General features: G+C 63.1%; 54 protein-coding genes (1 of these 54 running past the window's edge). 30 read left to right on the forward strand and 24 right to left on the reverse strand.

Annotated elements, in window-relative coordinates; translation table 11 throughout:
• Positions 1–43 precede the first annotated feature (43 nt).
• The 10 genes from coxB to RYZ20_RS12600 all read left to right on the forward strand — a co-directional run bounded on the left by coxB (position 44) and on the right by RYZ20_RS12600 (position 8,851).
• On the forward strand, positions 44–886 hold the full coding sequence (coxB, locus tag RYZ20_RS12555) for a cytochrome c oxidase subunit II (protein ID WP_317674003.1): 843 nt from the start codon (positions 44–46) through the stop codon (positions 884–886).
• A gap of 23 nt (positions 887–909) precedes the next feature.
• Entirely contained in the window at positions 910–1,842 is a 933-nt protein-coding gene (cyoE, locus tag RYZ20_RS12560) for a heme o synthase (RefSeq protein WP_317674005.1), read from the forward strand.
• A gap of 1 nt (position 1,843) precedes the next feature.
• The gene (locus tag RYZ20_RS12565; RefSeq protein WP_317674007.1) at positions 1,844–2,038 is read left to right on the forward strand and encodes a hypothetical protein; all 195 of its coding nucleotides are present in this window, start codon (positions 1,844–1,846) and stop codon (positions 2,036–2,038) included.
• A gap of 5 nt (positions 2,039–2,043) precedes the next feature.
• Positions 2,044–2,613: a cytochrome c oxidase assembly protein gene (locus RYZ20_RS12570; protein WP_317674150.1), complete on the forward strand. Its 570-nt coding sequence runs from the start codon at positions 2,044–2,046 to the stop codon at positions 2,611–2,613.
• Between the two features lie 19 nt (positions 2,614–2,632).
• A complete protein-coding gene (locus tag RYZ20_RS12575) occupies positions 2,633–3,433 on the forward strand; it encodes a cytochrome c oxidase subunit 3 (RefSeq protein ID WP_317674009.1) in 801 nt (266 codons plus the stop codon).
• A gap of 72 nt (positions 3,434–3,505) precedes the next feature.
• On the forward strand, positions 3,506–4,183 hold the full coding sequence (locus RYZ20_RS12580; RefSeq protein WP_317674011.1) for an SURF1 family protein: 678 nt from the start codon (positions 3,506–3,508) through the stop codon (positions 4,181–4,183).
• A gap of 8 nt (positions 4,184–4,191) precedes the next feature.
• Positions 4,192–5,589: a threonine synthase gene (gene thrC / locus RYZ20_RS12585; RefSeq protein ID WP_317674013.1), complete on the forward strand. Its 1,398-nt coding sequence runs from the start codon at positions 4,192–4,194 to the stop codon at positions 5,587–5,589.
• Positions 5,586–6,845, forward strand: a complete 1,260-nt coding sequence (locus tag RYZ20_RS12590; protein ID WP_317674015.1) for a M16 family metallopeptidase — start codon at positions 5,586–5,588, stop codon at positions 6,843–6,845. Before thrC ends, RYZ20_RS12590 begins: the two co-directional genes overlap by 4 nt.
• Positions 6,845–7,429: a GNAT family N-acetyltransferase gene (locus RYZ20_RS12595; protein ID WP_317674017.1), complete on the forward strand. Its 585-nt coding sequence runs from the start codon at positions 6,845–6,847 to the stop codon at positions 7,427–7,429. Before RYZ20_RS12590 ends, RYZ20_RS12595 begins: the two co-directional genes overlap by 1 nt.
• A gap of 24 nt (positions 7,430–7,453) precedes the next feature.
• A complete protein-coding gene (locus RYZ20_RS12600) occupies positions 7,454–8,851 on the forward strand; it encodes an FAD-binding oxidoreductase (RefSeq protein WP_317674019.1) in 1,398 nt (465 codons plus the stop codon).
• Positions 8,852–8,974: 123 nt separating this feature from the next.
• Here RYZ20_RS12600 and RYZ20_RS12605 read toward each other — a convergent pair whose 3' ends face one another.
• Both RYZ20_RS12605 and RYZ20_RS12610 read right to left on the reverse strand, forming a co-directional pair.
• Entirely contained in the window at positions 8,975–9,505 is a 531-nt protein-coding gene (locus RYZ20_RS12605; protein WP_317674021.1) for an adenine phosphoribosyltransferase, read from the reverse strand.
• A 76-nt stretch (positions 9,506–9,581) separates the two neighbouring features.
• On the reverse strand, positions 9,582–10,448 hold the full coding sequence (locus RYZ20_RS12610) for an S-methyl-5'-thioadenosine phosphorylase (RefSeq protein WP_317674023.1): 867 nt from the start codon (positions 10,446–10,448) through the stop codon (positions 9,582–9,584).
• Between the two features lie 129 nt (positions 10,449–10,577).
• On the opposite strand from RYZ20_RS12610, the gene RYZ20_RS12615 reads away from it, so the two are divergent.
• Positions 10,578–11,480 (forward strand): DMT family transporter, encoded by a 903-nt coding sequence (locus tag RYZ20_RS12615; protein ID WP_317674024.1) that lies wholly within the window; start codon positions 10,578–10,580, stop codon positions 11,478–11,480.
• Here RYZ20_RS12615 and RYZ20_RS12620 read toward each other — a convergent pair.
• The gene (locus tag RYZ20_RS12620; RefSeq protein WP_317674026.1) at positions 11,440–12,039 is read right to left on the reverse strand and encodes a flavin reductase family protein; all 600 of its coding nucleotides are present in this window, start codon (positions 12,037–12,039) and stop codon (positions 11,440–11,442) included. The genes RYZ20_RS12615 and RYZ20_RS12620 overlap by 41 nt on opposite strands.
• Positions 12,040–12,112: 73 nt before the next feature.
• Here RYZ20_RS12620 and RYZ20_RS12625 point away from each other — a divergent pair, with 73 nt between their 5' ends.
• Positions 12,113–12,598: a GNAT family N-acetyltransferase gene (locus tag RYZ20_RS12625; protein WP_317674028.1), complete on the forward strand. Its 486-nt coding sequence runs from the start codon at positions 12,113–12,115 to the stop codon at positions 12,596–12,598.
• Between the two features lie 52 nt (positions 12,599–12,650).
• Complete coding sequence (locus RYZ20_RS12630; protein ID WP_317674030.1) at positions 12,651–13,430, forward strand: EcsC family protein; 780 nt, start codon at positions 12,651–12,653, stop codon at positions 13,428–13,430.
• On the opposite strand, the gene ptsP is transcribed toward RYZ20_RS12630, so the two are convergent.
• Positions 13,412–15,652: a phosphoenolpyruvate--protein phosphotransferase gene (gene ptsP, locus RYZ20_RS12635; protein ID WP_317674032.1), complete on the reverse strand. Its 2,241-nt coding sequence runs from the start codon at positions 15,650–15,652 to the stop codon at positions 13,412–13,414. The genes RYZ20_RS12630 and ptsP overlap by 19 nt on opposite strands.
• Positions 15,653–15,691: 39 nt before the next feature.
• Positions 15,692–16,954 (reverse strand): aspartate kinase, encoded by a 1,263-nt coding sequence (locus RYZ20_RS12640; protein ID WP_317674034.1) that lies wholly within the window; start codon positions 16,952–16,954, stop codon positions 15,692–15,694.
• Positions 16,955–17,148: 194 nt separating this feature from the next.
• On the opposite strand from RYZ20_RS12640, the gene RYZ20_RS12645 reads away from it, so the two are divergent.
• The 5 genes from RYZ20_RS12645 to RYZ20_RS12665 all read left to right on the forward strand — a co-directional run bounded on the left by RYZ20_RS12645 (position 17,149) and on the right by RYZ20_RS12665 (position 20,212).
• Entirely contained in the window at positions 17,149–17,685 is a 537-nt protein-coding gene (locus RYZ20_RS12645) for a PhnA domain-containing protein (protein WP_317674036.1), read from the forward strand.
• Positions 17,686–17,767: 82 nt separating this feature from the next.
• A complete protein-coding gene (locus tag RYZ20_RS12650) occupies positions 17,768–18,703 on the forward strand; it encodes a class I SAM-dependent DNA methyltransferase (RefSeq protein WP_317674038.1) in 936 nt (311 codons plus the stop codon).
• Between the two features lie 89 nt (positions 18,704–18,792).
• Positions 18,793–19,545 carry a bestrophin-like domain gene (locus tag RYZ20_RS12655; RefSeq protein ID WP_317674040.1) on the forward strand — a complete coding sequence of 251 codons (753 nt, stop codon included), beginning with the start codon at positions 18,793–18,795 and terminating at the stop codon, positions 19,543–19,545.
• 69 nt (positions 19,546–19,614) lie between these two features.
• On the forward strand, positions 19,615–19,911 hold the full coding sequence (locus RYZ20_RS12660) for a hypothetical protein (protein WP_317674042.1): 297 nt from the start codon (positions 19,615–19,617) through the stop codon (positions 19,909–19,911).
• A 115-nt stretch (positions 19,912–20,026) separates the two neighbouring features.
• On the forward strand, positions 20,027–20,212 hold the full coding sequence (locus RYZ20_RS12665; RefSeq protein ID WP_317674044.1) for a CTP synthetase: 186 nt from the start codon (positions 20,027–20,029) through the stop codon (positions 20,210–20,212).
• 54 nt (positions 20,213–20,266) lie between these two features.
• Here RYZ20_RS12665 and RYZ20_RS12670 read toward each other — a convergent pair whose 3' ends face one another.
• Both RYZ20_RS12670 and glyA read right to left on the reverse strand, forming a co-directional pair.
• On the reverse strand, positions 20,267–21,106 hold the full coding sequence (locus RYZ20_RS12670) for an alpha/beta fold hydrolase (protein ID WP_317674046.1): 840 nt from the start codon (positions 21,104–21,106) through the stop codon (positions 20,267–20,269).
• Positions 21,107–21,156: 50 nt separating this feature from the next.
• Positions 21,157–22,449: a serine hydroxymethyltransferase gene (gene glyA / locus RYZ20_RS12675; protein ID WP_317674048.1), complete on the reverse strand. Its 1,293-nt coding sequence runs from the start codon at positions 22,447–22,449 to the stop codon at positions 21,157–21,159.
• 176 nt (positions 22,450–22,625) lie between these two features.
• Here glyA and RYZ20_RS12680 point away from each other — a divergent pair, with 176 nt between their 5' ends.
• A complete protein-coding gene (locus tag RYZ20_RS12680; protein ID WP_317674050.1) occupies positions 22,626–23,387 on the forward strand; it encodes an NAD kinase in 762 nt (253 codons plus the stop codon).
• On the opposite strand, the gene RYZ20_RS12685 is transcribed toward RYZ20_RS12680, so the two are convergent.
• From RYZ20_RS12685 to RYZ20_RS12695, 3 genes are all read right to left on the reverse strand, one after another.
• A complete protein-coding gene (locus RYZ20_RS12685; RefSeq protein ID WP_317674052.1) occupies positions 23,388–24,725 on the reverse strand; it encodes a sigma-54-dependent transcriptional regulator in 1,338 nt (445 codons plus the stop codon).
• A 133-nt stretch (positions 24,726–24,858) separates the two neighbouring features.
• On the reverse strand, positions 24,859–26,751 hold the full coding sequence (gene prpE / locus RYZ20_RS12690; protein WP_317674054.1) for a propionate-CoA ligase PrpE: 1,893 nt from the start codon (positions 26,749–26,751) through the stop codon (positions 24,859–24,861).
• Between the two features lie 223 nt (positions 26,752–26,974).
• Complete coding sequence (locus tag RYZ20_RS12695) at positions 26,975–29,251, reverse strand: NADP-dependent malic enzyme (protein ID WP_317674056.1); 2,277 nt, start codon at positions 29,249–29,251, stop codon at positions 26,975–26,977.
• 185 nt (positions 29,252–29,436) lie between these two features.
• Between RYZ20_RS12695 and RYZ20_RS12700 the strand changes: the two genes are divergently transcribed.
• From RYZ20_RS12700 to RYZ20_RS12720, 5 genes are all read left to right on the forward strand, one after another.
• Positions 29,437–29,829, forward strand: coding sequence for a cytidine deaminase (locus tag RYZ20_RS12700; protein WP_317674058.1), 393 nt, complete (start codon positions 29,437–29,439; stop codon positions 29,827–29,829).
• On the forward strand, positions 29,829–31,163 hold the full coding sequence (locus RYZ20_RS12705; RefSeq protein ID WP_317674060.1) for a thymidine phosphorylase: 1,335 nt from the start codon (positions 29,829–29,831) through the stop codon (positions 31,161–31,163). Before RYZ20_RS12700 ends, RYZ20_RS12705 begins: the two co-directional genes overlap by 1 nt.
• Entirely contained in the window at positions 31,160–32,392 is a 1,233-nt protein-coding gene (locus RYZ20_RS12710) for a phosphopentomutase (RefSeq protein WP_317674062.1), read from the forward strand. Before RYZ20_RS12705 ends, RYZ20_RS12710 begins: the two co-directional genes overlap by 4 nt.
• Positions 32,393–32,405: 13 nt before the next feature.
• Positions 32,406–33,038 (forward strand): uracil phosphoribosyltransferase, encoded by a 633-nt coding sequence (gene upp / locus RYZ20_RS12715; RefSeq protein ID WP_317674064.1) that lies wholly within the window; start codon positions 32,406–32,408, stop codon positions 33,036–33,038.
• Positions 33,039–33,105: 67 nt separating this feature from the next.
• Entirely contained in the window at positions 33,106–34,386 is a 1,281-nt protein-coding gene (locus tag RYZ20_RS12720; RefSeq protein ID WP_317674066.1) for an SPOR domain-containing protein, read from the forward strand.
• A 3-nt stretch (positions 34,387–34,389) separates the two neighbouring features.
• Here the strand turns inward: RYZ20_RS12720 and RYZ20_RS12725 are convergent, their stop codons facing one another.
• On the reverse strand, positions 34,390–35,406 hold the full coding sequence (locus RYZ20_RS12725) for a hypothetical protein (protein WP_317674068.1): 1,017 nt from the start codon (positions 35,404–35,406) through the stop codon (positions 34,390–34,392).
• 116 nt (positions 35,407–35,522) lie between these two features.
• A complete protein-coding gene (locus RYZ20_RS12730; protein ID WP_317674070.1) occupies positions 35,523–37,148 on the reverse strand; it encodes an AMP-binding protein in 1,626 nt (541 codons plus the stop codon).
• Between the two features lie 156 nt (positions 37,149–37,304).
• On the opposite strand from RYZ20_RS12730, the gene RYZ20_RS12735 reads away from it, so the two are divergent.
• On the forward strand, positions 37,305–37,952 hold the full coding sequence (locus tag RYZ20_RS12735; protein WP_317674072.1) for a sulfotransferase family 2 domain-containing protein: 648 nt from the start codon (positions 37,305–37,307) through the stop codon (positions 37,950–37,952).
• Positions 37,953–38,155: 203 nt separating this feature from the next.
• On the forward strand, positions 38,156–38,806 hold the full coding sequence (locus RYZ20_RS12740; RefSeq protein ID WP_317674074.1) for a Hint domain-containing protein: 651 nt from the start codon (positions 38,156–38,158) through the stop codon (positions 38,804–38,806).
• A 64-nt stretch (positions 38,807–38,870) separates the two neighbouring features.
• On the opposite strand, the gene RYZ20_RS12745 is transcribed toward RYZ20_RS12740, so the two are convergent.
• From RYZ20_RS12745 to RYZ20_RS12780, 8 genes are all read right to left on the reverse strand, one after another.
• Positions 38,871–41,072 (reverse strand): 3-hydroxyacyl-CoA dehydrogenase NAD-binding domain-containing protein, encoded by a 2,202-nt coding sequence (locus RYZ20_RS12745; RefSeq protein WP_317674076.1) that lies wholly within the window; start codon positions 41,070–41,072, stop codon positions 38,871–38,873.
• A complete protein-coding gene (locus RYZ20_RS12750) occupies positions 41,069–41,566 on the reverse strand; it encodes a cupin domain-containing protein (protein WP_317674078.1) in 498 nt (165 codons plus the stop codon). The genes RYZ20_RS12745 and RYZ20_RS12750 overlap by 4 nt, the downstream gene beginning before the upstream one ends.
• The gene (locus RYZ20_RS12755; protein WP_317674080.1) at positions 41,566–42,777 is read right to left on the reverse strand and encodes an acetyl-CoA C-acetyltransferase; all 1,212 of its coding nucleotides are present in this window, start codon (positions 42,775–42,777) and stop codon (positions 41,566–41,568) included. Before RYZ20_RS12755 ends, RYZ20_RS12750 begins: the two co-directional genes overlap by 1 nt.
• A gap of 9 nt (positions 42,778–42,786) precedes the next feature.
• On the reverse strand, positions 42,787–43,419 hold the full coding sequence (locus RYZ20_RS12760) for a glutathione S-transferase family protein (protein WP_317674082.1): 633 nt from the start codon (positions 43,417–43,419) through the stop codon (positions 42,787–42,789).
• Between the two features lie 101 nt (positions 43,420–43,520).
• Positions 43,521–43,733 carry a hypothetical protein gene (locus RYZ20_RS12765; RefSeq protein ID WP_317674084.1) on the reverse strand — a complete coding sequence of 71 codons (213 nt, stop codon included), beginning with the start codon at positions 43,731–43,733 and terminating at the stop codon, positions 43,521–43,523.
• A gap of 66 nt (positions 43,734–43,799) precedes the next feature.
• On the reverse strand, positions 43,800–45,572 hold the full coding sequence (locus RYZ20_RS12770; RefSeq protein ID WP_317674086.1) for an acyl-CoA dehydrogenase C-terminal domain-containing protein: 1,773 nt from the start codon (positions 45,570–45,572) through the stop codon (positions 43,800–43,802).
• Positions 45,573–45,607: 35 nt separating this feature from the next.
• Positions 45,608–45,988 carry a MerR family transcriptional regulator gene (locus RYZ20_RS12775; protein ID WP_317674088.1) on the reverse strand — a complete coding sequence of 127 codons (381 nt, stop codon included), beginning with the start codon at positions 45,986–45,988 and terminating at the stop codon, positions 45,608–45,610.
• A gap of 237 nt (positions 45,989–46,225) precedes the next feature.
• Complete coding sequence (locus tag RYZ20_RS12780) at positions 46,226–46,594, reverse strand: MerR family transcriptional regulator (RefSeq protein ID WP_317674090.1); 369 nt, start codon at positions 46,592–46,594, stop codon at positions 46,226–46,228.
• Positions 46,595–46,756: 162 nt separating this feature from the next.
• On the opposite strand from RYZ20_RS12780, the gene RYZ20_RS12785 reads away from it, so the two are divergent.
• Genes RYZ20_RS12785 through RYZ20_RS12795 form a run of 3 tightly spaced genes read left to right on the forward strand, consistent with a single transcriptional unit; the run spans position 46,757 to position 49,024 of the window.
• Positions 46,757–47,215, forward strand: coding sequence for a PaaI family thioesterase (locus tag RYZ20_RS12785; protein ID WP_317674092.1), 459 nt, complete (start codon positions 46,757–46,759; stop codon positions 47,213–47,215).
• Positions 47,212–47,727, forward strand: coding sequence for a PaaI family thioesterase (locus tag RYZ20_RS12790; protein WP_317674094.1), 516 nt, complete (start codon positions 47,212–47,214; stop codon positions 47,725–47,727). Before RYZ20_RS12785 ends, RYZ20_RS12790 begins: the two co-directional genes overlap by 4 nt.
• Entirely contained in the window at positions 47,720–49,024 is a 1,305-nt protein-coding gene (locus RYZ20_RS12795) for an MATE family efflux transporter (protein ID WP_317674096.1), read from the forward strand. Before RYZ20_RS12790 ends, RYZ20_RS12795 begins: the two co-directional genes overlap by 8 nt.
• An 87-nt stretch (positions 49,025–49,111) precedes the next feature.
• Here RYZ20_RS12795 and trpS read toward each other — a convergent pair whose 3' ends face one another.
• On the reverse strand, positions 49,112–50,152 hold the full coding sequence (trpS, locus tag RYZ20_RS12800) for a tryptophan--tRNA ligase (RefSeq protein WP_317674098.1): 1,041 nt from the start codon (positions 50,150–50,152) through the stop codon (positions 49,112–49,114).
• Between the two features lie 104 nt (positions 50,153–50,256).
• Here trpS and RYZ20_RS12805 point away from each other — a divergent pair, with 104 nt between their 5' ends.
• A complete protein-coding gene (locus tag RYZ20_RS12805) occupies positions 50,257–50,937 on the forward strand; it encodes a rhomboid family intramembrane serine protease (protein ID WP_317674100.1) in 681 nt (226 codons plus the stop codon).
• Here RYZ20_RS12805 and murJ read toward each other — a convergent pair whose 3' ends face one another.
• The 3 genes from murJ to RYZ20_RS12820 all read right to left on the reverse strand — a co-directional run.
• Positions 50,938–52,488, reverse strand: coding sequence for a murein biosynthesis integral membrane protein MurJ (gene murJ, locus RYZ20_RS12810; RefSeq protein WP_317674102.1), 1,551 nt, complete (start codon positions 52,486–52,488; stop codon positions 50,938–50,940).
• Entirely contained in the window at positions 52,488–55,184 is a 2,697-nt protein-coding gene (locus RYZ20_RS12815) for a [protein-PII] uridylyltransferase (RefSeq protein WP_411572353.1), read from the reverse strand. The genes murJ and RYZ20_RS12815 overlap by 1 nt, the downstream gene beginning before the upstream one ends.
• A 114-nt stretch (positions 55,185–55,298) precedes the next feature.
• Positions 55,299–55,703, reverse strand: the final stretch of a protein-coding gene (locus RYZ20_RS12820) for a penicillin-binding protein activator (protein WP_317674104.1). The gene runs 777 nt beyond the window's last position; only the last 405 of its 1,182 coding nucleotides appear in the window; its start codon lies off the right edge, out of view; its stop codon occupies positions 55,299–55,301.

Raw genomic sequence — 55,703 nt, forward strand, 5'->3', positions numbered from 1 at the left:
CTTTGCGACTTTCTGCCGCTCTTTTGCGGTTGCTTCGACGTCCATGCTGATTGCCGGACAGGTTTTTGCTCAGGACATGATCAAAGGGTTGCCGGTGATCGGTAAGCCCATGGCGGGCGGTCTGGGGTTCCAGCCGGCGTCTTCGGAACTGGCGCATGACCAGCAATGGCTGGACGGAATGCTGCTGACGATCATCACGGTGATCACGCTTTTCGTCGTTGCGCTGCTGGTCTATGTGATGCTGCGCTTCAACCAGAAGGCCAATAAGACGCCTGCGCGGTTCACGCATAACCAGCCGCTCGAACTGGCCTGGACGCTGATCCCGATCCTGATCCTTGTGGTTGTCGGCTCGTTCTCGCTGCCGACGCTGCGCAACCAGCAGACCATGCCCAAGGCCGACATCACGCTGAAAGCGACCGGCTATCAGTGGTATTGGGGCTACGAATACCCCGAAGAGGGGATCGCCTTTGACTCGCTGATGCTTGCGAAAGAAGAGCTTGCCGCCAACGGCTATGCTGAGGATGAATATCTGCTCGCCACCGATAACGCGATTGTCCTGCCTGTCGGCAAGACCGTTGTGATCAACGTGACCGGCGCGGATGTGATCCATTCATGGGCGATGCCGGCCTTTGCGGTCAAGCAGGATGCGGTTCCGGGCCGGACCGCGCAGCTTTGGTTCAACACCGAGAAAGAAGGCGTCTACTTCGGACAGTGCTCTGAACTGTGTGGCATCAACCACGCCTATATGCCGATCGTCGTGAAAGTCGTCTCCGAAGACGTCTACGCCAAATGGGTCGAGCGCGCGCAGGCGGGCTTCCCCGAGGGCGAGGAAATCCTCGTGTCCGCTTCGGGCGAGGGTGAGATCGTCAAACTGGCCTCGAACTGATCGGCAAGGCGAGGGCACAGACCATGAGCGACATCGGCTATCTCGATCAGGGCAAGGAAGCGCAGTTCGGCGATTACGTCGCGCTTCTCAAGCCGCGGGTGATGTCGCTTGTGGTGTTCACCGCCTTTGTCGGGCTGGTTGTGGCGCCCGTGCCGGTGCATCCGTTCGTCGGCTTTGTCGCGATCCTGTTCATCGCGCTTGGCGGTGGTGCCTCGGGCGCGCTGAACATGTGGTATGATGCCGACATCGACCGGATCATGCGCCGCACCAAAGGCCGCCCGATTCCGGCGGGTCTTGTGACCGAGGGTGAGGCGCTTGGCTTCGGGCTGGCGCTGGCGGGGATTTCCTGCGTGATGCTGGCGCTGGCCGCCAATATCTTTGCGGGCGCCTTTCTGGCCTTCACGATCTTCTTCTACGCTGTGGTCTATACGATGTGGCTCAAGCGCTCGACGCCGCAGAACATCGTGATCGGTGGCGCGGCGGGGGCTTTCCCGCCGATGATCGGTTGGGCTGTGGCGACGGGGGGCGTGAGCCTTGAATCTGTCGCGATGTTCATGCTGGTCTTCCTTTGGACGCCGCCGCATTTCTGGTCGCTCGCGCTGTTCATGAAGGACGATTATTCGAATGCGGGCGTGCCGATGCTGACGGTGACGCATGGCCGCAAGGCGACGCGCCTGCAAATTCTGGTCTACACGCTGATCCTTGCGCCGGTGGCGATTGGCACAGCGTTCACCTCGATCGGCGGGCCGGTCTATCTGGCGGTGTCGCTGGCGCTGAATGCGCTGTTCCTGAAGGGGGCATGGGGCATTTATCGCCGCGCCGAAGATACCGCGACCGATGACCGATACGCCTATGAAAAGCGCTTCTTCTATTTCTCGCTCCTCTATCTGTTCGGCCACTTCTTGGCCCTGCTGATCGAGAAGGGGCTGACCTATTTCGGACTGGGGGGCTGGTAAGATGGCATTGACCCGTGACACCGACCTTCACCGCCGCCGCCTGTCGCGCAACCTTGGGCTTGGCGTCGTGCTGATCGGCTTTGCCGCGCTTGTCTTCGGTCTGACAATTGCCAAGGTGCAAAGCGGATCCAAGCTGGAAGCCTATGACCACCAGCCGCGCGTGACGCTGCTTCCTGCAACGGGGGCCGGCCAGTGAAAAAGATGGACGCCAATACGCGCATCGTGACCCGCCTGATCGGAGTGATCCTGATCATGGGCGCGGGCGCGTGGGCGGCGGTTCCGTTTTATGACTGGTTCTGCCGGACGACCGGATTCGCGGGCACGACGCAGGTCTCGGAGGCGGGTGCGGACCGTATTCTGGACGAGGAAGTGACGGTCTATTTCGTCGCCAATCTCGCGCGGGATATGCCGTGGCAGTTCAAGCCCGCCCAGACCAAGATGACCATGAAGATCGGCGAGACGGGGCTGGCCTTCTACGAGGCCTACAACCCGACCGACCGCGCGATCGCGGGCACCGCAAGCTACAATGTCGCGCCCGATCTGGCGGGTGGCTTTTTCGACAAGATCGAGTGCTTCTGCTTTACCGAGCAGGTCTTGCAGCCGGGCGAGCGTGTCGAAATGCCGGTCAGCTTCTACGTTGATCCCGATCTGGTCGATGACGCGGATGCCGGGCATATCCGCGAGATAACGCTTTCTTACACTTTCTTCGAAACCGATTTGCCCACGCAGCAGGCGGCGCTGGCCGCGCCCGTGCGGGCCAATGTCAACTGAGGCCAACAGGAACCGAAAAATGGCGCACGCAAAGAACCACGACTACCACATCCTTCCGCCCTCGATCTGGCCGCTGCTTAGCTCGCTCGGCGCCTTCATCATGCTCTTCGGGGCCGTGATGTGGATGAAGGATGTTACGCCCTACATCTTCTTTATCGGCCTGCTGCTGGTGCTTTATTGCATGTTCGGCTGGTGGTCGGATGTTGTCCACGAAGGCGAGGTGGGGGATCACACGCCCGTCGTTCGCATCGGCCTGCGCTACGGGTTCATCCTGTTCATCATGTCCGAGGTGATGTTCTTCTCGGCATGGTTCTGGACCTTCTTCAAGCACGCGATGTATCCGATGGGGCCGCTTAGCCCCGCCGTTGATGGCGTCTGGCCGCCTGCGGGGATCGAGACCTTCGACCCTTGGCACCTGCCGCTGATCAACACGGTGATCCTGCTGCTGTCGGGCGTCACCCTGACCTGGGCGCACCACGCACTAGCGCATGAGAACAACCGCAAAGACGTGAAGAATGGCCTGATCCTGACGGTCATGCTGGGTGCGCTGTTCACCGTTTTCCAAGCCTATGAATACAGCCACGCGCAGTTCGGCCTTGCTGGCAATATCTATGGAGCCAGCTTCTTTATGGCGACGGGCTTCCACGGGATGCATGTGATTATCGGCACGATCTTCCTGCTGGTTTGCCTGATCCGCATTCTCAAGGGCCAGATGACGCCCGAGCGTCATGTCGGCTTCGAGGCCGCTGCATGGTATTGGCACTTCGTCGATGTGGTCTGGCTGTTCCTCTTCGCTTCGATTTATATCTGGGGTCAGTAAGTCACCTCTTCCTTTTCGGGAAACGCGCGCGGCGCGGGGGGCGACCCTCGCGCCGATTATTTTGGGGGGCATATGACCCGATACATCTTTCCGCTGATCCTTGGCCTTGGCGGTATTGCGATTCTGTTGTGGCTGGGCTTTTGGCAGCTTGACCGTCTGGCGTGGAAAGAGGCGATGCTGGCCGAGATCGAGGCGCAGATTTCAGCCGCACCGGAGGGGCTTCCGCCCGAGGGCACCGACACCCGTCCGCTGAAATACCAGCCCGTGCGGCTGGTGGGGGCGACGACGGGGCAGGAAATTCTGGTTCTGTCGGGCAAGAAGGGGATCGGCGCGGGCTATCAGGTGATCTCGGCCTTTGAGACCGGCGAAGGGCGGCGCGTTCTGGTCGATCTGGGCTTCGTGGCCGAGGCGCAAAAGGCCGCCCCGCGCCCCGCGACCGCGATGATCGTCGAGGGCAATCTGCACTGGCCGGAAGAGGCCGACAGCTACACCCCGCCGCCCGATCCGAAAACGGGCATGTGGTTCGCGCGTGACGTTGCGCCGATGGCCGCGTCCCTTGGGACCGAGCCTGTCTTCGTCGTCGCTGCGCGCATTGACGGTGCGGCGTCGGGTATCGAGCCTCGCCCCATCGCGATTACCGGCATTCCGAATGACCACCTCAACTACGCGATTACATGGTTTTCGCTCGCATTTGTCTGGGCGGTAATGACATTGGCCTTGTTGTGGCGTATCAGGCGGCAACAGATCTGAGGAACCCTATGCGTTATATCTCGACCCGGGGGGCGGCCCCCGTCCTGACCTTTGCCGAAGCGATGATGACGGGGCTTGCCCGTGACGGCGGGCTTTATGTCCCAGAGACCGTTCCGCAGTTCACCGCCGAAGAAATCGCGGCGCTTGCGGGCCAGCCCTACGAAGAGGTGGCCTTCCGCGTGATGAAGCCGTTTTGCGGCGACAGCTTTACCGACGCCGAGCTGAAAGGCGCGATCTCGCGCGCCTATGCGGGCTTTGGCCATGCCGCCCGGGCGCCGATGGTGCAACTGGCGCCCAATCACTTCCTGCTGGAGCTGTTCCACGGGCCGACCCTCGCGTTCAAAGACTTCGCAATGCAGGTGATTGGCCAGCTGTTCCAGATCGCGCTCGCGAAAGCGGACAAGCGGATCACCATCGTGGGCGCGACCTCGGGCGATACCGGTTCGGCCGCGATCGAGGCGTTCCGCGGTCTTGAGAATGTCGATGTGTTCATCCTCTTCCCGCATGGCCGCGTGTCCGAAGTGCAGCGCCGCCAGATGACGACGCCCGTCGAGGCCAACGTCCACGCGCTCGCGCTTGAGGGCGATTTCGACGACTGTCAGGGCAAGCTCAAGGATATGTTCAACCACTTCGAGTTCCGCGATGAGGTGGGGCTTGCCGGTGTGAACTCGATCAACTTTGCCCGCGTGCTTGCGCAGATCGTCTATTTCTTCGCCTCGGCTGTGGCACTTGGCGCGCCGCACCGCAAGGTGAGCTTCACCGTGCCGACCGGCAATTTCGGCGATATTTTCGCGGGCTTCCTTGCCAAGGAGATGGGGCTGCCGATCGAGCGCTTGGTGATTGCGACCAACCAGAACGACATTCTGGATCGCTGCATCAAGCAAGGCGCCTATGAAAAGAAAGGCGTCAAACCGTCGATCAGCCCGTCGATGGACATCGAGGTCAGCTCGAACTTTGAGCGCGCGCTGTTCTGGGCCTATGGCAAGGATGGGGCAGCGATTTCGGCGCTGATGACCGAGCTGAATGAAACCGGCCGCTTTACCGTGTCCGACAACGCGATGGGCGCGCTTTTGGCGCAATACGATTCCGGCATGATCGACGAAGAGGGCACGCTGGCCGTGATCTCTCGCACGCTGAAGGACAGCGCGGAACTGCTGTGCCCGCATTCGGCGGTAGGTGTCGGTGTGGCCGAGGCCGCGCTGGCCAAGGCGCCCGAGGTGCCGATGATCACGCTGGCCACCGCGCATCCGGCCAAGTTCCCCGATGCGGTCGAGAAAGCCTCTGGTATCCGCCCGCCCTTGCCGCCGCGCATGGCCGATCTGTTCGAGCGCGACGAGCGTGTGACCCGTGTGCCGAACGACCTTGCCGCGCTTGAGGCGCTGATCCAGGAGCGCCGCCGCAAGTGATCGAAGTTACGGAACTGTCGAACGGCCTGCGCGTCGTGACCGAGCTGATGCCGGGGATCGCCTCGGCAACCGTGGGGATTTGGGTCGAGGCAGGCGGGCGTGACGAGCGGGCCGAGCAGAACGGCATCGCCCATTTCCTTGAGCATATGGCCTTCAAGGGAACCAAAACGCGCAGCGCGCTGCAGATCGCGGAATCGATCGAGGATGTGGGCGGCTATATCAACGCCTATACCTCGCGCGAGGTGACGGCCTATTACGCGCGGGTTCTTGAGGACCATGTGCCGCTGGCGCTGGATGTGATTTCGGATATCGTGCTGAACCCCGTGTTCGACCCGCGCGAGATCGAGGTCGAGCGCCATGTGATCTTGCAAGAAATCGGGCAATCCCTTGATACGCCCGACGATGTGATTTTCGACTGGCTGCAAGAGGCGGCCTATCCCGATCAGGCGATGGGCCGCACCATTCTGGGTCCGGCTGAGCGGGTGTCCTCTTTCACACGCGTTGATCTGTCGGGGTTTGTGGCTGAACATTACGGACCGAACCGGATGATCCTGTCGGCGGCGGGCGCGGTGGATCACGCCGCTATCGTCAAGCAGGCCGAGCAGGTTTTCGGGCATTTGTTGCCCGTGGTCGCGCCCGCACCGCAGCCCTCGATCTGGATGGGCAACGAGCGGCGCGAGGTGAAAACTCTTGAGCAGGCGCATTTCGCGCTTGGCATCGAGGGGCCGAATTACCGCGATGACGATCTGTTCACCGCGCAGGTCTATACCAGCGCGCTTGGCGGTGGCATGTCCTCGCGGCTGTTCCAGAAAATCCGTGAAGAGCGGGGGCTGTGCTACACGATTTTTGCGCAGGCCTCGGCCTATGCGGATACGGGGATGATCACCGTTTACGCGGGCACTTCGGGCGACGAGATCGCCGAGCTGAGCCATCTGACCATCGACGAGCTGAAACGCTCTGCCGATGACATGAGCGAGGCCGAGGTCGAGCGCGCCCGTGTGCAGATGAAGGCCGGTATGCTGATGGGGCTGGAAAGCGCCTCCTCGCGGGCTGAACGCATGGCGCGTAACCTTGCCGTCTGGGGCCGTGTGCCCGGGATCGAGGAAACCGCCGAGAAGATTGATGCGGTGACGCTGGACAAAGTGCGCGATTTCGCGGGCCGTCTGGCGGGGCAGGGGCAATCGGCGCTGGCGCTTTACGGTCCGGTCTCCAAGGCGCCCGATCTGGCGGATCTGCGCCGGAGGCTGGCCGCCTGATGCTGACCCGCCGCCGGAAGCCGAAGATCGAGACAGAGCGTATGACGCTGCGCCTGCCCACGCATTCGGATTACGGCGATTGGGCGCGCTTGCGCGAGGAAAGCCGCGAGTTTCTGATGCCGTGGGAGCCTGCGTGGTCCTCGGATCACCTTGGCCGCAAGGCGTTCACCAACCGCGTCTATTGGGCGTCGCGCGCCGAAGGGGCGGGAACGGCGGTGCCGTTTTTCCTGATCCGGCGGACGGACGCGCACGTTCTGGGGGCGATCACGCTGGATAATATCCGGCGCGGGCCGGCGCAGGCGGGGACGCTTGGCTATTGGGTGGGCCAGCGATACGCGCGGCAGGGCTATATGCGCGAGGCGCTGGATGCGGTTGTGCATTACGCCTTTAAAGTGCTGGATCTAAGCCGCCTTGAGGCCGCCTGCCTGCCGGAAAACGCCGCCTCGCGCGGGGTGCTGGAAAAGGCGGGTTTCAAATACGAGGGCGTCGCGCAAAGCTACCTGCAAATCAACGGGCGTTGGCGCAACCATGTGCTCTACGCCAATCTGCGCTATGATCGGCGTGGCCGGACGGATGTCGGCTAGGGCCAGAACTATTGGGAAATCGCGATGCTGAACGCCGCTGATGTCACCTTTGCCGAAACCCTGACCAATGCGATGCCGGACCTGTCTGTCGGTCCGGCCGAGCCGCGCTACCTGGAGGAGCCGCGCGGGCGCTTTAGGGGGCAGGGTGGTTTGCTGGTGCGCCCCGCCTCGACCGATCAGGTCGCGGGTGTTTTGCGGCTGTGCAATGCGGCCTCGGTCGGCGTGGTTCCTTATGGCGGCGGGACGGGGCTTGTCGGTGGGCAGGTGATCGAGGATGGCCCCGCGCCGGTTATCCTCTCGCTGGAAAAGATGACGGCGGTTCGGTCCATCGACCCGCATGTGATGGTGGTCGAGGCAGGGGCGACCTTGGCCGATGTGCAGGCCGCTGCCGAGGGGGTGGATCGGCTGTTCCCGCTGACCATCGCCAGCCAGGGGAGCGCGCGGATTGGCGGCTGTCTGGCGACCAACGCGGGCGGAGTGAACGTGCTGCGCTATGGCAATGCGCGCGAGCTGTGCCTTGGTGTCGAGGCGGTGCTGGCCGATGGCACAGTGATCTCGGGGCTGAAACGGCTGCGCAAGGATAACACCGGCTATGACATCAAGGATCTGCTGATTGGCGCCGAGGGGACGCTTGGTGTGATTACGGCAGCCAGCCTGCGCCTGTTCCCGCGCCCTGCCGCGATTGGCACGGCGATGATGGTGGTGCCAGACCCGCAAGCGGCGCTTGACCTGCTGGCGTTGGCCGAGGCGCGGATGCCCGGTTGTGTGTCCGCGTTCGAATTGATCGCGCGGCAGGGACTGGCGTTTTTGGAGGCTGTGGGTCCAGCCGTGCAGCAGCCCTTTGCGCCCTTGCCCGCGTGGATGGTGCTGATCGAGATCGGCCTGCCTGTGGGGCTGAACCCCGAGCAATGCCTGACAGATCTGTTCGAGGCGGCAGGCGCGCTGGTGCAGGACGGGGTGATCGCGCAATCGCTGGCACAGCGCGCGCAGATGTGGGCTTTGCGCGAGTCGATCCCCGAGGCGAACAAGCGGATCGGCTCGATTTCCAGCCACGACATTTCGGTGCCGCTGGAGTGCCTGCCCGCCTTTATCGACGAAGGCTACCGTCGCTTGGCCGCGTTGGGCGATATGCGGGTCAACTGCTTTGGCCATGTGGGCGACGGCAACCTGCATTACAACGCCTTCCCCGCTGAGGGGCGCGAGCGGGCCGCCTATGAGCCGATCCGCGAAGAGATCAAGTCAACCATCCACGAGCTGGTGCATGAGATGGGCGGCTCGGTCTCGGCCGAACATGGGGTCGGGCGGCTGAAGGTGGGCGATCTGGAGCGTTTTGGCGATGCAGGCAAGATGGACGCGATGCGCGCGATCAAGGCGGCGCTGGACCCGAAGGGCATCATGAACCCCGGCGCGGTGCTGCGCTAACCCAAAGCGCCCCGCCGGAGACCGGAGGGGCGCTGGATGAGGTTCACGTGTTTGCAAGCAGCCGAACCATCAACGCCACAACCCTAGCGCGATTCGTCTTGCGATTGTCTTAACAGCGGTCCGTCAAAGCCCCTCGAATTCGCACAGAACGCTGACATTCATCCCGAGGCTTTCCAGCAGCTTGCGCCCGCCAAGCTCGGGCAGGTCGACGATGAAGGAACAGCCGACGATTTCGCCGCCCAGTTTCTCGACCAGTTTGATCCCCGCCTCGCAGGTGCCGCCCGTCGCCAGAAGGTCATCCACGATCAGCACCTTCTCGCCCGGTGCGATCGCGTCTTCGTGCATCTCCATCACGGCCTCGCCATACTCCAGCGTATAGGCTTGGCTGATGGTTTGACCCGGCAGTTTGCCCTTCTTGCGGATCGGGACAAAGCCTTTCGAAAGCTGATGCGCAATCGCCCCGCCAAGGATAAAGCCGCGTGCCTCCAGTCCGACGATCTTGTCGATCTGCTGACCGGCCCAAGGGTGTAACATCTGGTCAACCGCCATGCGAAACCCGCGCGGGTCGGCAAAAAGCGTGGTCACATCGCGAAACAGGATGCCCTCGTGCGGGAAGTCGGCGATGGTGCGGATATAGTCTTTGACGGATTTCATCGGTCAGGCTCCGAGGCTGTTAGGGGCGCGTCGCGGCGCGTTATCGGGTAGGGGAGGCGCGCAGGCAAGGGCTTGCTTAAAAGACCCGCCCCATGATCGGCGCGAGTTTCGCCTTCATCGCGGGATCGCGCTTGTCCGGCGCGGTCATGATCGCACTGTCCAGTGCGTTGCCGCAGCCGCAGGGACAGGTCTGCGCGGGGCTATTCAGAAGGGCAGGAAGGGCTGCGATCAGTTCGCGCGCCTTGCCCGCATTGGCGATGGCGACCTGCACGACCTGGGCCACATCAACCGCGTCATGGTCGGGGTGCCAGCAATCGTAATCGGTAATCATCGCGACGCAGGCGTAGCGCAGTTCTGCCTCGCGGGCGAGTTTGGCTTCGGGCATTCCGGTCATGCCGATCACATCCGCGCCCCAGCTTCGATACAGCCGGCTTTCCGCAAGTGTCGAGAATTGCGGCCCCTCCATCGCGATATAGGTGCCGCCGATGTGGGTTTTGACGCCGGTCGCCTGCGCGGCCTTCGCACAGGCATCGGACAGCGCCGCGCAGGTCGGATGCGCGAAGGGCACATGCCCCACAAGCCCCGGCCCGAAAAAGGTTTTCTCGCGGGCAAAGGTCCGGTCGATATACTGATCGACGATCAGGAAATCCCCAGGAGCATAGGCTTCTTTCAGCGATCCGACCGCCGAAACCGCGACCAGATCGGTGACGCCAAGCGCCTTCATCGCGAATATGTTTGCGCGGTAGGGAACGGTCGAGGGCGTGTGCACATGGCCGCGCCCGTGACGCGGCAGGAAGGCCATTTTCACGCCGTTCAGGCTGCCGGTCAGAATCTGGTCCGAGGGCGCGCCGAACGGAGTTTCGACATCGGTCCATTCAGCTCCCTCAAGCCCGTCGATCTGATAGACCCCCGAGCCGCCGATCACGCCGATCATCCGTTCCATTGCACCCTCCGTTATACATCTGTCGGGGCAGAGCCTAGCCCTGTGCTCTCCGAGTGAAAAGGGGGATTGGGTCGGTCGATCCTCTGGGCTATCACTTGGGTCTCTGGCCTTGGGAGGGCGGGCGGCTTCATGGATAAATCGCAAGAAAACCTGCGCGGCTCGGCGCTGATGGTGGCGGCGATGGCGCTGTTCGCGCTGGAGGATATGTTCATCAAACGCGCCGCGCAAACCCTGCCGGTGGGCGAGGTGCTGATACTCTTCGGGCTTGGCGGGATGATCGGGTTTTCCCTTCTTGCAGCGTCGCGCGGGCAGCGGTTGGTGCATCCCGCGATGGTGTCGCGCGCCTTGATTATCAAGGCGCTGATGGAGGTGATCGGGCGGCTTGGTTATACGCTGGGTATCGCGCTGACGCCCCTGAGCAATGCCTCTGCCATCTTGCAGGCGACGCCTTTGGTGGTTGTCGCAGGGGCCGCCGTCATCTTTGGCGAAAAGGTCGGGATGCGGCGTTGGATGGCAATCGGAGTTGGTTTTCTGGGCGTTTTGGTGATCTTGCAGCCGGGCGCCGAGGGGTTTGTGCCGGCGGCCCTTTGGACGGTTCTGGGCATGTTCGGCTTTGCCGGACGCGATCTGGCGACGCGCGCAGCGCCGCGGGTTCTGTCGAATTTCCAGCTTGGTCTGCACGGGTTTACCGCACTGATCCCCACGGGCGCGATTATCCTTGCCAGCACCGGAGGCGCGATTGTGCCACCCCTGCCTGCGCTCGCCTCTGTGGGTGCGGCCACGGTGTTCGGGGTTTGCGCCTATTGGTGGCTGACCTCTGCGATGCGGATGGGCGAGGTCTCGGTCGTGACGCCTTTCCGCTATACGCGGCTGTTGTTTGGCGTGGCGCTAGGGGTGATCGTCTTTGGCGAAGGGCTTGGCCCCGCAACCCTGATGGGGGCCGCGCTGATCCTTGCGTCGGGGCTATATACGCTTGTGCGCGGGCGGCGTGTCAGCCGCCCGGCGGACGGGTCAGCTCGAACGTCTCGGTGATCGTGGCATAGTCGCGATAGCCTAGCCGGGTCAGCCGGTCGGGGGGGCAATAGCGGCCATCCTTCAGGCAATTTTCGCGGATATGAACGCCGACGACCTCTCCGTGCACCAGAAAATTGGCCTCCCCCAGAAGCGGGATGACCTGCACAAGGCGGCATTCCAGCGTTGCAGGTGCCAGCGCCACGCGCGGTGCGTCGATCACCCGACATTCCGCCTTGTCGATGCCTGCATGTGAAAACTCGTCCTCCCCCGCCGCCAGCGGGGCCGATGTCGCATTCATCCGCTCCAGCATCGCGCGTTCGACCATATTGATCGAAAAGACACCGCTTTCGCGGATTTGCGACAGACTGTCCTTGGTGCCTTCGCGGTCAGGCTTGGCCGAGGTCGAGGCAAAAATCACCTGCGGCGGCACATAGGCGACCGCGTTGAAGAACGAATAGGGCGCCAGATTGTCGCCCAAGGTGCCGCGTGTCCCGATCCACGCAATCGGGCGCGGGGCGACAATCGCGTTGAACGGATTATGCGGCAGGCCGTGGCCAAGGGTGGGCTCGTAGAACATGGGATGCTCCATCCGTGTTTGAACCCGAGCCTATCGCGTGCTAGGCGCGTGATGAAGGGGAATCGGGGGCTAGATGTATCAGCTCGAGGAAGAAACAGACGCCGATTGGTGGGAGGTCGAGGCACTCTACGACCTTTGCTTCGCGCCGGGCCGGACGGCCTTGTCGTCCTATCGCCTGCGCGATGGTGTTTCTCCTGTGCGGCCCCTGTGTCTGACGCTGCGCGAAGACGGGATACTGGCGGCGGTGATCCGCTACTGGCCGGTGTTGGTTGGCGGGCAGCGGGTGCTGTTGCTGGGGCCGGTTGCGGTCCACCCGACGCGGCAGGGCGAGGGGCTTGGTGCGCTCCTGATGCACGAAAGCCTTGCCGAGGCACGCCGCCTTGGCTGGGAGCGCGTGCTTTTGGTGGGCGACGAACCCTATTACCGGCGCTTCGGGTTCTCGAAACTTGACGAGGTCGAGATGCCGCCCCCCACCAACCCGGACCGGGTTCTGGGGCTGGAACTTAGCGCGGGTGCATGGGATGGCGTGACCGGCAAGGTTGAAAAAGCGCCCGCCTGATCTGGTGGAACCTGCGCGCCGCCCCCATATCAAAGCGGCAAAGGGGGCGACTATGGCAGAGATACTGGAACCCGTCAGGGATAGGGCGACACTGGCCACGCTGGATGCGCTGGCGCTGCGGCACCGCGCGGCCTCGGGCGTGGGGATGCAGATCCTCGCTTATGTCGGCGGTTCGGCCGAGAGCCTTTTGGGCAAGCTCCCCACCCCTGTTCGTGGCGGGCTGGAAGAAGCAACGGCACGCGCCCTTGAGATGGCTTTCGGAGCGGCAGAACGTTCGCGCGGGGTGGTGGATGACCGCCCCGACTGGATGAACCGCGCGCTGGCCACGGCGATGGGTGCGGCGGGTGGTTTTGGCGGTCTGCCCGGCGCTTTGGCCGAATTGCCGCTGACGGTCACGGTTTTGATGCGCGCGATTCAGGGGATTGCTGCGGAGTATGGCTTTGACCCCGCCTCGGACGAGGCGCGCCTGGAGGTGCTGCGTGTCTTTGCCTCGGCGGGGCCGCTTGAGCAGGACGACGGCACCGATATGGCCTTTATGACGGCGCGCGTGACGATCACGGGGGCCAGCCTGCACGGGCTGATTTCCAAGGTCGCGCCGAAGCTGGCCACTGTGTTGGGGCAGAAGCTGGCAGCGCAGGCTGCGCCCGTTCTGGGGGCGGTTGCGGGGGCGGCGGTAAACTACGCCTTCACCGGCTATTATCAGGAAATCGCGCATGTCCACTTTGGCCTGAAGCGGCTTGTGCAGGACAGTGGCGCGGATGAAGGTCTGCTGCGCGAAGAGCTGCGCGCGCGGATCGAGGCGGTTTCTGGCCGTCAGAGGCCCGCCAAGTAGCGCGTCACGGTTTCGCGCAGATTGGCGATGCCTTTGGCGCGGGCTGCGTCGATCTCGGCGCGCAGGTCCACCAGATTGGCGCGCAAGATCAGGTGCTTGACGGGTCCAATCGAGGCAGGCCGCATCGACAGTTTACGGATGCCGAGGGCTGCGAATGTCAGCGCCTCGATCGGGCGGCCCGCATCCTCGCCGCAGAAACTCAGCGGGGTGTTGCCCGCCTCGCAGCGGCGGATCACATGCTCGAGGAAGGTCAGGAAGGCATCGTCGAGCGTATCATAGCGGCGGCGCACCCGCTCGTTCTCGCGGTCGGCGGCAAAGAAGAACTGCTTGAGGTCATTCCCGCCGATCGAGATGAAATCACACGCCTCGAAGAACCGATCGGGCGCATAGGCGAGCGAGGGGGTCTCGAGCATCGCGCCGACAGACAGGGTTTCGGGCACGGTGCGGCCAAGAGCGGCCTCGCGGTCGCGCTGGCGGAACAGCTCGTCGCGGGCGGCGTAGAACTCGGACTCGGTTGCGACAAAGGGGAACATGACCGACAAGGGGCGCCCGTTTGCCGCGCGCAGCAACGCCTGCAACTGCATCTGCAAGACACCGCGCTTATCAAGGCCCACACGCACCGCGCGCCAGCCCATCGCGGGGTTCGGCTCGTCTTGCGGTTTCATATAGGGCAGCACCTTGTCCGAACCGATGTCGAGCGTGCGGAAATGCAACCGCTTGCCATGGGCCGCATCCATCACACGGGCGTAAATCGCCGCCAGCTCATCGCGGCGCGGCACGCGGGTGCGGGTCAGGAATTGCAGCTCGGTGCGGAACAACCCCACCCCGTCCGCACCCGAACTTTCCAGCGACGGCAGGTCGGCCATCAGCCCCGCATTCATCAACAGGCGGATTTCCTGCCCGCTTTTGTCGATCGCTGGTTTGTCGCGCAGGTCGGCATAGCGTTTTTGCGCCTCGGCCTGCATCGCGATCTTGTCGCGGAAGGCTTTGGCGACGCTCTCCTCGGGGCGCAGGTGCACGACCCCCTGATCGCCATCAACAAGGATCTGGTCGCCGTTCAGCGCCTCGGTCGTTATGCGGCTGGCGTGGATGACCAGCGGGATCGACAGTGCGCGCGCGACAATCGCCGCATGGCTGCCGACCGAGCCTTCCTCAAGCACGACACCCGCCAGCTTGCGCCCGTATTCCAGCAGTTCCGCCGGGCCGATGTTGCGCGCGATTAGCACGGGGTTCGCGGGCAGCTCCGCGCCCGTATCCGAGCCTTGGCCCGTCAGGATACGCAGCAGGCGGTTCGACAGATCGTCCAGATCGTTCAGCCGTTCACGCAGATAGGCGTCGCCCGATTGCTCCAGCCGCGCGCGGGCGGTGGATTGTTCTTTCTCGACCGAGGCCTCGGCGGACAGGCCAAGCCCGATGTCCTCGGACATCCGGCGCATCCAGCCGCGCGAATTGGCGAGCATCCGGTAGGTTTCCAGAACCGAGCGGTGCTCCTTGTCCATCGTCGCGGAATTGGCGAGCATCTCGTCGATCTGGGCACGCAGCGCCTCGATCGCGCGCTCCAGCCGGTGCCGCTCGGTCTCGGGGTCGTCACCAACGGGGTTGGTCACGACGACGCGCGGCTCGTGCAGCCAGACATGGCCCTCGGCGGCGCCTTCCTGCCCCGTCGCGCCCTTGAACATCACGGGGAAACGGTGCGCCGCGCCGATGCCATCATCATTGCCGACAAAGGCGCCCAGTTCCGTCATCTCGGCGATCACCATCGCGACGACTTCAAGGCCGTAAACCTCGTCCTCCGAGAACTCGCGCGCCTCTTTCGACTGCACGACCAGAACGCCCAGCTTTTCGCCAACCCGCTGGATCGGCACGCCAAGGAAGGATGAGTAAATTTCTTCCCCGGTTTCAGGCATATAGCGGAAGCCGGGGGCCGAGGGCGCATCGCCCGTGTTGATGGATTTGCCGGTGCGCGCGACGCGACCGACCAGACCTTCGCCAAGGCGCATACGGGTCTGGTGAACAGATTCGGGCTTTAGCCCCTCGGTCGCGCAAAGTTCCAGCGTCTCGGGGTCGCGGAACAGGTAGATCGAGCACACCTGCGTGCGCATCGAATCCGCGATGAGATGGGTGATATGGTCCAGGCGGTCTTGCGCGCCGCCCGGCGTCGCCAGCGTATCGCGCAGGCGCCGCAGCAGGCTACGACTGTCGCTTTCGCTGCGGTCCATCATCGCGTCGGTTCTGCCCCCGTTTGGGGAGGCCCGAAATCCTCAGGCCTCTTGTTCCAGTTCGAACGCATCATGGAGGGCTTGGACCGCCAGTTCCATATATTTCCGATCAATCAGCACCGAAATTTTGATCTCGGAGGTCGAAATCACCTTGATGTTGATATTTTCGGCGGAAAGCGCATCAAACATCTTGGCGGCAACGCCCGCGTGCGAACGCATGCCGATACCGACGACCGAAACCTTGGCGACATCGGTGTCGATGATCAGCTCATCATAGCGGATCTTGCCGGCGGCCTTGGCCTCTTCCATCGCTTTCTGGGCGCGGGCGACCTGATTGATCGGGCAAGAGAAGGTCATATCGGTCACCGCACCGGAGTGGGCTTCGTCATAGTCCTTTTCCGAGATGTTCTGAACGATCATATCGACGTTCACGCCCGCATCCGAGAGCGGCCCGAAGATCGAGGAAGCAACGCCGGGGCGGTCCTCGATGGTGAAAAGCGTGATCTTGGCTTCATCGCGCGAGTAAGCCACGCCGGAGACGACTTTCGATTCCATGATTTCTTCCTCGCCGCAGACCAAAGTTCCAGAGGTTTCATCGGTGTCCTCGAACGAGGACAGCACCCGCAGGCGCACATTATAACGCATTGCCAGCTCGACCGAACGGGTCTGGAGCACTTTCGCCCCAAGGCTGGCCAGTTCGAGCATTTCCTCGAAGGCGATCTTGTCAAGCTTGCGCGCCTTGCTGGAAAGGCGCGGATCGGTCGTGTAGACGCCGTCCACGTCGGTGTAGATGTCGCACCGCTCGGCGCCAAAGGCGGCGGCAAAGGCAACAGCGGTGGTATCAGAACCGCCGCGACCCAGCGTTGTGATGCGCCCGTCTTCGGCAACACCCTGGAAGCCCGCCACAACGGCGACCTTCATGCCTTCGGCAAATTTCGTGTTCAGGTTCTCGCACGGGATGTCGACAAAGCGCGCGGCCGAGTGCTGCGCGGTCGTCTTGATCGGCACCTGCCAGCCCTGCCAGCTACGCGCCGGCACGCCCATCTCTTGCAAGCGCAGCGCCATCAGGCCAGCGGTCACGTTTTCGCCCGACGAGACGACCGCGTCATATTCGCGGGCATCATACAGCGCCGAGGTGGTTTCGACCCAGCCGACAAGCTCGTTCGTCTTGCCCGACATGGCCGAGACGATCACGATGACATCATAGCCGCGTTCGACCTCGCGTTGGACCTTCTCGGCCGCATTTGCGATGCGGTCGAGGTCGGCAACCGAGGTGCCCCCGAATTTCATGACTAGAAGCGGCATTGGCCCCCCCTGAACTGACCGGGCGTCAAGGCCCGAAGATTGAATCGTGTGCGTGTTATCGTTCGCAGGGGGTTCGCGCAAGGGGAGATGGGGCTTAGCCCGCTGCGCAGGCAAGGGAAAATGCACCCTTGGCGGTTGTCAGGGGCGTGCTCGGGGCGTATGCGATCCTGAACCGATTAAAATGGGAGGCCACGATGGCCCTGATCGACGACCTGATGGCCCGCGCTGGCGGGGTATGTGAATTCTGCGGCTCGAACGACGGGCTTGCGGTGGCCGAGCTTTCGGGAACCGACGAGTCGGTGCTGCTGTGCGAAACCTGCCGTTCGGAGGATGCTCCCGAGGCCCATTGGCGTTGCCTTGAGGGCGCGGCATGGTCGCCCGTGGCTGCCGTGCAGGCATTTGCCTGGCGCAAATTGGGTGAGGTCGAGGCCGACTGGGCCGCCGAAGCGCGCGACGCGATGATGATGGAACCCGAGGCCGAGGCGCTGGCCAAGGCGGGCGCGTCTGCGGGCGGCGATGTGATCCACCGCGATTCCAACGGCGCGGTGCTGGAAAACGGCGATACCGTCACCCTTATCAAAGACCTCCCGGTCAAGGGCGCGGGCTTTACCGCCAAGCGCGGCACGGCTGTTCGCGGGATCTCGCTTGTGGCGGACAATGCCGAGCATATCGAGGGCCGCGTCGAAGGTCAGCGCATCGTTATTCTGACGCAGTTCGTCAAGAAGCGCTGATCGCGCTTGACTTGCACCGGAAGCGGCGTAAATGGCGCAGCGCGGGCCTGATGGCGGCCCGTGCTTTTCCTGACATGCGACCATGCTTCCGATTTCGTTGTCTTCCGGCGATCTTCTCGCCGATCGTCGTGCCGATTATGCCGAAAGCTGCCTGCCGGATGATCCGGTAGCCGCCGCCGAACTTTACGTTCAGGCGCTGGAGCTTGCGCCCTTGTGGGGGGCGGGGTGGTTCCGTTTGGGCGAGATCCGCGCCGACGCTGGGCTGGATGGCGCGATTGCTGCCTTTGAACGCGCGCTGGAGCTGGACCCCGAGGACCATCTGGGCGCGCTTCTGCGGCTTGATCTGCTGCGCGGGACGCCCTTGGCTGATGTCATGCCCTCTGCCTTTGTGGAAACGCTGTTCGACCAATATGCCAGCGGCTTTGATGTGGCGCTGGTGGATCGGCTGGACTATCGCGCGCCACAGCTGTTGCGCGCGGGGCTGGCTGGGCCGTTCGGGCGGGTGCTTGATCTGGGCTGCGGCACGGGGCTGATGGGGGCCGAATTGCGCGCCGATGCCGATTGGCTGGAAGGATGGGATATTTCCGCCGAGATGCTGCGCGAGGCCGAGGGGAAAGGGCTGTATGACCGGCTGGAGAAGGCCGATCTGTCGGCCTTGCAGCCCACCGCGGCGCAATACGATCTTGTGACGGCGGCGGATGTGTTCGCCTATCTTGGTGCGCTCGAACAGATTGTTGGGTGGGTCGCGGGGGCGCTCGCGCCGGGCGGTCGGTTTGCCTTTTCGGTCGAGGCGCATGACGGGCCTGAGCCGTTCCTTTTGCGCGAAAGCCGCCGCTATGCCCACTCCGAGGGCTACCTTCGCGGCTTGCTGGCCGAGGCGGGTTTCGAGGTGTCAATCTCGCGCGACTGGCTGCGGATGGATCGCGGTGCGCCGATCTGGGGCTTTGTGGTGCAAGCGGTGCGCGCGGGGCTGCGCCGCGATTTGCAAGGCGACGGCGAGGATTTCGCGCTGGCCTGATCCTGTTGCGGGGCAGGGGGGATTCCCCTTGGCGTCGATCCGGCTATGATGGCGGCGGATTGGTGCGCGCTCTTGTTGCGGAGATTTCGATGAACTGGATTGCCTACGAGCATTACGCCTATGCCGCGCTGGCGGTGGCGGGAACCCTTCTGGCCGTGATCGGGGTCGAGGTGTTGGCGCATCATCCGCGTGTAGCGCCGTGGCTTAAGCGCTTTGAGGGGGTGGTGCCGCCGTTCATCAACGTCAACGCGATGCTGTTCGGGCTGACGCTGGCCTTTATCGCCAATGACACATGGTCCGCGCGCGACCGCGCGATGGATGCGGTCTTCCGCGAGGCCGACAGCCTGCGTAGCCTGTTGGTGCTGTCCGAGGCGCTGCCCGAGCCGTTGGCGGGCGCGCTGGCGCAAGAGGTGCGCGGCTATGGGCAGGCGGCAGCGGCCGAGTTCGACGCGCTGCGCACGCGCGACACCGAATCCGAAACCTCGGTCGCGGCGGACCGGCTCTTGCGGCTGGTGGCTGCGCCCGAGGCGATGATCGGTGATGCGGTCCACGGGCAGTTGCTCTCCAAGGTGATGAAGCTGCGCGATGACCGCGACTTGCGGGTGTCACTCTCGCGCACGCATCTTAACCCGTTGAAATGGCTTGGGATGGCGGCGCTCGGCTTTCTGACAATCCTTTCGATTGCGGCGGTGCATCTGGGTAATTTTCGCGCGGGGATGCTGGCGATTGTGCTGTTTGCGCTGGCGGCGGCGCCCTCGTCTGCGATTGTTCTGGTGCAGGGTAATCCCTTCCAAAGCCCCGCCGCGATCAGCGCAGAGCCTATTTTGGATGCAATTCGCTGACGGGTGTTAATGGTTTCTTAACCATGCCGGGCGCATTCTGCCCTTATGCGAGTTTCAAAGTTACTCCCCTTGTGTTTACTGGCAGCCTGCGGCGCGCAACCCGCGCCGCAGTTTTTTAATGCCGAGCGCCATGATCTGACCCTTGGGGGGATCGAGTTTGCGGTCTTCCTGAAGGATGAATATGCCGAGGTCATCCGTCTGGGCGGCTATCTGCCTATGGCCGAACGGGACCGCGTGCCCGCCCTGATGCAGCAAGCGGCGGCTCTTGCGGCGGGCTGCCCTGTGGCTGGGCCTGCACGCGGATTTTATGCCTCCCCCTCGTTGCCCGGCGATACCGGCGAGGCGCGGTTCGAGATGGCCTGTTAGCGGCCATGCGACAACCCGCCGCAAGGGATCGCCAAAATATATGACGCAGATCAAGGTTTGCCGCGCGGTTTCGCCGTTTCGTGCCCACGGGACGCACTAATCAACGGAGGGGGCTATGCTCCGACTGACCAGCCTTATGTATGCTCTTGCGGGGCCGACGCTTGCGGGGATTCTGATCACCGCTGCACTCGTGATGGATAAATTCGACACGAAATCCATGATTATTGCCGCTGCTGTCGGCTTTATTGTGGCGATTCCGGTGTCGTGGATCGTTGCGAAAAAAATCGCCGATCTGTCCTGATTTTCAGGACGTATGAACCCGCTCCGGTCTTGCCGGAGCGGGTCGGTTTCGCGTTCACCCGCGCGATAGAAACTCCGCGACGATGGCTTCGAACTCGCGCGGTTTTTCGGCGTGGAGCCAATGGCCCGCGCCCTCGATGCCGATGAATTCCGCCTTCGGGAAGAAGTCTTGGATGCGGCCACGGTCTGCGGGCTGCACATAGGACGAGTTCTCGCCATAGATAAACAGCGCGGGGCCGTTGAATACGGCCTGCCCGCCACCCGCAAGCTGAGGCTCGATCCCGGCGGGCCAGCCGACAATCGCGGGCATGGCGCGTTGCAGCACATCGAGGTTGAACTTCCACCGCACCGGCCCGTCGCGCAGTTCGAGCGATTGCAGCAAGAATGCGCGTGTCCCCGGATCCGAGACTCGTTCACCAAGGCGTCGATCGGCCTCGGAGCGCGAGGTCAGATCGCTCAGATCCATCTCCTGCATCGCCTCGATCAGCCCCGAATGGCTATGTTCGTAGGCCACCGGCGCGATGTCCGCGACCACCAGCTTGCGCACCAGATCGGGCCGCGTCAGTGCCAGCACCATCGAAGCCTTGCCGCCCATTGAATGCCCCATGACATCGGCTTCGCGCGCCAGTGGTCCCTTGGCGGGATTGGCGCGGCCCTGATTTTCGATCACCCAAGCCAGATCCGAGGCCATCGCCGGATAGTCCTGCGTATCCGACCAGAAACTGTCCCCGTGATTGCGCATATCCAGCGCCAGAACGCGGCGATCTTCGGACAGGCGCTTGGCGATGACGCCCCAGTTGCGGGCTGACCCGAACAAGCCCGGAGCAATCAGAAGCGGCGGTTCGGTCGTGTAGGAACCTTGGGGGACGATATTCAGCATGGTCTCTCCGGTCATGGAAAAGGGCCCCGAAGGGCCCTTTCGAGATAACGCAACGCTTTGAGAAATCAAAGGTTGGGATACATCGGGAAGCGGGCGCACAGCGCCTCGACCTTGGCTTTGACGGCCTCTTCGACCTCGCCGTTACCGTCTTCGCCATTGGCGGCCAGACCATCAACGACCTCTACGATGAGGCGGGCGATCTCGCGGAATTCTTCTTCCTTGAAGCCGCGGGTGGTGCCTGCCGGAGTGCCCAGACGGACGCCCGAGGTCACGGTCGGTTTTTCCGGGTCGAACGGGATGCCGTTCTTGTTGCAGGTGATGTGCGCGCGGCCAAGGGCTTTCTCGGTCGCGTTGCCCTTCACGCCTTTCGGGCGCAGGTCAACCAGCATGACGTGGGTGTCGGTGCCGCCGGTGACGATGTCCAGGCCGCCCTTCATCAGCTCGTCAGCCAGAGCGGCCGCGTTCTTCACGACCTGCTCGGCATAGACCTTGAACTCGGGGCGCAGCGCTTCGCCGAATGCGACAGCTTTCGCCGCGATGACATGCATCAGCGGGCCGCCCTGAATACCGGGGAAGATGGCCGAGTTGACTTTCTTGGCGATCTCTTCGTTGTTGGTCAGGATCATGCCGCCGCGCGGGCCGCGCAGGGTCTTGTGGGTGGTGGTGGTTGCCACATCCGCATAGGGGAAGGGCGAGGGGTGCTGGCCGCCAGCCACGAGGCCCGCGAAGTGCGCCATGTCAACCATCAGCCACGCGCCGACCTCGTCCGCGATCTCGCGGAATTTCGCAAAGTCGATCTGGCGCGGAATAGCCGAGCCACCTGCGACGATCAGCTTCGGCTTATGCTCGTGTGCAAGGGCGCGGACCTGATCGTAATCAAGGCGCGAATCCTGCTGGCGCACGCCATACTGGATGGCGTTGAACCACTTGCCCGACTGGTTCGGCTTGGCGCCGTGGGTCAGGTGCCCGCCCGCATCAAGCGACATGCCGAGGATCGTGTCGCCCGGTTGCAGTAGCGCGTTGAACACGCCCTGGTTGGCCTGCGACCCCGAGTTGGGCTGGACGTTGATGAACTCACAGCCGAACAGGGCTTTGGCGCGGTCGATCGCAAGGTTTTCAGCAATATCAACGAATTGGCAGCCGCCGTAGTAGCGTTTGCCCGGATAGCCTTCGGCGTATTTGTTGGTCATCACCGAGCCTTGGGCTTCCATGACGGCGGCTGACACGATGTTTTCCGACGCGATCAGCTCGATCTCGTCGCGCTGACGGCCAAGCTCTTGGGTGATCGAACCCCAGAGTTCTGGGTCGCGGGTGGCAAGTTTCTCGGTGAAAAAGCCTTCGTCACGTTGGCCGGTCATGGGGCACTCTCCTCGCAGACATGCATGGGTTTTGCGGTCATTTATCCTAGAATTTCCCGTTCTAAAAGCGTCCAAAACGACGAAACGGCAGATTGGCGCGCCATTTTGCCGCGTCAGGGCGCTTGTATTTCCTATCAGCGCTTGCGACACCTTGTGAAAATCAGGGGGAAAAGGCTGTGGCCAAGGGCAAGCTGATCCATTTTGCGGCCTCGAATGCCGAAAGCGCGCAAGATGCGCTTGACCATCTGACGCGCCGCTACGGGCAGGTGCCGCTGGAAAGTGCGGATGTGATTGTGGCGCTTGGGGGCGATGGTTTCATGCTTCAGACGCTGCATGAAAATGCGGGGCTTCCGGTGTATGGCATGAATCGCGGCACCATCGGCTTCATGATGAACGACTACGAGCCGAAGGATCTGCCCGAACGGCTGGCGGCTGCCGAAGAGGCGCTGATCCACCCGCTTGCGATGCGCGCCGAGACAATCGACGGCACCATCCACGAGGCTTTGGCGATCAACGAGGTCTCGCTGTTGCGGGCGGGGCCGCAGGCGGCGGCGCTACAAATCTCGATCAACGGGCAGGTGCGGATGGAGGAGCTGGTCTGCGATGGCGCAATCCTTGCGACGCCTGCCGGTTCGACGGCCTATAACTATTCCGCGCACGGGCCGATTTTGCCCATCGGCTCGCAGGTGTTGGCGCTGACGGGTATCGCAAGCTTCCGGCCGCGGCGCTGGCGTGGCGCGATTTTGCCCAATACCGCGGTGGTGCGTTTTGACGTGCTTGATCCCGATAAGCGCCCTGTGATGGCGGATGCGGATTCGCGCTCGGTGCAATTGGTGAAATGGGTCGAGGTGCGCCAGCAGCCCGCAATTGCGCATCGCATCCTGTTCGATCCGGGGCATGGTCTGGAAGAACGCCTGATGCGGGAGCAGTTCGAATAATCAGCCCTTGCTGCGCCAGCTTTCGAGCTTGCGATAGAGGGTCGAGGGCGCGACCCCCAGTTCGACCGCCGCGCGCGGAACCGAGCCTTGAAACCGCGCGAGAGCGTCCTCGGCCGCCATCCGCTCGATCTCGGCAAGGGTATGGCCCGCCAGAGGGAAGGGCGCGTCAGGCACGGCGGTATGCCCGGTTCTGATTTCCTCGGGCAGCATCGTGGGGGTCAGCTCGGGGCCATCGTGCGAGATCACGATCGCGCGCAGAATGTTTCGCAATTCCTGCACGTTTCCGGGCCATGCGTAGGCGCCAAGCAGGGCTGCGGCCTCGGGAGATATGCGGGTAAGCGTGCCGCCTTCGGAAGCTGAAATCCGCGCGAGCAAGGTCCGCGCCAGAGGCTCGATGTCATGGGCGCGCGCCCGCAGGGGCACAGTGCGGATTGACAGGACATCCAGAGCATAGGCCAGATTGTCGCGCAAGACGCCCTCGCGGGCCAGCTCGCGCGCAGGGAGACGCGCGGTGGCGATTATGCGGGCTCGGTCAGGTGGGGGCAGGTGCTCGGTTTCGCGCATCGGCTGCAGGTGCAGATGGTGTAGCCGGATTTGCAGCGCCGGTGCCAGCTCGTCGATATTTTCAAGATAAAGCGTCCCGCGCGTGACCTCTTCTGCGCGCCGCACCATGCCGTTCGCGCGCGGGAGCTGAAGCTCGGGGGGCGGAGCGTCAGGATCAAGCGTTGCGCAGTCCAGTTCGACAAAGGCCTCTGCGGCGCGCTCGGACAGGTCATGGATCGTGCGCGCGGCCATTTGTCTGCCCGTCCCGATCTCGCCGGATATGAACACGGGGGCGGCAGAACGGGCGGCTGCCACGAGTTGCGCGTAAAACGCGCGCATCTCGTCTGATGTGCTGATGAATTGGCCGATTGCGGCGGGTCGGGCGGGCGCAGGTCTGTCGATGTTGCGGATGTGTCGTCGGGCCGCATCGATGGCACGCATGAGCGCGGCTTCGTCCAGCGGCTTGGTCAGAAAATCAAGAGCGCCCGCGCGCATGGCTTGCGCGGCCTTGTCGATGGACTGGTCCGCAGTCACGACGATAATCGCCGCTCCGGGATGAATCGCGAGCATCTCGTGCAGGACGTCAAGGCCATCCCTGTCAGGCAGAAACAGATCAAGAAGCACAATATCCGCCGCATGGGCCGCGAACAGGGACATCGCCTCGGTCGCGGTCGCCGCCTGCAGCGTATGGAACCCGTGGGCACGCAGATGCGCGCTGTAGATTGTGCGCAGGCTCGCTATATCCTCGACGATCAGAATATCTGTCGGCGCGGGCCGGTTTGGGTCTGGGGCCAAGGGCTTCTGCTCCACTAGGGTCAGCAAGATGATGCGGCAAGCGCGCGTGTTTTTCCAGAAGGCAGTCCGGCGCAGGGCAAAAGAAAACGGGCGGCAGGAGGCCCGCCGCCCGTCGAATGATCCGTTTGCGCCGTTATACCTTGGCGTAGCCGATGGATTGAAGCGCGAGTTTGATCTCGTCAAGGATTGCCGGATCGTCGATCGTCGCGGGCATCTTGTAGGCTTTGCCGTCCGCAATCGAGACCATCGTTCCGCGCAGGATCTTGCCCGAGCGGGTTTTCGGCAGGCGATCCACGACAACGGCCAGCTTGAAGGCCGCAACCGGACCGATCTGTTCGCGCACACGCACGACGCATTCCTTGACCACGTCGGCATCGACACGGTTGGCGCCCGCGTTGAGGCAGAGGAAGCCCACGGGCATCTGCCCCTTGAGGTCATCCGACACGCCGATCACCGCGCATTCCGCAACATCGGGGTGGCCTGCAAGGACCTCTTCCATCGCGCCGGTCGACAGGCGGTGGCCCGCGACGTTGATCACGTCATCGGTGCGCGCCATGATATAAAGGTAGCCGTCCTCGTCGATATAGCCCGCGTCGCCCGTTTCGTAGTAGCCGGGGAAGTGTTCGAGGTAAGATTTCTTGAAGCGCGCCTCGGCGTTCCACAGCGTCGGCAGCGTGCCCGGAGGCAGCGGCAGCTTGATCGCAATCGCGCCCAACTCGCCCGCTTTCAACGGATGCCCGCCTTCGTCCAGAACCTGCACGTCATAGCCCGGCATCGGCACGGACGGCGAGCCAACCTTGGTCGGCAGGGTCTCGATCCCGATGGGGTTTGCGGCAATGGCCCAGCCGGTCTCGGTCTGCCACCAGTGGTCAACCACCGGAACGCCAAGGTGCTTTTGCGCCCATTCGACGGTGTCGGGGTCAGCGCGCTCACCGGCAAGATACAGCGCTTGCAGGTCATGCAGCTTGTAGCGCTTGATCCATTCGCCCGTGGGATCTTCGCGCTTGATTGCGCGCAGAGCGGTCGGGGCAGTGAAGAACGACTTGATGCGGTGGTTCTGGATGATCCGCCAGAACACGCCCGGGTGCGGGGTGCCGATGGGCTTGCCTTCGAAGACGACGGTCGTTGCGCCTGCGATCAGGGGGCCATAGCAGATATAGGAATGGCCCACGACCCAGCCCACGTCCGAGGCCGCCCAGAACCGGTCGCCCGCCTCGATGTTGTAGATGTTCTTCATCGACCATTGCAGCGCGACAAGGTGGCCGGCGGTATGACGCACGACGCCCTTGGGTTGCCCCGTGGTCCCCGAGGTATACAGGATATAGGCGGGGTGATTGCCCTCGACCGGAACGCACTCGGCCGGCTTTACGCCGTATTGGAAGCCATGCCAGCTAAAGTCGCGGCCTTCGACCAGCTTGGCGACTTCTTGTTCGCGCTGGAAGATGACGCAGAATTCGGGCTTGTGTTCGGCGAGATTGATCGCCTCGTCCAGAAGCGGCTTGTAATGCACGACGCGGTTCGGTTCGAGGCCACACGACGCCGCGATAATCGCCTTCGGCTGGCAATCGTCGATCCGCACGGCCAGTTCGTTTGCCGCGAAGCCGCCAAATACAACCGAGTGCACCGCGCCGATGCGGGCGCAGGCGAGCATCGCCTCAAGCGCCTCGGGGATCATCGGCATATAGATGATGACGCGGTCGCCCTTTTCGATGCCGCGCATCTTGAGAGCACCGGCCAGCGAGGCCACGCGGTCGCGCAATTCGCGGTAGGTGATGCCCTTGGTCGAATGGGTGATCGGGCTTTCGTGCATGATCGCGATCTGGTCGCCGCGGCCTGCCTCGACATGGCGGTCAACGGCGTTCCAGCAGGTGTTGACCATGCCGTCCGAGAACCACTCGTAAAGCGGGGCGTTGTCGTCGAAAAGCGCTTTGCTGGGCTTTTGATCCCAGTCGATCTTCTCGGCAGCCTCCATCCAGAAACCGTTGGGGTCCGCTTTCCATGCGGAATAGACCTGATCATACGTCATTGGGTGCCTCCTCCATGCCTGATAGCTTGTTAGGCAGGCAGAAAGATTCCCGCAAGATTGTTGCGAAATGTTAGCGCCCTTGCGGGAGAAAAATTTGCATAAAACAGCCGATGTGGAGTGCAAACATTTGCAAAGGCGCTATTTCTATTCAGAAACCGGCTAATGGTGGGGTGGGTTTGCAAAATTGCTTCGGCGCGGGGGTAAATCCGCGCCGAAGGGATGCTTAGCTGTAGATCGACACGGGCGTGCCCGCGATGGCCGACATATTCAGCAGCCCGCGCGCGGTGATCGAGGGCGTTACGATATGGGCCTTGTTGCCCATGCCCATCAGGATCGGCCCAACCTCAAGCCCGCCAGCCTTCATCTTGAGCGTATTGCGCACGCCCGAAGCCGCGTCGGTATTGGCGAAAACCAGCACATTCGCCGGCCCCGAGAAGCGCGCGGACGGCATCAGGCGGGTGCGGGTTTTCTCGTCGAGGGCCGCATCGACATGCATCTCGCCCTCGAAGGCAAAGTCCGGCTCGCGCGCCTCCAAAAGCTCCATCGCGGCGCGCATCCGGCGGCCGGAATCCGTGTCGAGGTTGCCAAATTGCGAATGGCTGCACAGCGCGATCTTCGGCTCAAGGCCAAAGCGGCGCACATGGCGGGCGGCACCGATCACGGTTTCGGTCAGTTGCTCGGGCGTCGGGTTGTGGTGGACGTGGGTGTCCGCGATGAACAGCGGCCCGTCCTCAAGGATCATCAGCGACAGTGCTGCAACCGGATGCAGCTTGCCGCGCGCAAGGATCTCGCGGACGTATTTCAGGTGCCACAGGAATTGCCCGAAGGTGCCGCAGATCATCGAATCCGCTTCTTCGCGATGCACCATCACCCCCGCAATCGCGGTCGAGTTGGTGCGCATGATCGCGCGGGCAAGGTCTGGCGTGACGCCGCGCCGGGCCATCAGCTCGTGATAGGTGCCCCAGTAATCGCGGTAGCGCGGGTCGTTCTCGGGGTTAACGATCTCGACATCCGAGAGCTTGAGCGGAAGCCCCGCGCGTTCGCAGCGCATCTCGATGACCTCGGGGCGGCCGATCAGGATGGGGGTGTCGGTGGTCTCTTCCATCATCGCGTTGGCGGCGCGCAACACGCGCTCGTCCTCGCCCTCGGCAAAGACAATGCGGCGCGCGGCGGTCGCTGCAGCCTCGAACACCGGACGCATCAGTAGCGCCGATTTGAAGACCGAACCGTCGAGTTTCCGCTTGTATGCCTCAAGGTTTTCGATCGGGCGCATGGCGACGCCGGTTTCCATGGCGGCCTTCGCCACAGCCGAGGACACGACGCCAATCAGGCGCGGGTCAAAGGGTTTCGGGATCAGGTAATCCGCGCCGAAGGTCAGCTTTTCGCCGCGATAGGCCGCTGCCGCCTCGGCCGAGGTGGTGGCGCGGGCAAGGGCCGCGATCCCCTCGATACAGGCAAGCTGCATCTCGTCGTTGATCGTGGTCGCGCCCACGTCCAGCGCGCCACGGAAGATGAACGGGAAGCACAGCACGTTGTTGACCTGGTTCGGAAAATCCGACCGGCCCGTCGCGATAATTGCATCGGGGGCGACGGCGCGCACCTCGTCGGGCAGGATTTCCGGCGTCGGGTTGGCCAGCGCAAAGATGATCGGTCTGGGCGTCATTTTCGCGACCATCTCGGGCTTGAGCACGCCGGGACCAGACAGGCCAAGGAACATATCCGCGCCGTCGATCACCTCATCCAGCGTGCGCAGATCGGTCTTTTGGGCATAGGCCGCTTTTTGCGGGTTCATGTCCAGTTCGCGCCCCTCGTAGACGAGGCCGTGAATGTCGCAAAGCCAGACGTTCTCGCGTTTCACGCCCAGTTTCAGGAGCATATTCAGGCAGGCGATCCCCGCCGCTCCCCCGCCGGTCGAGACGATCTTGATGTCCTCGACCTTTTTGCCCGCGATGCGCAGCGCGTTGGTGGCCGCCGCGCCCACGACAATCGCGGTGCCGTGCTGGTCGTCGTGGAAGACCGGAATATTCATCCGCTCGCGGCAGATCTGTTCGACGATAAAGCAATCGGGCGCCTTGATGTCCTCAAGGTTGATCGCGCCGAAGGAAGGCTCCATCGCACAGACGATCTCGGCCAGACGGTGTGGGTCAGGTTCGTTCACTTCCAGATCGAAGCAGTCGATATTGGCAAATTTCTTGAACAGAACCGCCTTGCCTTCCATCACCGGTTTCGAGGCCAACGCGCCGATATTGCCAAGACCCAGAACCGCCGTGCCATTTGAAACTACCGCAACAAGGTTGCCGCGCGCGGTGTAGCGCGCAGCCGTCGTTGGGTCGGCCTTGATTTCCAGGCAGGCCTCGGCCACGCCCGGACTATAGGCGCGGCTCAGGTCGCGGCCATTCGCCAGCGGCTTGGTTGCGCGGATTTCAAGTTTCCCCGGCTTGGGAAACTCGTGGTAGTCAAGCGCTGCCTGACGTGCGCTGTCTTGGCGTAGTTCTTCCATCTGGGCCTCCCGAAAAACTGGTTTAGCTTTAAACTAAATTTTCGCGCGTTTGAAGGGCTGTCTTTTGGGGCGGCGACAAAAGGCGAATTTCCGCAGGGGAGCCGCTTGCATCGCGCCCATTCCCGGCGCAGGATCAAAAACGGACCGATTGGACAATTTTTAGGGTCAGACATGCGGAGGCTGTGATGTCGTTGCTCAAACAGGCGCGCGAAGTGCGTGAAAATGCCTATGCGCCCTATTCGAAATTCAAGGTGGGCGCGGCGGTGCGCGGGGCTTCTGGCGCGGTTTATCGCGGCGTGAACGTCGAGAATGTCGCCTATCCTGAAGGCACTTGCGCCGAAGCGGGCGCGATTGCGGCGATGGTGGCCGCTGGCGAGACCGAGCTGATCGCGGTTGCCGTGATTGCGGATAGCCCCTCTCCGGTTCCGCCATGTGGTGGATGCCGTCAAAAGCTGGCCGAGTTCGGGCGCGCCGATACGCCGGTCATTCTGGCGACCACTGACGGCGCGCAGCTTGAAACCACAATCGGAGAGTTACTGCCCGGACGCTTTGACGCGAGCCATATGGACAAGTGCTGATGGACGCGCGCTCGATCATCATGGCGGTGCGCGACGGGCGCAGTCTGGCCCCCGAGGCGGCGCAATGGTTTGCGCGCGGGCTGGCGAGCGGCGCGGTCTCTGACGCACAGGCGGGCGCTTTCGCCATGGCGGTGCTGTGCCGGGGCATTGGCGACGCGGGGCGTGTGGCGCTTACGCAGGCCATGCGCGACAGCGGGCAGGTGCTGGCGTGGGACTTGCCCGGTCCGGTGGTGGACAAGCATTCCACCGGCGGTATTGGCGATTCCGTCTCGCTCATCCTTGCCCCGGCACTTGCGGCTTGCGGCGTTTATGTGCCGATGATCTCGGGGCGCGGTCTGGGCCATACAGGCGGCACCCTTGATAAAATGGAGGCGATCCCGGGCTACCGCGCACTTCCGGGCATTGACGTTTTGCGCAAGGTGGTGGCCGAGGTGGGCTGCGCCATCGTGGGCGCGACCGACGAGATTGCCCCCGCCGACAAGCGCCTTTACGGCATCCGCGATATTTCCGGCACGGTGGAAAGCATCGACCTCATCACCGCTTCGATCCTGTCAAAAAAGCTTGCGGCGGGGCTTGATGCGCTGGTGCTTGATGTGAAGGTGGGTTCAGGTGCCTTCATGGCCACGGTGGAGGATGCGCAGGCATTGGCCGAAAGCCTTGTGCGCACGGCAAATGACGCGGGCTGCCGCACCTCGGCCTTGATGACCGATATGAACAGCCCGCTTGGCCGTTCGGCGGGCAATGCGCTTGAAGTGCTTGATGCCGTAGAAATACTGACCGGCCCCGTTATGGAAGACCTGCACCCGCTGCGCGAGGTGACCGAGGCTTTGGGCGGCGAGGTGCTGCTGCTGGCGGGCATGGCGGAAAGCGCCGAGGATGGCGCCAAACGCATTCATTCGGTGATCCGCTCCGGTCACGCGGCCGAGCGTTTTGCGAAGATGGTAGCGGCTTTGGGCGGGCCTGTGGATTTTCTTGAAAAGCCGCGCGATTATCTGCCAGGGGCGTATGGAGAGGCTTGGGATGAACCAAATTTCCGCAAGGGGCGCTACGTCAAGTCGATCGACACGCGCGCGTTGGGCGAGTTGGTTGTGCGCCTCGGAGGCGGGCGGCTGCGGGGCGATGACGCGATTGACCACGCGGTTGGTTTACGCTCGCTGTCGCGGGTGGGGGATGAATTGTATGATTACGATCCCGTGGGCTTTGTCGATGCCAAAACGCAGGAGGAGGCCGAGGCACTCTTTCCCGAGCTGCAAAGGGCTTACACGTTGAGCACCGAGCCGGTGACGCCCGACCCCCTCATCCTTGCCCGCATTGGCCCGGAGGATGTGGCATGAGCGCACGTGCGTTTCTGGTTGTGATGGATTCCGTGGGGGCGGGCGGCGCGCCGGATGCGGGTGATTTCTTTAATGACGGTGTGCCTGATACCGGCGCGAATACCCTTGGCCATATCGCTATGGCTTGCGCGGAGGGCCGCGCCGAAGAGGGGCGCTCGGGGCCGTTGCGCCTGCCCAATCTGGATGGCTTGGGGCTTGGCCGCGCGGTCGATCTGGCCTCGGGGATGCAGCCCGCGGGGCTGGGTGCCGCGCCTTCCGGTCTTTGGGGGGCGGCGACCGAAGTGTCCATCGGCAAGGATACCCCCTCGGGCCATTGGGAACTGGCGGGCGTGCCGGTGCCCTTCGCGTGGCATTACTTCCCCGACAAGGAGAACAGCTTTCCGCCCGATCTGATCGAGGCGGTGAAGCAGGCGGCGGGTGTCGGGGGTATCCTTGGCAACTGTCATGCGCCTGGCACTGCGATTGTCGAACGCCTTGGCGCCGAGCATATGCGCACGGGCTGGCCGATCTGCTATACTTCGGCCGATAGCGTGTTCCAGATCGCGGCGCACGAAGAGACCTTCGGGCTTGAGCGGCTTTTGGACCTGTGCCGCGCGATTGCGCCGATGCTGCATAAGATGAAGGTCGGGCGGGTCATCGCACGGCCCTTTACCGGTGAGCCGGGAGCTTTTGTGCGCACCCCGAACCGGCGCGATTTCGCGATCGAGCCTCCCGCGCCAACCTTGCTGGACTGGGCAGCAGGTGAAGGGCGCGTTACCCATGCGATTGGCAAGATCGGTGACATTTTCTCGCATCGGGGTGTCGCGCATTTGCACAAGGGCAAAGGTGACGCGGATCTGATGGATCACCTGATCCGGCTGGCCGATGAGACCGAAGACGGCGCGCTGGTTTTCGCCAATTTCGTCGAGTTCGACAGCCTGTATGGGCATCGGCGCGATGTGTCCGGCTATGCCCGTGCGCTGGAATGGTTCGATGCCCGCGTAGGAGCGTTTCTGGCGCGCCTGAGGCCCGGCGATCTGGTGCTGTTTACCGCCGACCACGGCAATGACCCGACATGGCGCGGCACGGATCACACGCGCGAACGTGTGCCGGTGGTTGGCCGACTGGTCGGAGCAGGGCCGCGCGCTTTGGGTCAAATGGCCTTTGTTGATGTGGCTGCGACGGTTGCGACCCATCTTGGGCTTGGCGCAACAGGTGGCGGGCGTGATGCTCTGGCCACCGGACAGTGACGAAAGGAAAGACATGCTTCCCCCTCTGACCCGTGTCGATCACCCGCTTGTGCAGCACAAGCTGACGCTGATGCGCGAAAAGACCTGCTCAACACGCGAATTTCGCCTGCTGTTGCACGAGATCGGGTTGGTTCTGACCTATGAGGCGACGCGCGACCTGGTGCTGACCACACGCACCATCGAGACGCCGCTAAGGTCGATGGAGGCGCCTGTTCTGGCGGGCAAAAAGCCCGCGCTGGTGTCGATCCTGCGGGCGGGGAATGGGCTTTTGGACGGGGCGCTGGCGGTGATCCCCTCGGCGCGTGTGGGCTTTGTGGGCATGTATCGCGATGAAGAAACCCTGCAACCGGTCGAATATTACAGCAAACTTCCCGATGCTCTGGAGGAGCGACTTGTGCTGGTGGTTGATCCGATGCTGGCGACGGGGAATTCCTCGGTTGCGGCGCTTGATCTGATCAAGGCGAAAGGCGCGCGCAATATCCGCTTTATTTGCCTGCTTGCGGCGCCCGAAGGCATCAAGCGTATGCAAGAAGCCCATCCGGATGTGCCGATCATCACAGCAGCGGTGGACGAGTTCCTGAATGACCATGGATATATTGTTCCGGGCCTAGGGGATGCGGGAGACCGCATGTTCGGCACAAAATAGGCTGTTTCCCCTTTACTTGATTCGCGTAATCCGGCACTTTTGTCAGCAAAACAAAGTGAGGGCAGTGATGCGGTTGCGCGTGGTATTTGCGGCAGGGTTTCTGGGGGCGCTGGTTCTTGGCGCGGCAGCTTCGGCGCGGCCGGTTCTGGATGTGAACGGGCCGATGGAACTGCCGCCCGCCAGCTTCAAGGGCCGCCAGTATGTCGATAGCGCGGGCTGCGTCTTTGTGCGGGCGGGCTTTGGCGATGCGGTGCGGTGGGTCGCGCGCGTGTCGCGGGACCGCAAGCATATCTGCGGCTACAAGCCGACCTTCGGGGCCAATCAGCCTGCGCTGGATGTGGCGAAGACCGCGCCTGTCGCGTCCGCTCCGACCCCGACTGCCGCCCCCAAAGCGCCGGTTGTCATAGAGACGGCTGCGGCTTCGGGCACCGTGATCGCGGCGCCTGCTGCAAGCCTTGGTGGTGGCAAGCCCACGATTGGCGACCCGATCCAGTTGTGGCCCGCGCCTGCCCGTGTAACCGCAATGCCCGCCCCTGCTGCGCGTGCGCCCTATAGTGGCAATCCGGCCTCTTATTCCGCGCCGCTGCGCTCGCCTCTGGCTTTGCCGTCGAGCGGCTATGTCTCGCCCTATGCTGTGTCGTCGGGCTATGCGCCGGTTCAAGGGGCGCCTTCTATGCCGCGTATGAGCGCGCCAGTGGTGGCCTCGGAACCTGCACAGGGGGCTTGCACCAATCTTGACCCCATAGCGCAGCAATATATGCGCGCGACCCGTGGGCTAGCGGTCCGCTGCGGTCCGCAGACGGTGGGGCCGGTCAGCGAGAACACCGTGCCGATGCTGCGCACCCGTCAGGCAGAACAGCTTACCCCTGTGATCCTTGCCACGAAAACGCCGGTGAACGGCTACAAGCCCGCGTTCGAGGATGGGCGGCTGAACCCCTATCGCGGTCCGCAAACGCTGGAGGGCGATCTCCAGATGGGGCAGCTTTGGACGCGCCAACTGCCTGCGCGGCTGGTGGCGGCTGATACGCCTGCATATCAGCGGATTACGCCTGCCTATCTGCAAAAGCGTCAGCAGCAGGTTGTCGCCCGCGTTTCAAGCAAATCACTGACCGGGGAGACGTCGAAAGGGCGCTTTGTCCAGATCGGCACCTTCGGGCAGCCGGCGAACGCCGATAGCGCCAAGGCAACGCTGCGGGGGATGGGACTGCCGGTTTCGGCCTCTGTTCTGACGCGCGGCTCCAAGCGCCTGAGCGTCGTGATGGCCGGTCCGTTTGCCTCTCCGGCAGAGGCCGCGGGCGCGCTGGCACGCCTGCGCGCGGCAGGCTTTGGTGACGCGATCCTGCGTTAACCCCTATTTCGCGCAAATATCCTGAAGCGCGACCCATTGCGCATCGGCCAGAACGGGCGAGGGCGCGGGGGCACCCTTGAACGGGTCGGCCTCGATCAGCCCGAGAACGGTTTCCCCGCTTGGATCGGCGGCAAAGGCATAGGGTGTCGATGAAACCCCCGCCGTGCGGAAGGCGTCGAGCAGGGGTTCGGTCGCAGGCTTGGGCGGTGGGGTCTGGAGCAGGTAGGCGCCATAGCCCTTGAGCGCGCCCTCGGGCAATTCGCCCGTCGTCAAAAGCTTGAACGCTGCAACAACCCCCGCCCAGTCCAAGAGGTCGCGCAGCGGGTCGCGGTCTGAGTGCGCCAGCGTGGTGGCAATAATCGCGCCTGCGATCACCTCGGGGGTGTCGACGGTCTCGACCAGCGGACGGCCAACAACCATCTTCTGACCGGGCAGTTGGATTGCACCTTCCAGCGCTTCGGGAAGCACGATGATCTCACGAGGGCCAGACAAACGCCGCGACAGGATATTCAGCGCAGCATCCCCTGCGGGGGAATGGCACGGCGCACCCGTCAGGGTGGAAAGCTCTTGCAATACCGCCGCGCCGATTTCCGTGCGTTTTGCGGGCGGGGCGACGCGCGCGGTATGGTCCAGCAGTGCACCGGGCAGCCAGAACACCGCCAGTGCCAGCGCTGCCAGCCCCGAGCCGGACAGCAAAATCCCCCGCAGGCGACCGGGATGCGGGCGGCGCGCCTCGATCATCGCGTGGACCTTTTCAATCGCGGCGATCATCGTGTCGTCGTCCAGCTCCAGCTCTTCGCCGGGTTCGGGCGCGGGAGCATAGACGGCGGGCCGTTTTCCCGGGTTGCGCCGCACCATCGCGGGCAATGACCAATGCGACAACGCCTTCATCGACCGGCTTTCCGCGATCACCAGCGTCGCATCGCCAAAGGTCAGGATCACCTCTTGGCGCTGCCCCTCGGGGGATGCGCGCCAAAGGCCGCTGGCCTCAAGCCGTTCATATTCGGATAGGGCGGTCATTCGGACCTGTCGCTGCTCTTGTTGTTAACTACAAGATAGCCGATCTGCCCTTAGCGTCAATGTAAAGAGGCCGGAAGGTTTCCCCTCCGGCCCTGAAATCGGCGTTTTCCGGCCCGTCAGTCGAGGAGCTTTGCCACGGCCCGCAATTCGAACTTCTGGATCTTGCCGGTCGAGGTTTTCGGAAGCTCGGTGAAGATCACGCGCTTGGGGGTCTTGAAGCCCGCCAGACGCTCGCGGCAGAAAGCGATGATCTCGGCATCTGTCGCCTCGGCGCCTTCCTTCAGTTCGACGAAAGCGCAGGGCACCTCGCCCCATTTCTCGTCCGGTTTCGCCACGACCGAGGCCAAAAGCACCGCCGGATGCGCGGCGATCACGCCCTCGACCTCGACCGACGACACGTTCTCGCCGCCCGAGATGATGATGTCCTTCGCGCGGTCGGTGATCTTGATGTAGCCGTCGTCATGCATGAAGGCGATGTCGCCCGAGTGGAACCAGCCGCCAGCGAATGCCTCGCGGGTGGCTTCGGGGTTCTTGTAGTAGCCCTTCATCGTCGCATTGCCGCGCATCACGATCTCGCCCAGATGTTGCGCGTCGCGGGCAACCTCGTGGCCGTGGTCGTGAACGGTGATCTGCTCCATCATCGGCATCAGAACGCCGGTGCGGGCCTTGAGCGCCGCGCGATCGTCGCCCGTGGTGTCGTTCCACTTGTCTTTCCAGGTGCATTCGGTGGCGGGGCCGTAGACCTCGGTCAGGCCGTAAACCTGCGTCACGTTAAAGCCCAAAGGCTCGATCGCGGCCAGCGTCGAGGCGGGCGGCGGGGCGCCTGCGGTAAACACCTCGACGATATGGTCGAACTGGCGACGGTCAGCCTCTTTTGCGTTGACCAGCGTGTTCAGAACAATCGGAGCACCGCCGAAATGGGTAACGCCATGATCGGCAATCGCGTCATAGACGTTCTTCGCTGTCACATCGCGGCAGCACACCGTCGTCCCGCCCAGAAGCGGCACCATCCAGGCGTGGGTCCATGCGTTACAATGGAACAGCGGCACAATCGTCAGGTAGACCGGATAAAGCTGCATCCGCCACGAGATCAGGTTGCCCATCGTCGCGAGGTATGCACCGCGGTGATGGTAAACCACGCCCTTCGGGCGGCCCGTCGTGCCAGATGTGTAGTTCAGCGCAAGGCTTTCCCATTCGTCCTCGGGCATGATCCAGGTGAACATCGGATCGCCTTCGGCCAGCAGGGCTTCGTATTCAAGGTAATGCCCGCCCGCCGGAACGCCGTGCTGGTCATCCGCAACCTCGATGATCTGGGGCGCGGGGGCGTGCATCTTTTTGATTGCTTCTTCGGCGAGCGCCACAAAGGCCGCGTCACACAGCACAACCTTCGCCCCGCCGTGTTCGAAGATATAGGCGACGGTGTCCGCATCAAGGCGCGTGTTGATCGCGTTCAGGATCGCGCCGCAGGCCGGCACGCCGAAATGCGCTTCGACCTGAGGCTGCGTGTTGGGCAGGATGCTCGCAACCACATCTCCGGGCTGCACGCCGCGCGCCTGCAAGGCCGAGGCAAGCTGGCTGACGCGGGCGTGGAGATCCACATAGTTCAGCCGGTTTTGCCCGTAGATCAGCGCGGTGCGTTCGGGAAAGACCTCAAGCGCGCGATTCAGGTGCGACAGCGGCGTCAGCGGCACATAGTTTGCCGCGCATTTGTCTAGCCCTTGTTCATCCGGCAACCAGCCCATCGTTTCCTCCTGTTGAAGATCGGGTGTGGGGCGCATGATTGCGGGGATGCTGCGCAAAAGAAAAGAGGGGCGAGCGCTACCATTTTCCTTTGACGCTGCGTCATGCTTGCGGTTGAAAGGGCTTATCATTGGAAAACCAACGGGATAGGCTGGGGCATGATTATCTCGCGCGGTCGCAGGTATATTTTCGTGCATATCCCCAAGACGGGGGGAACGGCGCTGACGCTGGCGCTGGAGGATCGCGCCAAGGCCGACGACATCCTGATCGGTGACACACCCAAGGCGGTGCGGCGGCGTGGTCGGCTGAAAGGCGCGCAAACTGCAGGGCGGCTGTGGAAGCACTCGGGGCTTGCCGATGTGATCGAGCTGATCTCGGAAGATGAGGCGCGCTCGATGTTCTGCTTTACCATCGTGCGCAACCCCTGGGACCGGATGGTCAGCTACTACCACTGGCTGCGGGATCAGAGCTTTGCCCATCCGGCGGTGACGCTTGCGAAATCGCTCGAGTTCTCGGGGTTTCTGAACGCGAGCCATACGCGCACTTCGATCGGGGGCGCGCCCTACAGCAGCTATATGCGGCTGGCCAGCGGCGAGGAGTGCTGCAATGCCTATCTGCGGCTGGAACACTTGGACGAAGACGCAGCCCCCCTTGAGGCGCATCTGGGCTTCAGGGTGACGCCGCTGCAACGCGCAAATGTCTCGGATCGTGCGCGGGACTGGCGGGGCTATTACTCGGATGCCGATGCCCGTCTGGTTGAGACGCTCTGCGCCGAGGACATCGCGCGCTTTAACTATTCTTTCTAAGAAATTTACCGGTCAGGGACGGTTTCCGGCAGACATGGGCGACAATGGATGCCGCATTGCCCGAACCATCTCTGCTTCTGAAACAGTGCCGTTTTTGCGCCCCAATTCGGCCCCCGAATCTTCTTCGGAATCACTCCAACTGGTCACAACGCAAACGTGTGCATCTGCCGATGCCGCTGGCCGATAAAGTGGGGAACTGGACAATGTTTGGATTGATGCCGGAAAAACCGTGGGATGACGAAGCCCCGCTGGAAGGGTTCATTGCGTCTCAGGCCGTTTCGAATTTTGCCGGTCGCGGCCAGCAGGCCGAAGGGATCGTGGCAGGCACCCGCATCGCGACCGAATTCGGCTGGCGCGCGGTCGAGAGCATCATGCCCGGCGACAAGATCATGACCTTCGATCACGGGTTGCGCGAGGTCGTGCAGATCCAGCGTTCTGCGCTGTGGACCGGGCGCAAAACCTGCCCGCATCACATGATGCCGCTGGCGGTTCCGGCCGGTGCGATGGGGAATGCGACGCCGATGCTTCTGCTGCCCGAGCAAAGTGTTCTGGTCGAAAGCGATCTGGCCGAGGCGGTCTTTGGCGACCCCTTCGCGCTGATCCCGTCTGCGGCGCTTGAGGGCTATCGCGGCATCGAGCGGATCACGCCGCACCAGCGCGTCGATATTTTCACCCTGCAATTCGCCGAGGACGAGGTGGTCTACGCGAATGGCTCGGGGATGATGCATTGCGGGTCGATCAACTCGGGCCGGATCGAGGCGCTGCTGGATGGGTCGGCCTACGCCGCCCTGCCGATGGATATGGCGCGCGCGGTTGTCGAAGATCTGAAAGAGGAAGACGCTCTTTTGGGCTAAGGTCGCCCCCTTTCCCAAAAGATGAACGCCGGGCAACTTGCCCGGCGTTTTATTTTATCCAGGGTCAGGCAGCCGAGGCCGCTTGTCCTTCACCAAAACGGGCGTAGAAGCCGTCACCCTTGGCTGCGATGTCGCGCAACAGCGCCGGAGCCTCGAAGCGGGCGCCAAAGGTGGCGGCCAGCGCGTCGCAAATTTCAACCGCGCGGGGTGCGCCGATGATGTCGAGCCAGCTGAACGGGCCGCCCGACCACGGCGCAAAGCCCCAGCCGAGGATCGCGCCGACGTCGCCTTCGCGGATGTCCTCCAGCACTCCTGCCTCGAAGGCGCGAACGGCCTCAAGCACCTGCGCCATCAGAAGACGGTGCTGGACCTCGTGCAAGTCAGGCTGCGCGGCCGCCTGCGGGTAGTGGCCCGTCACAACTGCCGACAACCCCTGCCGCTTGCCCGCGTCGTCGTAGTCGTAGAAGCCCGCCTTCGCCTTGCGGCCCATGCGCCCCTGATCCGCCATCCAGAAGATCACATCGTCCACCGCGCCATCGGGATAAGCATCGCCCATCGCGGCCTTGGTCGCCTTGGCGATCTTCACGCCCAGATCAATCGAGGTCTCATCCACCAGTTGCAGCGGCCCGAGCGGCATCCCGACCATCTTGGCGGCGTTCTCGATCAGAACCGGGTTCACCCCTTCGGCAACCATGCGGATGCCTTCGTTGATGTAGGGAATGATGCAGCGGTTGGCGTAGAAGAAGCGCTCGTCATTCACGACGATCGGCGTTTTCCTGATTTGCCGCACGAAGTCGAGCGCCTTGGCAACCGCCTTATCGCCGGTTTCTCGGCCCTTGATGATCTCGACCAGCATCATTTTCTCGACCGGCGAGAAGAAGTGGATGCCGATGAACTGCTCAGGCCGGGTGCTGGCCTTGGCGAGCGAGGTAATCGGCAGGGTCGAGGTGTTGGTCGCGAAGATCGCATCCTTGCCGATGACGGCTTCGGCCTTGGCGGTGACTTCGGCCTTGACCTTCGGGTCCTCGAACACGGCCTCGACGATCAGGTCACAGCCCGCAAGCGCGGCATAATCGGTGGTCGCGGTAATCAGGCCAAGCACGGCCTCTTTCTTCTCGGCGGTAACTTTCTTCCGCGCGATCCCCTTGTCGAGGTAGCTTTCCGTATAGGCCTTGCCACGATCCGCGGCCTCTTGGGCGGCATCAATCAGCACCACTTTGATGCCTGCAAGAGCTGAGACCAGCGCGATCCCCGCGCCCATCATGCCCGCGCCAAGCACGCCGACCGATTTCACCGTCTGATCGTCGACCTTCGGGCGGTTTGCGCCTTTCTCAAGTGCTTGTTTGTTGATGAACAGCGACCGGATCATCGCGGATGACGAGGGGTTCATCAGCACGTTGGTGAACCAGCGCGCCTCGATGGACAGCGCCTGATCGAAGGGCACGAGCGCGCCTTCATAGACCGCACTCAGCAGCGCCTTCGCCGCCGGATAGACGCCCATCGTCTTGCCGTGCACCATCGCGCTGGCGCCGACGAAGGTCATGAAACCGGCAGGGTGATAGGGGGCGCCGCCCGGCATTTTATAGCCCTTCGTATCCCACGGCTTCACCAGATCGGCGTCGCTGGCGTTCAGCACCCACTCTTTCGCGGCTGCGACCGGATCGTCGACCACCTCGTCGATGAGGCCCGCCGCCTTGGCCTTTTTCGGATCGCTCAGCTTGCCTTCCAGCAGGAAAGGTGCCGCCACCATCGCGCCCATCTTGCGTGCAAGGCGGGTCGTGCCACCTGCGCCCGGGAAAATGCCGACCATGATCTCGGGCAGGCCGATCTTGGCCTTCGGATTGTCGGCGGCAAAGATACGATGCGTCGCCAGCGGCAGTTCAAGCCCGATGCCAAGCGCGGTGCCGGGCAGGGCAGCGGCAATCGGCTTGCCGCCCTTGTTGGTCTTCGGGTCCAGCCCCGCGCGCTCGATCTTGCGGAGCACGCGGTGCATCTGCATCACGCCGTCATAAAGTCCCTTCGCGGGTTCGGCGCCTGCGTCCTCTTTCATCTTGGCGATGACATTCAGGTCCATGCCGCCCGCGAAATCGGGTTTGCCGGAGGTGATGACAACGCCTTTGACCGCATCGTCGGCCAGCGCCTTGTCGATAAAGCTGTCGAGAAGCGCAAAGCCCTCGAGGCTCATCACGTTCATCGACTTTTCCGGCACGTCCCAGGTGATAACAGCCACACCATCGGCGCCAAGTTCATAGGTAAAATCGGTCATTTCGTTTCTCCCTTCGGCGCAAGATCGCGGTGCCCCGCCCAATCGCTGCCGTCATGATAGGTGAAGCGGGCCTTGCCGCCCGCGACGTGGATTTGCATGTCCACATCGGAATAGGTTGCGACTTCGTCGGGGGCTTTAGAGCCCACGACGAGGAATTTTCCGGGCTGGTTTGAGCGGTTTTCAAAGCGGTGGCCGTTCTCGGTGCCCGCTTTCCAGGCCGCACAGTCGCCGGGGCGCATAAGGGTTGTGCCCTCCTCCTCGACGAGGGTCAGCTCGCCCTCCAGCACCATCGCGAATTCGTCCTCGCGCAGGTGCCAGTGCCGCAGCGATGCCACCGCGCCGGGGTCGAGCGCGACAATATTCACGCCGAACTGGGTCAGCCCCGCCAGATCCCCCAGGCGGATCGACGAGCGCCCCGCCATCTGGCTGGCGTAGGGCTCGGGATAGATCGACCCGGTCTTCACCGGCGCCTGGGTAAGATCGAGCTTCGGCATCAGACGCGCTCGATGATGGTTGCCGCGCCCATGCCGGACGCGATGCAGAGCGTCGCAAGGCCGGTGCTCAAATCGCGGCGTTCCAGTTCGTCCAGAAGCGTGCCGATGATGATCGCGCCGGTTGCGCCAAGCGGGTGACCCATCGCCATCGCGCCGCCGTTCACGTTGACCTTGTCGGGCGAGACGTTGAACGCCTGCATAAAGCGCAGCACGACCGCGGCGAAAGCCTCGTTCACTTCGAAAAGGTCGATGTCACCGATGGACATGCCGCTGTCGCGCAGGATTTTTTCGGTCACCGGCACAGGGCCGGTCAGCATGATCGTCGGGTCGGTGCCGATTTTCGCGGTGGCGCGAATGCGGGCGCGGGGTTTGAGGCCGTGGGCCTCGCCGAATTCCTTGTTGCCGATCAGAACGGCTGCCGCCCCATCCACGATACCGGACGAGTTGCCCGCGTGGTGGATGTGGTTGATCGCCGACAGATGCGGGTATTTCAGCATCGCGACCTTGTCGAAACCGGGCATCACCTCGCCCATATCCTTGAAGCTGGCCTTCAGCTTGCCAAGGTCTTCCATTGTGGTGCCCGGGCGCATGTATTCGTCACGATCAAGGATCACCACGCCGTTCTGGTCCACCACCGGAACGATGGATTTCGCAAACCGGTTGTCGGCCCAGGCCTCGGCGGCGCGGCGCTGCGATTCAACGGCCAAAGCGTCGGCCTGTTCGCGGGTGAAGCCGTATTCGGTGGCGATAATATCGGCCGAAATCCCTTGCGGCACGAAATAGGTTTTCATCGCAAGGCTCGGGTCAACGGCAATCGCCGCCCCGTCCGATCCCATCGCGACGCGGCCCATCATCTCGACCCCGCCCGCGATATAGGCCGACCCTGCCCCGCCCTTCACCTGATTGGCGGCAAGGTTTACGGCCTCCATACCGGACGCACAGAAGCGGTTGATCGCGAGGCCGGGGATCGATTCATCGAGGTCTGACAAAAGCACCGCCGAGCGCGCAAGGCAGGCGCCCTGCTCTCCGACCGGAGTGACATTGCCCCAGATCACATCTTCGACCGCGTGGCCTTCCAGCCCGTTGCGCTCTTTCACCGCGTTCATCAGCCGCGCCGACAGTGCGACCGAAGTGACCTCGTGCAGTGAGCCGTCGGCGCGGCCCTTGCCCCGCGGCGTGCGGCAGGCGTCGTAGATATAGGCTTCTGTCATGTGTCCTCCTCAGGCCCGGTCCGAAGGGTTGCCGGGCATCAAATCGTAAGGGTGTTGCCAGCCGGGCAAGGCCGCGATGCGGTCGAGCCAGGCGCTGATGGCAGGGAATTGGGCGCGCTCGAACCCGAAGGGTTCGGGGTAATAAAGATACCCGCAGCAGGCGAAATCCGCGATCGTCGGGCCGTCTCCGACCATCCAGTCGCGCGATTGCAGGTGCCCCTCAAGCGTTTTCAGCGCGGCCTGCACGCGGCCAGACAGCCATTGGATCGCCTGTTGCGGGCGTTTCTCTTCGGGCAGAAAATTCATCAAAAACCGCAGCGCGCCGAATTGCGAACTGCCTTTGTGGTTGTCCCAGAAAAGCCAGCGCATCACCTCGTCGCGGTCTTCGGGGGCGCCGCCGAACTTGCCGGTCTTTTCGGCCACGCGCAGTTGCATCACGCCCGATTGGCTGATCGTCTGCCCGTCCTCGACCAGCACGGGTGCCTCGCCCATCTCGTTCAGGGCCAGAAATTCGGGGCTGCGGCTTGCGCCGTTGAAGAAATCCACAAAGACCGGCTCCCACGGATAGCCCGCCAGCGTCATCGTCAACGCGGCCTTATAGGCGTTCCCGCTTTCACCAAAGCAATAGAGTTTCGCGACCATGGTTTCCTCCCGATCGGGGTTATATTGGCACAAAGTGACGTGCGCGTAAGGGGTGGTGAGGCGAAGAGTCGTAACGTCACGCGATGGTGACGCAGCGGCGCTCACGCCTTGCGGGCGTCGAGTTCGGCTTTGAACAGGCGCATCCGCGCGACAAGGTTGCCCTCGGCAGTGACGGAATTGAAATTCTCGAACAGGAAAGTCAGCGCCTCGTCGGGGCTGATGTCGTTGTCGGAGGCAAATCGCTGCAAGCTCCGGTAGGCGTCATTCGTCAGGGCGACGGGAAAGCGGCGCGTCAGGCGCAGGCGTTTGGGCATTTCGGTCCTCCGGCATAGAAAAAGGGCGTGCGAGGGAACCCCCACACGCCCCGCTTGATCCGAAGCTTAGAACTGATCGTCCGACAATGCCATGACCGGATCGGCGCCACTTTCGATCCGCGCCAGATGTGTGCCGCAGGCCGGAAGCTGGCGCGCCATGTAATAGCGGCCCGTGGCGATCTTGCCCTCGTAGAAGGCGGTGTCCGAGACACCACCGTCCAGCGCCGCATGGGCCGCCGCTGCCATGCGCGTCCACATCAGGCCAAGGCAGACATGGCCCATCAGGTGCATGAAGTCATAGCTGCCCGACAGCGCCGCATTGGGGTTGGTCATGCCGTTTTGCATGAAGAACATGCCCGCCGCCTGAAGTTGTTTCGACGCCACCTTCAGCGCATCCGTAAAGGGCTTCATCCGCTCGTCGGCGTCATGGGCCTTGCACTCGGCCTTGACCATTTCGAAGAAGGCCATCACCGGCTTGCCGCCTTCGGCAGCCAGCTTGCGCCCCACAAGGTCCAGCGCCTGAACGCCGTTCGCGCCCTCGTAGATCATTGCGATCCGCGCATCGCGGACGAATTGCGACATGCCCCATTCTTCGATGTAGCCATGGCCGCCATAGACCTGCTGCGCCAGCACCGCAGAGTCAAAGCCCTTGTCGGTGATAAAGCCCTTCAGGACCGGCGTCAGCAGCGAGACCAGCCCCTCGGCATCGGCGTCCCCGCCATGCGACTGGTCGATCAGGTTCGCGCCCCAGAAGGTGAAGGCGCGCGCCCCCTCGACAAAGCTTTTCTGGTCCATCAGCGAGCGGCGAATGTCGGGGTGAACGATCAGCGGATCGGCCGGGCCATCGGGGTTTTGCGTGCCGGTGATCGCGCGGCCTTGCAGGCGGTCCTTGGCATAGGCCAACGCGTTCTGATAGGCGGCCTCGGCCACTGCGTAACCTTGCAGACCCACACCCAGACGCGCCTCGTTCATCATGGTGAACATCGCGCGCATCCCCTTGTGCAGATCGCCCAAAAGCCAGCCCGTCGCGCCGTCATAGTTCATCACGCAGGTCGAATTGCCGTGGATGCCCATCTTCTCTTCGATCTTGCCGACCGAAACGGCGTTGCGATCGCCGAGCGATCCATCGTCGTTCACAAAGAACTTCGGCACGATGAACAGCGAAATGCCCTTGGTGCCCTCGCCGCCGCCCGGAGCCTTGGCCAGCACCAGATGGATTATGTTCTCGGCCAGATCGTGATCGCCCGCCGAGATAAAGATCTTCTGGCCGGTAATCTTGTAGCTGCCATCACCCTGTGGTTCGGCCTTGGTGCGCATCATGCCCAGATCGGTGCCGCAATGCGGCTCGGTCAGGTTCATGGTGCCGGTCCAGTCGCAGGTCACCATCTTGGGCAGGTATTTTGCCTTCTGCGCGTCGGTGCCATGCGCGTGGATCGCCGAATAGGCGCCATGTGTCAGACCCTGATACATGTTGAACGCCATGTTGGCCGAGACGAAAATCTCGTTCACCGCGCAGTTCATCACATAGGGCATACCCTGACCGCCATATTCGGGGTCGCAGTCCAGCGCGGTCCAGCCGCCCTCTTTCATCGCCTCGAACGCGGCATCGAACCCGTCGGGCGTGCGCACGACACCGTTTTCCAACACACAGCCTTGCGCGTCGCCCACCGGATTCAGCGGTGCCAGAACCTCGGAGGCAAGCTTGCCTGCTGCATCCAGAACGGCTTCGGTGAACTCGCTCTCCATCTCGGCATAGCCGGGCGTGGCAGATTGCGAAACCTTCAGGACATCGTGCAGCAAAAACTGCATGTCTTTGGTGTTGGCGGTGAAACTCGGCATGGTCCTCTCCCTAATTACCAAGGTCGGGCGGGAGCCTAGTTCTTGCCTTCCAGCTCCCGTTCGCCCCATTCGATCTGTTGGTGCAGCTCGTCGATCGCCTGAGACAGCTCGTCTCGTTGTTCGATCATCGCTGCGTGGCGTTGACGGGCAATTTTGATCGTCTCGGCCAGTTGTGTCTTCTGCTGGTCGCCCATCGTATACAGGTCGAGCAGCTGACGGATGTCCTCAAGGCTGAAGCCAAAGCGCTTACCGCGCAAAATCAGCTTGAGCCGCGCCCGGTCGCGCCGGGTAAATAACCGTTTCTGCCCTTCCCGGATGGGAAACAGCAATTCCTTCGCTTCATAGAACCGCAAGGTGCGTGGTGTGACGTCGAATGCGTCGCACATCTCGCGGATTGTCATTACCTCTTCACTCATTGTCAGCCTCTTTGTGTTCCGTCGCGTAACGTAAGAGGCAAATCAGGTCTTCGCCTCACATTACAACTCAAGTTGACGTGCACGTCACCGTGACGTCGCGTCACAAATCCAATGACGTTATGTCAGGGAAAATTGACCCATGGGTAAAGAAACAAAATTACCCAGCGACAGCATGTGCCAGCGCGTTCCCGGGGCCCCTCGCAAGAGGCCGGGGGCGAGCGATAAACCGCCCGCGAGTCAGTCTTTCAAACTTTGTTCAACCTGATCCCGCAACTGTCGCAGGTCCGCAATAGATACGCTCAACTCGTCACGTTGCTGCTCGAGAACGGCAAGCTGGCGATCCGCCAGTTCCACCCAAACACGGTTTTGTTCTTCGGTGCCTTTCTGATCGTAGATCAGCAGCCACTGTCGCAGCTCTTCCAAGGAAAATCCGAAACGCCGGCCCCGCAGGATCAAGGTCATGCGGGCGATTTCGCGCGGGCCATAAGACCGTGTGCGACCCTCCTTCTGAGGGGAGAGCAACTCGATATATTCGTAATAGCGCAGCGTCCGGGGCGTGACCTCGAAGCGCTCGCACATTTCTTTGAAGCTCAAGAGCTCTGCCATGGCGACCTCCTACGGGGGGGAAGCTAGCGTGAAGTTTTGCGTTCTTCAACTGAACTGATGGGTTCAATTTGATAAATTGCCGTAGCGGCAGTTGCGCGACACCTTGCAACGGCCTGCGGGGAAGGCAAAACTCGGGTTCAAAGCCCTTGTGGAGTGAAGCAGATGACCAAGGATAGCGGGCCGCAGGCGGCCAAGCTCAAGATGGCGCGCCAGTTTATCGAGGCGATTCCACATGCACATACGCTTGGTATGACGCTGGCCGATATAGGCGAGGGGAGCGCGACACTGACGATGCCTTATGATCTGCGTCTGGTGGGCGATCCGCGCACGGGGGTGATTCATGGCGGCGCGGTCTCGGCGCTGTTGGATACCTGCTGCGGGGCCGCCGTCATGAGCCACCCTGGCGCGCCTGCCGGAACTGCAACCATCGACCTGCGCGTCGAATATATGCGCGCGGCCAAACCGGGGCAGATGATCACCGCGCGGGCCGAATGCTACCACATCACCCGCAATGTCGCCTTTGTGCGCGCCTCGGCGCATGACGAAGAGGAGGGGTTGCCGGTGGCGGCCGCAACCGGAACCTTCACAGTCGAACGCCCGAAGAAAGGGGGTGCCGCATGAGCCGCCCCAAGCCCGAACCCGTCCAGCAGATCAAGCAACGTCGCGATGGCGCGCTCAAGGCGCTGGTCTCCGGCGTGCCCTATATCCAGTTTCTTGGCATCCAGTTCGAGCGCCGGGGCGATGAGCTGACCGCGCTTCTGCCTTTTGATGAAAAGCTGATCGGCAACCCGTTTCTGCCCGCGCTGCATGGTGGCGTTACGGCCGCCTTCCTTGAGGTCACAGCGATTATTGAACTAAGCTGGTCGCTGTTGTGGGAAGACCTTGAGGCCGGGCGCATCGACGCGACAAAGCTTGACCCGTTGCATCTGCCGCGCCTGCCCAAGACGATAGATTTTACCGTGGATTACCTGCGCTCGGGCCTGCCGCGCGATGCCTATGCGCGCGCGCGGGTGAACCGCTCGGGGCGGCGTTACGCCAGCGTCCATGTCGAGGCGTGGCAGGATAATCGCTCGCGCCTTTTCGCGCAGGCGACGGGGCATTTCCTGATGCCCGAGCCGGATGCGAATGACTAGCATCACCCATGCCCGCGTTCTGAAAATCGCGGGGCCGATTGTGATTTCAAACGCGACCGTGCCGATTCTGGGCGCGGTTGATACCGGCGTTGTGGGGCAGTTGGGCGCGGCGGCGCCGATTGGGGCGGTCGGGATTGGCGCGGTGATTCTGGCCTCGCTTTACTGGATTTTCGGCTTTCTGCGGATGGGCACGACGGGGCTTGTCTCGCAGGCGCATGGCACGGGGGACGGGGCAGAGGTCTCGGCGGGGCTGATGCGGGCGCTGATTATTGCGGGCGGTGCGGGGCTGGCGATGATCGTGCTGCAGGTGCCGCTGTTTGCCGCCGCTTTCGCGTTGGCGCCCGCGACGCCCGAGGTCGAGGCGCTGGCGCGGTCCTATCTGGAAATCCGCATCTGGGGCGCGCCTGCGACGATCTCGCTTTATGCGCTGACCGGATGGCTGATCGCGCTGGAGCGAACCCGCGCGGTGCTGGCGGTGCAGCTGTGGATGAACGGGCTGAACATGGGGCTTGATCTGTGGTTCGTGCTGGGGCTTGGCTGGGGGGTCGAGGGCGTCGCGGTTGCCACGCTGATCGCTGAAATCAGCGCCGCCGGTCTGGGGGTGTGGTTCGCGCGTTCTGCGTTCGCGGGCGGGTTGTGGAAGGCGCGCGCGATCCTGCACCGCGCCCGCCTGACCGAGATGGCGCGGGTCAACACGGACATCATGATCCGCTCGGTCCTGCTGCAGGCGAGCTTTACCAGCTTCATGTTTCTGGGGGCGGGGCAGGGGGATGCGACGTTGGCGGCCAATCAGGTGCTGATGCAGTTCCTCTCGATCACGGCCTTCGCGCTGGACGGGTTCGCCTTTGCCGCCGAAAGCCTTGTCGGGCAGGCGGTTGGGGCGCGATCAGTGCATCGGTTGCGGCGCGCGGCGCGGGTCAGTTCGGAATGGGGTGTGGGCGGTGCAGCCCTGCTGGCGCTGGCGTTCTGGAGCGCTGGCCCGGCGATCATCGACCTGATGAGCACTGCCCCCGAAGTGCGCGAGACCGCGCGGGCCTATCTGCCGTGGATCGCTTTGGCGCCCGTGGTCGGGGTTGCAAGCTGGATGCTGGACGGGATTTTCATCGGCGCGACGCTGACGCGTGAGATGCGCAACGCGATGGTGGCCTCGGTCGCGGTGTATGTGGGCGCGCTTCTGGTGCTGGTCCCGCTGTGGGGCAATCACGGGCTTTGGGCCGCGCTGATGGTGCTGAATGCGACGCGCGGGGTGACGATGGCGCGGCTTTATCCGCGCGCAGAAGAAAAGGCGCGGGGCTGAGCCTCGCGCCTTTGCCATAACCGGAGTTACGAAACGCCGGGGCATCGAGCCCCTTTGTTTCGTCAGGGGCGAGCCCCTGCGGCGCGCCTACCGCGAGCGCACCATGCCCATGATTTCATAGGTTTTTTCAAGGATCGGGCGGGCAATCGCGTCGGCCTTGTCCGCGCCTTTGCCAAGGATACGGTCGATCTCGGCGGGGTCCTGCATCAGGCGGTTCATCTCGGTGTTGATCGGCGCCATGACAGACACGGCCAGATCGGCCAGCGCCGGTTTGAACGTGCCAAAGCCCGCGCCGCCATATTCGCCCAGAACCTCGGCCGGGGTCTTGCCCGAAAGTGCGGCATAGATGTTCACAAGGTTGCGGGCCTCGGCGCGCCCGTCCAGCCCGTCAAGGGTCTCGGGAAGGGGCTCGGGGTCGGTCACGGCCTTGCGGATCTTCTTGGCGATCGTGTCTGCGTCATCGGTCAGGTTGATGCGGCTGGCGTCCGAGGGGTCGGATTTCGACATCTTCTTGGTGCCGTCGCGCAGGCTCATGACGCGGGTCGCAGCGCCCTCGATCACAGGTGTCGGCTGCGGGAAGAAATCGACCTTGTAGTCGTGGTTGAACTTGGCCGCGATGTCGCGGGTCAGTTCAACGTGCTGCTTCTGGTCCTCGCCAACGGGCACTTCGGTCGCGTGATACAGCAGAATGTCAGCCGCCATCAGCGCCGGATAGGCATAAAGACCAAGCGACGCTTTCTCGGCGTTCTTGCCCGCCTTGTCCTTGAACTGCGTCATGCGGTTCATCCAGCCCATGCGCGCGACGCAGTTCAACAGCCAGCCGAGTTCCGCATGTGCGCCGACCTGCGACTGGTTGAAGAGGATCGACTTCTCGGGGTCGACACCGGCCGCGATAAAGCCCGCCGCGCCTTCACGGATCGCGTGGCGCAGCTTTTCAGGGTCTTGCCAGACGGTGACGGCGTGCAGGTCCACAAGGCAATAGATCGTCTCGATGCCTTCGTTCTGCTTCTCCACAAAGCGTTTCAGAGCACCAAGGTAATTACCAAGCGTCAGGTTCCCCGAGGGCTGAATCCCCGAGAAAATCCGGCGCTTGAAATTGGCGTTCGGCGTGGTGGTCTCGTCACTCATCTGCGGCTCCTGTCGGGCAGGCTGGAAATTTTGTCCTTGCTCGCTTATCGCTAAAGCGCGCGGGGCGTCAACCAAGAGGCCCGTTTGCTGTGGGGAGAAGCCGAATGCGTGACGGATATGACGAACAGCCGATCAATCCCTTGCCGACAATCGTTTGGTTGCTGGCCGCGCCTGTTATCATTGGCGAGGTGATGTTTGCGCTTGGCGGCTCGGGGCTGGCGGGGGCTGCGGGGATCGGCTGGCGGCTGGATGCGTTGCAGCGCTTTGCCTTTGACCCGAACATCCTGCGCGCGATGATCGAGCAGGGCGTCTGGCCCATTCGGCAAGTGGCGCGGATTGTGACCTACGCCTTTGTGCACGGCTCGTTCATGCATTCGCTGATGGTGATCGTGTTCACGCTTGCCCTGGGCAAAATGGTGGCCGAGGCGTTCGCGGCTTGGGCGGTGGCGGCGGTCTATTTCAGCGCCTCGATCCTTGGCGCGCTGGTCTATACTGCGCTTGGCATGGATGGGGCGATCTATGGCGGTTATCCGGCGGTTTACGGGCTGGTCGGGGCGTTCACATGGATCCTCTGGACGCGGCTTGGCGCGGCCAATGCGAACCGGATGCGGGCGTTCTCGCTGATCTTTTTCCTGCTGACGATCCAGCTTGTGTTCGGGTTGATCTTCGGCGCGCGCCTTGATTGGGTGGCCGAGGTCGCGGGCGCGGCCATCGGCTTTCTGGTCAGCTTCCTTGTTGCACCGGGGGGCTGGATGCGCGCGCTGGAACGCCTGCGGCGTCGCTGACTATGCTTTGGGCGCGCGCTTCAGGGCGGATTTGAACTCGGCCAGCCGGAAGGCTCCGATCAGCCCGCCAAAGGCGAAATAGGCGACAATTCCCAGCCCGATCAGACCGGCAAGCGCAAGATAGCGCAGCCCGCGCGCATTAAGGGCGCCGTCCATAAGCCAAGCCGCGCCCCAAAGGCAGACACCCATGAACAGCGCGGCGGCCACGATGCGCGGCAGGCGGGACAGGAAGCGGCTGTCGAACTGCGCGGCCTCCCCCATCGCGCGCGACCCGCGCCAGAGCTGGAACACCATGACCCATCCGGCCAGCGTGGTGGCCACAGCCGCCGAGAGATAGCCCAGAACCGGAGCCAGACCGACGGCGATCACGGCATTCACCACCATCGCGGCGAGCGCGTAGTAAAAGGGCGAACGGGTATTCTCGCGCGCGAAAAACAGCGGCTGAAGAACCTTTTGCAGGACAAAGGCCGGAAGTCCCAGCCCGTAAATTGCAACAGCCCAGGCGGTGGCCAGCGTGTCGGCACTGGTGAAACGCCCGCGCTCATAAAGGACCGAGGAAATCGGCAGGGCAATCACCGCCAGCGCAATGGCCGAGGGCACGGTCAGGGCAAGCGCAAACTCACCCGCGCGCGATAGGGAATGGCGGCTGCCATCGGTATCGCCCGCACGCAGCTTGCGCGACAGATCGGGCAAAAGCACCACGCCGATGGCGATACCCACCACGCCGAGCGGCAGTTGATAAAGCCTATCCGCATAGTTCAGCCAGGCAATCGCACCCTCGAAATGCGAGGCGACCTGACGCCCGACAAGCAGGTTCACCTGCACAACGCCGCCCGCCAGCATCGCAGGCGCCGCTATCCGCGCAAGGCGCTTCATCTCGGGGGTGAGGCGCGGCCAGTGCGGGTGGATGTGGAACCCGGCTCGGCGCGCGGCAATCCAGACCAGCGCCAGTTGGGCCACACCGGCAACCGGCACGCTCCACGCCAGCGCATCGCCAATCGGCCAGCCCACGCGCGAGGCAACCAGCATCGCGCAGACAAAGACGATGTTGAGCATGACCGGCGCAGCAGCCGCAGCCGCAAAACGCCCCGCCGCGTTCAGCACGCCCGACAAAAGCGCGGCCAGCGAGATGAACAGGATATAGGGGAACGCGATGCGCCCATAGCTGGTGGCCAGCGCGAAACGTTCATCGCCCGCAAACCCCGACGCCATCGCCAGCACCAGCCACGGCATCGCCGCCAGCGCGACCAGCGTCAGCACAATCAGCACCGAGGCCAGCGCGCTCATCGCATCGCGGGCAAATCCGGTCGCATCCTCGCCGCCCTCAAGCTTTTTCGAGAACATCGGCACGAAGGCCATGTTGAATGCGCCCTCGGCGAAAAAGCGGCGGAACATATTGGGCAGCGAAAAGGCGACAAGAAATGCCTCGGCCACCGGCCCCGCGCCTAAGTAAGAGGCGATCATCATATCGCGGGCGAAGCCAAGGATACGGCTCGCCAGCGTCCAGACGCCGACGGTCAGAAAGCCCTTGATCAGGCGGATGGGTTGCATCAGTTCCCCGCCCGTTTTGCGCCCGAGGTGATCGCCTCGCGCAAGCGTTTCTCAAGCTGCTCGCGTTTGGACTGCGCGTGCAGCTTATGCCCGAACATATCTTTTACATAGAAGGTGTCGACCACCTGTGCGCCAAAGGTCGCGATCACCGCCGAGGCGATGTAGATATTCGACGAGGCCAGACAGCGCGCGAGATCATACAACAGCCCCGGACGGTCGCGGGTATCGACCTCGACGATCGTGTAAAGGTCCGAACCCTCGTTGTCGAAGGTGATGTGCGTCGGGAAGCGGAATGCGCGCTCGCGCTTTTTGATCTTGTCGCGGTCTTTCAGCGCGTCGCGGGCGACGACCTCGCCTTTCAGCGTCTTGTCGATCATCGTGCGCAGGCGGGGCAGGCGGGCGGCCTCGTAGGGGTGGCCCTCGGCGTCTTGTATCCAGAACACGGCCGTCGCGTAGCCATCCTTCGAGGTATAGGTGCGCGCGTCCACGACGTTTGCGCCGACCAGCGCCAGAGCGCCTGCAAGGCGTGCAAAAATGCCGGGGTGGTCGACCAGCGCAAAGGCCGCTCGGGTGGCATCATGGTCGGTGTCGGGGTGCAGGTCGATGCGGATCTCGTCATCTGCTAGCCCCACCAGAAGTTTGGCGAAAACCTCTTGTGCCTCGGTCGAAAGCCCCTGCCAGTAAGGGTCGTAATGGCGGGCAAGTTCGGTGCGCAGGTCTTTCGCATCCCAATCCGACAGCGCCTCGCGCAGCGACTTTTTCGCCTGATCCGAGCGTTGCTCGCGTGCGACCGCCTCCATCCCGTGTTCCAGCACCTGCGAGGTGTCGCCGTGCAGCTTGCGCAGCAGTGTCGCTTTCCAGTTATTCCACACGTTCGGGCCGACGCCGCGGATGTCGCACACCGTCAGCACGGTCAGCAGATCAAGCCGTTCGCGCGATTTCACCTGTTTCGCAAAGTCGCGGATCGTGCGCGGGTCAGACAGGTCGCGCTTTTGCGCCACATCCGACATCAATAGGTGGTTGCGCACCAGCCATTCGACGGTCTCGCATTCCTTCGGATTCAGGCCAAGCCGCGGCGAAATCTTGCGCGAGATTTGTGCGCCAAGGATCGAGTGATCCTCGGGGCGGCCCTTGCCGATGTCATGCACCAGAAGGGCGACATAGAGAACCTTGCGATTGATCCCCTGCTCCAGAATATCCGACGACAGCGGCAGTTCCTCGACCAGCTCTCCGCGCTCGATCTGCGCGAGTGCCGAAACCACCTGAATCGTATGCTCGTCGACGGTGTAAGAGTGATACATATTGAACTGCATCATCGCGACGATCGGTTCGAACTCGGGGATGAAGGCCGAGAGCACGCCCAACTCGTTCATCCGGCGCAGCGCCCGCTCGGGGTTGCCGTGCTTGAGCAGCAGGTCGATGAAAATCTGCCGTGCCTCGCGGTTTTCGCGCAGGGTATCGTCGATCAGATGCAGGTTCGCGGTGACGGCGCGCATTGCGTCGGGGTGGATCAGCATTCCGGTGCGAAGGGCTTCCTCGAACATCCGCAGCATATTCACGGGTTCGGCCAGAAAGGCCGCTTCGCTGGCCAGGTTGATGCGTCCGAAATCCTCGACAAAGGGGTCGCGCAGCTTTTTGCGGCGCCGGAACAGGCGTTGCAGCACGGGCGCCTTTTTGACGTGTGTTGCCTCAAGCTGCGTCAGGAAGATGCGGGTAACCTCGCCCACGGTCGTGGCGTGGCGGAAGTAGTCTTGCATGAACACCTCGACCGCGCGGCGTCCGGCGGTGTCGGCGTATCCCATCCGCGCGGCGACCTCGACCTGCGCGTCGAAGCTAAGCTGATCGGCGGCGCGGCGCGCGATCAGGTGCAGGTTGCAGCGCACCGCCCAAAGGTAATCCTCGGCGTCGCGGAAGCCCGCGTATTCCTCGGGGGTGAAGACGCCAAGCCCGACCAGCTCTTCGGCGCGCTCGACGAGGTGGATATATTTCGCGATCCAGTAGAGGGTCTGCAGGTCGCGCAACCCGCCTTTGCCCTCTTTGACGTTCGGCTCCAGCACATAGCGCTGTCCGCCTTGCCGTTTGTGGCGCTCGGATCGCTCGGCCAGCTTTGCCTCGATAAACTCGGCGCCGGTGTTGCGGAACAACTCGGTATGCAGGCGCGCGGTCAGTTGCGCCGCCAGCGTCGCGTCGCCGTCGATCATCCGGTGTTCCAGAAGCGCGGTGCGGATTGTGTAATCCTCGCGGCCAAGGCGGATGCAATCGTCCAGCGTGCGTGAACTATGCCCGACCTTCAGCTTGAGATCCCATAGCATATAGAGCATCGACTCGATCACGCTCTCGGCCCATGGGGTGATTTTGTAGGGCGTCAGAAACAGCAGATCGACATCGGAATGCGGCGCCATCTCGGCGCGGCCATAGCCGCCCACCGCCAGCAGACACAGCTTTTCGGCCTCGGTCGGGGTGGGGTTGCGGTGCAGCCGTTCGGTCGCCACGCGCAGAACCGAACGCACAATCCCGTCGGTCATATCGGCATAGCCGCGCACGGTGGCGCGAGCGGCGCGCGGATGGGTGGCGAAATCAGCTTCGATCCAAGCGGTCGCGAGAAGCCGCTCGGCGTTCAGAAAGGCAACGGTCGCCTGACGCATCGCGCGGTCATCGGGCTGGTCCGCGATGATCGTGTCAAGCGCGTGAAACAGCCGGTCAGGAGACAGAAGCAAGGGCAGGGCGTCGTCGGTTCCGCTGCCCTGTTTGGCGACCTCAGGGGGCTGTTCGCTCAAGGTTGTGTTCCCTTCCTTCGGGGTTGCGTGCGATCAGAGTCCCGCGCCCGCAAAGCTGCGCGGGGCGGCTTCGATCACCACGGCCTGACCATTGCGGACCTGCGCCACGGCGAGGCCGCGATCATTGGTGCCATCGCCGCGCAGACGGAAGATGCCGTTCACTCCGGCAAAGCCCTGCGGCTGCGTCAGGCCCGAGCGCGTCAGCGCATTCGGATCGCCCGAGCGCGCCAAGGCGCCAATCGCCGCGATCCCGTCATAGGCCAGCCCGGCAATCGGGTGCGGCGCATCGCCGTAAGCGGCCTGATAGCGCGACTGGAACTGCGCGTTCAGGTTCGGGTCGGGCAGGGCGAACCAGCCGCCTTGCAGCCCTTGCATACTCAGCGTCGCGGGAGGAATATCCCACCGCGTCAGGCCGATGAACTGCGCCATATCAGGCGT

Origin of the sequence: Pseudothioclava alba, assembly GCF_033100795.1 — a bacterium.
Taxonomy (GTDB): domain Bacteria; phylum Pseudomonadota; class Alphaproteobacteria; order Rhodobacterales; family Rhodobacteraceae; genus Pseudothioclava.

What these genes read in the sequence shown, in the direction of transcription:
- RYZ20_RS12755 (WP_317674080.1), bottom strand. Translation starts at nt 42,777, where the DNA reads ATGACAGAAGCCTATATCTACGACGCCTGCCGCACGCCGCGGGGCAAG.
- RYZ20_RS12640 (WP_317674034.1), bottom strand. Translation starts at nt 16,954, where the DNA reads ATGCCGCTTCTAGTCATGAAATTCGGGGGCACCTCGGTTGCCGACCTC.
- RYZ20_RS12805 (WP_317674100.1), top strand. Translation starts at nt 50,257, where the DNA reads ATGCGTGACGGATATGACGAACAGCCGATCAATCCCTTGCCGACAATC.
- RYZ20_RS12580 (WP_317674011.1), top strand. Translation starts at nt 3,506, where the DNA reads ATGACCCGATACATCTTTCCGCTGATCCTTGGCCTTGGCGGTATTGCG.
- murJ (WP_317674102.1), bottom strand. Translation starts at nt 52,488, where the DNA reads ATGCAACCCATCCGCCTGATCAAGGGCTTTCTGACCGTCGGCGTCTGG.
- RYZ20_RS12720 (WP_317674066.1), top strand. Translation starts at nt 33,106, where the DNA reads ATGCGGTTGCGCGTGGTATTTGCGGCAGGGTTTCTGGGGGCGCTGGTT.
- ptsP (WP_317674032.1), bottom strand. Translation starts at nt 15,652, where the DNA reads ATGATGGACCGCAGCGAAAGCGACAGTCGTAGCCTGCTGCGGCGCCTG.
- RYZ20_RS12695 (WP_317674056.1), bottom strand. Translation starts at nt 29,251, where the DNA reads ATGGAAGAACTACGCCAAGACAGCGCACGTCAGGCAGCGCTTGACTAC.
- RYZ20_RS12700 (WP_317674058.1), top strand. Translation starts at nt 29,437, where the DNA reads ATGTCGTTGCTCAAACAGGCGCGCGAAGTGCGTGAAAATGCCTATGCG.
- RYZ20_RS12645 (WP_317674036.1), top strand. Translation starts at nt 17,149, where the DNA reads ATGGCCCTGATCGACGACCTGATGGCCCGCGCTGGCGGGGTATGTGAA.
- RYZ20_RS12725 (WP_317674068.1), bottom strand. Translation starts at nt 35,406, where the DNA reads ATGACCGCCCTATCCGAATATGAACGGCTTGAGGCCAGCGGCCTTTGG.
- RYZ20_RS12745 (WP_317674076.1), bottom strand. Translation starts at nt 41,072, where the DNA reads ATGACCGATTTTACCTATGAACTTGGCGCCGATGGTGTGGCTGTTATC.
- RYZ20_RS12620 (WP_317674026.1), bottom strand. Translation starts at nt 12,039, where the DNA reads ATGTTCTACGAGCCCACCCTTGGCCACGGCCTGCCGCATAATCCGTTC.
- RYZ20_RS12790 (WP_317674094.1), top strand. Translation starts at nt 47,212, where the DNA reads ATGAGCCGCCCCAAGCCCGAACCCGTCCAGCAGATCAAGCAACGTCGC.
- RYZ20_RS12565 (WP_317674007.1), top strand. Translation starts at nt 1,844, where the DNA reads ATGGCATTGACCCGTGACACCGACCTTCACCGCCGCCGCCTGTCGCGC.
- RYZ20_RS12650 (WP_317674038.1), top strand. Translation starts at nt 17,768, where the DNA reads ATGCTTCCGATTTCGTTGTCTTCCGGCGATCTTCTCGCCGATCGTCGT.
- RYZ20_RS12735 (WP_317674072.1), top strand. Translation starts at nt 37,305, where the DNA reads ATGATTATCTCGCGCGGTCGCAGGTATATTTTCGTGCATATCCCCAAG.
- RYZ20_RS12785 (WP_317674092.1), top strand. Translation starts at nt 46,757, where the DNA reads ATGACCAAGGATAGCGGGCCGCAGGCGGCCAAGCTCAAGATGGCGCGC.
- RYZ20_RS12595 (WP_317674017.1), top strand. Translation starts at nt 6,845, where the DNA reads ATGCTGACCCGCCGCCGGAAGCCGAAGATCGAGACAGAGCGTATGACG.
- RYZ20_RS12655 (WP_317674040.1), top strand. Translation starts at nt 18,793, where the DNA reads ATGAACTGGATTGCCTACGAGCATTACGCCTATGCCGCGCTGGCGGTG.
- RYZ20_RS12740 (WP_317674074.1), top strand. Translation starts at nt 38,156, where the DNA reads ATGTTTGGATTGATGCCGGAAAAACCGTGGGATGACGAAGCCCCGCTG.
- trpS (WP_317674098.1), bottom strand. Translation starts at nt 50,152, where the DNA reads ATGAGTGACGAGACCACCACGCCGAACGCCAATTTCAAGCGCCGGATT.
- thrC (WP_317674013.1), top strand. Translation starts at nt 4,192, where the DNA reads ATGCGTTATATCTCGACCCGGGGGGCGGCCCCCGTCCTGACCTTTGCC.
- RYZ20_RS12760 (WP_317674082.1), bottom strand. Translation starts at nt 43,419, where the DNA reads ATGGTCGCGAAACTCTATTGCTTTGGTGAAAGCGGGAACGCCTATAAG.
- coxB (WP_317674003.1), top strand. Translation starts at nt 44, where the DNA reads ATGCTGATTGCCGGACAGGTTTTTGCTCAGGACATGATCAAAGGGTTG.
- RYZ20_RS12615 (WP_317674024.1), top strand. Translation starts at nt 10,578, where the DNA reads ATGGATAAATCGCAAGAAAACCTGCGCGGCTCGGCGCTGATGGTGGCG.
- RYZ20_RS12570 (WP_317674150.1), top strand. Translation starts at nt 2,044, where the DNA reads ATGGACGCCAATACGCGCATCGTGACCCGCCTGATCGGAGTGATCCTG.
- RYZ20_RS12605 (WP_317674021.1), bottom strand. Translation starts at nt 9,505, where the DNA reads ATGAAATCCGTCAAAGACTATATCCGCACCATCGCCGACTTCCCGCAC.
- RYZ20_RS12710 (WP_317674062.1), top strand. Translation starts at nt 31,160, where the DNA reads ATGAGCGCACGTGCGTTTCTGGTTGTGATGGATTCCGTGGGGGCGGGC.
- RYZ20_RS12705 (WP_317674060.1), top strand. Translation starts at nt 29,829, where the DNA reads ATGGACGCGCGCTCGATCATCATGGCGGTGCGCGACGGGCGCAGTCTG.
- cyoE (WP_317674005.1), top strand. Translation starts at nt 910, where the DNA reads ATGAGCGACATCGGCTATCTCGATCAGGGCAAGGAAGCGCAGTTCGGC.
- upp (WP_317674064.1), top strand. Translation starts at nt 32,406, where the DNA reads ATGCTTCCCCCTCTGACCCGTGTCGATCACCCGCTTGTGCAGCACAAG.
- RYZ20_RS12665 (WP_317674044.1), top strand. Translation starts at nt 20,027, where the DNA reads ATGCTCCGACTGACCAGCCTTATGTATGCTCTTGCGGGGCCGACGCTT.
- RYZ20_RS12625 (WP_317674028.1), top strand. Translation starts at nt 12,113, where the DNA reads ATGTATCAGCTCGAGGAAGAAACAGACGCCGATTGGTGGGAGGTCGAG.
- RYZ20_RS12630 (WP_317674030.1), top strand. Translation starts at nt 12,651, where the DNA reads ATGGCAGAGATACTGGAACCCGTCAGGGATAGGGCGACACTGGCCACG.
- RYZ20_RS12750 (WP_317674078.1), bottom strand. Translation starts at nt 41,566, where the DNA reads ATGCCGAAGCTCGATCTTACCCAGGCGCCGGTGAAGACCGGGTCGATC.
- glyA (WP_317674048.1), bottom strand. Translation starts at nt 22,449, where the DNA reads ATGACCGGCCAACGTGACGAAGGCTTTTTCACCGAGAAACTTGCCACC.
- RYZ20_RS12730 (WP_317674070.1), bottom strand. Translation starts at nt 37,148, where the DNA reads ATGGGCTGGTTGCCGGATGAACAAGGGCTAGACAAATGCGCGGCAAAC.
- RYZ20_RS12575 (WP_317674009.1), top strand. Translation starts at nt 2,633, where the DNA reads ATGGCGCACGCAAAGAACCACGACTACCACATCCTTCCGCCCTCGATC.
- RYZ20_RS12765 (WP_317674084.1), bottom strand. Translation starts at nt 43,733, where the DNA reads ATGCCCAAACGCCTGCGCCTGACGCGCCGCTTTCCCGTCGCCCTGACG.
- RYZ20_RS12775 (WP_317674088.1), bottom strand. Translation starts at nt 45,988, where the DNA reads ATGAGTGAAGAGGTAATGACAATCCGCGAGATGTGCGACGCATTCGAC.
- RYZ20_RS12780 (WP_317674090.1), bottom strand. Translation starts at nt 46,594, where the DNA reads ATGGCAGAGCTCTTGAGCTTCAAAGAAATGTGCGAGCGCTTCGAGGTC.
- RYZ20_RS12770 (WP_317674086.1), bottom strand. Translation starts at nt 45,572, where the DNA reads ATGCCGAGTTTCACCGCCAACACCAAAGACATGCAGTTTTTGCTGCAC.
- RYZ20_RS12670 (WP_317674046.1), bottom strand. Translation starts at nt 21,106, where the DNA reads ATGACCGGAGAGACCATGCTGAATATCGTCCCCCAAGGTTCCTACACG.
- prpE (WP_317674054.1), bottom strand. Translation starts at nt 26,751, where the DNA reads ATGACGTATGATCAGGTCTATTCCGCATGGAAAGCGGACCCCAACGGT.
- RYZ20_RS12600 (WP_317674019.1), top strand. Translation starts at nt 7,454, where the DNA reads ATGCTGAACGCCGCTGATGTCACCTTTGCCGAAACCCTGACCAATGCG.
- RYZ20_RS12610 (WP_317674023.1), bottom strand. Translation starts at nt 10,448, where the DNA reads ATGGAACGGATGATCGGCGTGATCGGCGGCTCGGGGGTCTATCAGATC.
- RYZ20_RS12795 (WP_317674096.1), top strand. Translation starts at nt 47,720, where the DNA reads ATGACTAGCATCACCCATGCCCGCGTTCTGAAAATCGCGGGGCCGATT.